The sequence below is a fragment of the Bradyrhizobium sp. BR 1433 genome, from assembly GCF_051547665.1.
In the GTDB taxonomy this organism is placed as follows: Bacteria; Pseudomonadota; Alphaproteobacteria; order Rhizobiales; family Xanthobacteraceae; genus Bradyrhizobium; species Bradyrhizobium australafricanum.
The window spans coordinates 169,040-226,710 of record NZ_JBPUGG010000001.1 but is presented as its reverse complement, the minus strand read 5'-3'; the positions used below and the strand labels follow the sequence as shown (position 1 = coordinate 226,710).

Below are 57,671 nucleotides of genomic sequence, written 5' to 3'. Positions count from 1 at the left end.
TCCGCCGCCCGCGGTGAACCGGTGTTGCGGTCGCAATCACGGTCGTCCCCTCCTTGGCGCCGCCGATGAAGTTGGTCTTGCTCTCCAGCGTCGTAGTGCCCTTGGCGTCCCCAGGCAGGTTGATCACGGTCGCGGCGGCGCCGACCGAGTCCGCAAGGGCCATCACCGCGCCGCCATGGATCGTGTTGCGGAGGGTGCAGAGGTCCGGCCGCACCACCATTTTCGCGACCACCCGGTCCTGGTCGGCCTCGATGAACGTCACGCCCTTCAGTTCCGCAAACGGCATCTTCATCGACTGGATCTTTTCGAGCGGCGTCATGGGCACTCCCTGCTTTGTAGCCTTCTTCGAGGTTGATATTGGATTGCCCGAGCGGGCCCGGCAATGACGTCTGAGGTAATGGCGCAAATGACGTCATGACATCAGTGACAATGTGCCTCGGAGCCTGCATACCGCCCGCCATGCGCGACTTCCCTCCCCGCCGGATCGTCTGCCTGACCGAAGAGACGGTCGAGACGCTCTATCTGCTCGGAGAGCAGGACCGCCATCGTGGGCGTCTCCGGCTATGCGGTGCGGCCACCGCAGGTCCGCCGAGAGAAGCCGCGCGTGTCGGCGTTCATCTCCGCCGACATGCCAAAGATCCTGGCGCTCGACCCCGATCTGGTGCTCGCCTTCTCCGATCTGCAGGCCGACATCGTCGCCGATCTCGTGCGCGCCGGCGTCGCCGTCCACGTCTTCAACCAGCGCGACGTCGCCGGCATCCTCGCGATGATCCGCAGTCTGGGCGCAATGGTCGGTGCCGCCGACCGCGCCGATCGGCTCGCGCAAAACCTCGAACAACGGCTGGCGACGATCGCGGCAACGCCGCGTCCGGCACCGCGGCCAAAGGTCTATTTCGAGGAATGGGACGATCCGCTGATCAGCGGCATCGGCTGGGTGTCCGAACTGACCGAGATCGCCGGCGGCGAGGACGCGCTGCCGCATTTGCTCGTTCAAAGGGCGGCCAAGGATCGCATCGTCACGCCTGACGCGGTGCGCGCGGCGATGCCCGACGTGATCCTGGCCTCCTGGTGCGGCAAGAAGGTCGTGCCCGACCGCATCCGCAGGCGTGAGGGCTGGAGCGACATCCCGGCGGTGCGCAACAACCGCATCATCGAGATCAAGTCGCCCATCATCCTGCAGCCCGGCCCCGCGGCGTTGACTGACGGGCTCGATGCGATCGTGAAGGCGTTGTGGGCGGAGCGCTGAAACCTCCAGCGTCGTCCCGGCGCAGGCCGGGACCCATACTCCGCGGCTAATGTTGTGATCGGGACTCGTCCTCGCAGCGCTGCACAACAAGCAAGATTTGTGGTTATGGGTCCCGGCCTTCGCCGGGACGACAGCGAATTTGTTGCGCAATCACGCACAAGACGGTGATTCCAATGACATGAGCGAGAGCGCGTTATGCCGTCTCCACGCCGCACCATTCCGCGATGAACAGCGCCATCGCCTTGGTCGCTTTCCGCAGCGACTCCAGCTCGACATATTCGTTGAAGCCGTGCATCGCCGCGCCACTGGCGCCGAAGCAGAGGCTCGGGATGTTGTGGTTCAGACCGTAGAAGCGCGTGTCGGTCAACGCGGTGAAGGCGCGGTCTTCCACCGCGCCGCCATAGACAACCTGGTGCGCCTTGGCGAAGGCAGCTTCCGGTGCCTCGGAGTTCACCAATTCGTAGCCTTCCGACAGGAAGCCCGACCATTCGACCTGCGGCGGATTATTGGAGAGGAAGCGATGATCGCGCGCCGCCGCCGACACGCAGGCAAGAATCTCCTTCTGGCACTCGGCGATCGACCAGCCCGGCAAGACCGCGATGCGGCAGTCGACGTCGCACCAGGCCGGCACGCTGGAGGCCCAGTCGCCGCCCTTGATGATGCCCGGATTGAAGTTGATCGGGTGATTGACGCCCTTGAAATGGCGGTCGGCCTTGGCGCGCTCGTTCCAGGCGATCTCGAGCTTCTCCAGCGCATGCACCAGATGATACGCCGCCATGATCGCGTTCGAGCCCGCGCCGGCCTCGAACACATGCACCGGGAAACCGCGCACCTTCAGGCGGAACCAGATCACGCCGACCTGCGAGCGGATCATCGTGCCGTTGGTCGGCTCCGGGATAAAGCAGGCATCGGCGCGATAGCCGCGCTGCAAGGTCGAGAGCGCGCCGACGCCGGTGCTCTCCTCCTCGATCACGGACTGGAAGTGAATCCGCGCCGTCGGCTTCAGGCCGGCCTTCCCGATCGCATCCAGCGCGTAGAGCGCGGCGATCGTGCCGGACTTCATGTCGCAGGCGCCGCGGCCATACATCCTGCCGTCCTTGATGACGGGCGAGAACGGCGGCGTCTCCCACATCTCGAGCGGACCGGTCGGCACCACGTCGCAGTGGCCCTGCAGGATCAGCGATTTGCCGGCATTGCTGGCCGGGCGGTAAGTGCCGACCACCGTGCGCGCCTTCGAGAAATCATGCTCGATCGGGCCGAAGCCGCGCAAATCCTTCAGCTCGTCGAGATTGATGTGCCAGTCGTCGACCTCGTAGCCGCGCTCGCGCAGGAGATCGCCGATCATGTCCTGGCACGGCCCCTCAGCACCGCGGGTCGAGGGGATCGCCACAAAGGCCTGCGTCGTCGCAAGCTGCGCATCGAATCCCTCGTCAACGGCGGCAAGGATTCGTTGTTGCGTCTCGGCAGTCATGCTTTGGCTCCATCGGGAAAACAGATCGGGCGGGAGCCGCAGCGTAGCCCGATTTCACTCCGCGGGGTATTGCGCAAAATAGGAATCCCGCAATGCATCTTCGAGCAGCCGGCCCTCCGAATAACCATCGAGCGTCTTCGGCCGCGTCACGCCGTCAAGCAGTCGTGGACACGGCTCCGGCGCGCCGAGCACGGTGCGCACCGGAATGCGCTCGGCATAGATCGGCAACTCGTAATCCTCGTCATCGTCGGCGACGCCCTTGGCGCGAATTTTTGCCGAGGCCTCCTCGATCTCCATCGCGATGAACGAGGTCGCCTTGATCTCCTGCTTGTTGCTGGCACGCAGGCTCGCGGTGCGCTCGGGAAAGAAGCGGTCGACCATCGCGACGATCGCGCGTTCCTTCTCTGCGGGATCGGTGACGAGATAGGCTGACCCGAACGCCATCACCGCGCGATAGTCGGCCGAGTGGTTGAAGCCGCAGCGCGCCAGCACCAGGCTGTCGAGATGGGCGACCGTCAGGCATACGCGTTGCCCTTCGGACTGGTTCTCCAGCATCCGGCTCGCGCTCGAGCCGTGCCAGTAGAGCCTGATGCCCTCGCGCCAGAAGAAGGTCGGCGTGCAATAGGGCTGGCCGTCGATCACGTAGGAGACGTGGCACAGCATCGAGGCGTCGAGGATCTTGTGCACGGTGACGTGGTCGTAGAAGCCGCGGTCGTGGCGCCGCTTCACGCGATTGCGGGACGACATGGGATAGGACGGTGTGGATGCGCCTTCGGTCACGGTGAGCCTTTTCGAAATCTGGAATCTGTCCAGAGTTGTAGCGGCCCATTTGGTCTGCGATAGTGCCAATTCCATGCGAAAAATTCCGACCAATTCCCGGGAGCCCGCGGCGCGCAAGGCCGAGCTGCCGCTCGACCTCGCCGGCCCGCACGTCACCCCCGGCGCGGCCTCGCAGCAGCGGCTCTATCAGGCGCTGTGCCACGCGATCGTCGGCGGCCTCGTCAAGCCGGGCGAGCCGCTGCCGCCGTCGCGCGCGCTCGCCAAGCAGACCGGCTTCCGCCGCAACGCCGTCACCACGGCCTATGAGCGGCTGATCGCCGACGGCTTTGCGGTGGCAACCACGGGCTCCGGAACCTTCGTCGCGGCGCGCATTCCGGCGCAGGCCGCCGCACCGCGCCGCGCAAGGATCGCGATCGAGCCGCCACAGCACAACGCGCTGTCGCTCGGCTGCACCCATATTGACGAGCGCGCGCTGCAGCGCTTCCGCGCCTTTGCCGGCCGCAGGCTGCGCGCGTTCGGGTCCGAGCATCTGCATTACGGCGATCCCCGCGGCAGCAGCGAGTTGCGCGCGGCGATATCGGACCATCTGCTATCGGCGCGCGGGCTGCGCTGCGATCCCGACCAGATCATGCTGGCCTCGGGCACGCTGCATGCCCTGCGCATCGTGCTGGGGGCGATCCTCAAGCCCGGCGACCAGGTCTGGTGCGAAGACCCCGGCTATCCGGCGGCGCGGCGCGCGATCGAGCATTGCGGCTATCGTCCGGTGTCGGTGCCGGTCGACATGTCGGGCATGCGCATCGACAAGGGGCGCGCGTCCGCGCCGCAAGCGCGCGCCGCTTATGTCACGCCCTCGCACCAGTTTCCGCTCGGCGTGCAGATGTCGATGCCGCGCCGGCTCGAACTGCTCGACTGGGCACGGGACGCCGGCGCCTTCGTGTTCGAGGACGACTACGACAGCGAGTTCCGCTACGACGGCGCGCCGCTGTTGTCGCTGGCCGGCATCGATCATCTGCGCCGCGTGATCTACATGGGCACGTTCGCGAAGACGCTGTTTCCCGGATTGCGGATCGGCTATTGCGCCCTGCCCGAAGCCTTGATCGGCCCGGTGACGGCGGCGCGCGCCGCGCTCGACCGCTTTCCCGCCACGTTGATGGAAGGCGCGGTCGCCGACATGCTGAACTCCGGCGCCTTCGCGGCCAACTTGCGCAAATCGCGCAAACTCTATCGCGAGGCGCGCGACGTCCTGGCGTCGACGCTTGTGAGCGCATCCGAAGGCGAGCTCACGGTTCCCGTGCCCTCGCAGGGCCTGCACCTCGTGGCGCGGCTCGATCCCGCGACCGATCCGCTGATTGCCGCGCAGACAAAGGCTAATGCCGGCGTCGGCGGCTGGCTGCTCGCCGAGACCTATCATCGCGCGCGCCCATTGCCTGGCTTCGTGCTGGGATTTTCCGGTCACCCGGTTCCGCAACTCGTCGCGTCGGCGGAACGACTGGCGAAGACTACGCTCGCCGCGCTGCGCGCGACGCGCAAGGCGTCGGTCAAGCCATCCGCCAAGCCGCAGCGCTCTAGGAGAATCGCAGTCACTTGACTAAGGTCGCCCGCGTTCAGTCAGTGTCCGCTTACGGAGATACCGGATGCCAAATCGCAACGTCCTGTATCTCGTGATCGCGGCGCTGGTCGTGATCGCAGGCATGCTCGGCTACAATCTTTATCAGGCGAACAAACAACCTGAAGGCCTTCAGATCAATGTCGGCCCCGACGGGCTCAAGATCCAGAACAAGTGAAGGAGGCTGCGATGCCGCGCTTGGGATTCGTCGCGCTGGTCAGCGTCGCAGCTCTTGGCGCGATGACTCAATCCGCCGCAGCAGAGCAGTCCTACATGCGCGAGGGCGACATCGCCGATCTGCGGGTCGGCCAGCGCGTCCTTGTCGATGACGGCTCGTGCCCGGCCGGGCAGATCGAGCAGGTCGTCGGCTCCAGGCTGAGCCAGAACGGCGTGGTGCGGACCAGCAGCTGCGTGCCCCGCCTCGCCAAAAAGTAAAACGCCCCGCTGTCGCGAGGCGCTGCGGTCCTCATTGCTTTGAGGCGCGGCTCAGTTCGAGACCGGCTCGAACATGCATTGCAGGGTCGGCTTGGCGATCTTGGTGAAGGTCGGCCCGATCTCGCCCTGCTTGGACGGCGGCACCCAATCGGTCTCGATGGTCGGCACGCCGGTCTCGCTGATGCCGCGCAGCAGCGCCTGGCGCAGGTCGGGATCGTCTACCGTCGCGGCGGCGTGGTCGTGCAGGCAGCCGCACACGGCCTCGGGATGCGCCCAGCGGCCGAGCATATGCGGCGCGCATTGCCGCACGAACTCGTCGCGCGGTTCAGGCACCCGGTACAGCGAGCGGATCTGCATCGATTCGAGGGGAAGCTGGGATTGGGCCTGCGCGGCGCCCGCCAAGGGCCCCATCAGGACAAGCGATGCCAACATCGCGGCGGAACAGATACGGAGCACCATTGGGAGAGCCTTTACCGGCAGTTCTGTTTTTTGCGTCGCGCTCAGTTGGCCTGCGCCAGCACCATCGGGACCGGGGTGACTACCGGCGAGCCGTTATAGGAGAAGGTGCCAATCCCGGGCAAACCGCTGTCCGGCGAGCCTGCCATTGACGAACCGGCCATCACAAAGGCGAAGGCGAGGATCAGGCTCATGGTTCGCATCTGACAGTCTCCGTTATTCCGCTCGTCGGCGTCCGGCGCCCTTATGTGACGGTCTGATAACGATCTGCCGTTTCCGGAGTTCTGCGGAACAAGCCAAAAATGGTTTCGTCGGAACTCGAATTGTTTCGTCGACCGGCGGTCCACGAAACATTCGGCTGAAAACACCAATGATTTCAGCGGCAGGAGCGTGGCTGAAAGGCTGTTGAAAACTTCGCGCGGCCAACGCCCGGCCCCGGCCACTGCCGGAGCGACGGCCAATTATGCGTGCAAACTGAACGAGCTAGCGCGCTTTGTTAACTTTCCTCTGCTGAGAGAGGAAGCAGCACAGCAAGGGCTGCGGTGAACCGGGCGGCGGTTTCGTCGACTCATGTCTGGGCGCCGTGCAACCATCTTCGCGGTGGCACGTTGTCGTAATCCCTCCCGATCCAACGAAGGATGTCAGTCGTGGGCAATGGCAACATTGGTGTTGGCAATGAATCCGCGGCGAGCAAATCCGGCCAGCAGCAGATGACGGCCGCGATGCCGCAGCAAGGCGCCTATGTGATGGGCGACAATGAGTGCGCGCCGCAGAAGCTGGTCCGCCTCGTCGGCTGCCGCGAACTCGAAGGTCAAACCGGGCCTTGGCATCAGCGCGAAGCAGTTCGGGCAAACCGAGCGCTAGCTCGCCCACCGCCTCAGCCGCCTGGGCCAAGCCCCTGCTCCAGCTATTGAATGAACTCGCCGCACTTCTGCACGGCAGCATCGGCCGCGCCCCACGGCATGATCGGCACCGACGACGTCGAGTTCTTTGGCGAGCCCTCGATCAGGCGGTCCGAATAGACCATGTAGACCAGCACATTGCGCTTGGCGTCGCAGCCGCGCACGATCTGCATCTTCTTGAAGAACAGCGACCGGCGCTTGCTGAACATGTCGTCGCCCTGTCCGAGCTTGGTCTTGAAGCGGATCGGCCCGATCTGCCGGCAAGCCAGCGAGATATCGGAGACTTCCTCGGCAAGGCCAAGCCAGCCCTTGAAGCCGCCCCTCTCCGGCACCGTGAAGTGACAGGCGACGCCCTCGACCTCGGGATCGTCGACGCCATAGGTCGCGAGCTTGTCGTTGGGGCTCACCCATTTGAACACGGTGGAGCGGCGGAAGATCAGGTCCGGCTCGTCGGCCGCGACCGCAGGACCCGCCTGCCCCAAAGCCAGCAACATCAGCAGCACCGCGCATCCCCATCGAGACAACCGTCGCAGGTCACACAAGCTCACAGTTCTCGATGTCATTGAGGTCTCCGCGGGGTGGGTCCCGCCTATGTAGTGCGCAAACGCCGCACAGGAAGGCGCTGACAGTTCGGTGATCGAACGCGGCGCTTTAACCTCTTGTGAGGCTTTTTTGTTACTCTTTCGTCGAAAATACCGCCCTCACGGAAGGGTTAGATCGCTTGCGCTGGTGAACGCGTTGTGCGTCTGCGACAACCAACATGTAGTTTGGACTGGGATTCGGAATATGCGCGCAGGTGGACGGCGGATTTCGGTTTTTGACTTCGCGAATGAGCGGTTCTGGCAGCTGGCAATTCTGACGACCGCCGGCACCGTCGCCGCCTCCACGCAGGCCGATGCAGCGCTCTATTACTGGAACCGCGACTCCGCCTTCTACGGCGACTACGAGCCGATGCCGCAGCCGCACCGGCAGAAGCCGAAGCGCAACACAGCCAAGAAGAATCCGGCGATCGAGAAGGAGGCCGGCAGCAAGCCGCAAGGTCCCCTGATCATCTCGGTCTCGATCGACCAGCAGCGGGTCAGCCTCTACGACGCCAACGGCCTCTATGCCGAGAGCCCGGTGTCGACCGGCATGAAGGGGCATTCGACCCCGATGGGTGTCTTCAGCGTCATCCAGAAGCAGAAGTATCACCAGTCCAACATCTACAGCGGCGCGCCGATGCCGTATATGCAACGCATCACCTGGTCGGGCATCGCCATGCACGCCGGCGTGCTGCCCGGCTATCCGGCGTCCCACGGCTGCATCCGCATGCCGATGTCGTTCGCGGTCAAGATGTACAATTGGACGCGGATGGGCGCCCGCGTCTTCGTCACGCCGGGCACGATCTCGCCGGAGAGTTTCTCGCACCCGCTGCTGGTCACGCAGAAGGTGGCGCCGCAGCAGCCGGTTGCCGACGACATTCTGAAGATGGATGCGCCGCTCGGCGTGAAGAGCGACAAGGGCGCCGACAAGCAGTCCAGTCTCGATTTGCGCAGCAGCGTCGGCCATGCCGCCGCGTCGCTGCGCGACAACACCCACACCGCCGACGCCAGCAGCGCGATGCCGGCAGCGAGTGCGTCAGTGACAATGTCCGATGCGTCCTCTTCCACGGCGCGCGACGCCATCGCGGAGAAGATCGCAGCGGACAAGTCCGAGACCGTGAAGCCCGAGACGGCCGCCGCCGACAAGCCGGCCGAGACCAATTCCGCCGGCCACGACAGCAACGCGACCACAGATGACAAGACGGTCGGCGAAACCACCGCCAGCACCGACACGCCAAAGAGCGAGGTCTCCGCAAGCGATCCGGTGAAGGCGGAAGCCAAGGCCGACGAGCCGAAGGCGGACGCCGCCAAGCCTGGTGTTGCCGAGGCGCCCAAGATCGATGCACCGAAGACCGACGCACCGAAGGCCGATGCATCGAAGGCGGCTGACAAGCCCGCCGAGGCAGCGACCGCAGCTGATGGGCCCGACGCCAAGAAGGATCCGGCGCGGCTGCCGGGCACCGCCAGAATCGACGTGCCGAAGCGCGCCGGCCAGATTGCGGTGTTCATCAGCCGCAAGGATTCCAAGCTCTACGTGCGGCAGAATTTTGCACCGCTGTTCGAGGTGCCGGTGACGATCGCGGCAAGCGACCGGCCGCTCGGCACCCATGTGTTCACCGCACAAGCCGACAGGACCGATGCGAACCTGCTGCGCTGGTCGGTGGTGACGCTGCCGACCCGCAACGTCGCCCGCATCGACGTCGAGGAGCGTGCCTCGCATCGCCGCAAGGTCGCGGCCGCAGCAGTGGCCGAGGCCAGGCCGCAGCCGGTGACCAACAGTCCGGCCGAGGCGCTCGACCGCATCTCCATTCCGGCCGACGTGATGGCGCGGATCAGCGAAGCGCTCGGCACCGGCGGATCGATCATCGTCTCCGACCTCGGTGTAAACCAGGGCGAGACCGGCGAAGGCACCGACTTCATCCTGCCGCTGCGTTGAGGCGATCGATCCCGGATTTCGCTTCGCTCCATCCGGGCTACTCGCCTCCGGCAATAACGCCTTCTTGAAAGCCTGCGCGTCCCCCCCGGATTATGATCCCGACGAACATCTGTTCCGGGGACGAGACCATGATGGACCGCAGGACCCTGATCGTGACCGCGATCGCCGCAGCCGCGGCATCCCGCCCGCTTGGTGCCGAGCAGCCCGCGATGAGCCGGATCACCGCCTACGCCTTCTCATTTCCGGCACTCGGCGGCGGCGATATCAGACTTGCCGACTATGCCGGCCGTCCCCTGATGATCGTGAACACGGCCTCGCTCTGTGGCTTCACGCCGCAATATGCCGGCCTGCAGCAACTCTGGAGCGAATTCCGCGATCGCGGCTTCGTCATCATCGGCGTCCCCTCCAATGATTTCGGCGGCCAGGAGCCCGGCGGCCCAACCGAGATCGCCGAGACCGCGCAGCATCAATACGGCGTCACCTTCCCGATCGCAGCGAAAGCAATCGTCCGCGGAGCGAGCGCGCATCCGTTCTACCGCTGGGCGGCGGAGGCTCGGCCGAAGGACGTGCCGCGCTGGAATTTTCACAAATACCTGATCGGCCGCGACGGCTACATCGCCGACGTTTTCGCTGAGTCGGTTGCGCCCGACGACACGCGCATCAAGACCGGGATCGCACGGGCATTGGCGGCCGCCTGAGATATGACGATAATCCCCGGAATTAACTGATCCGACGAGGATTTTGGACACGCGCTCGCCACGTTCATTGCCTTGGCGTCGCCACTGCGACTAGGGTACGATCGGTTGGGGGCGAAGCGACCCGGTCGCGGCAATGCCGGCGCCGGGAGCGCGAGCAGCAGGGAACACGCCATGCGCATTGCGACAGGTCTGATTTTTGCGGGGACCGTATCGTTGCTCGCGTCGAGCGCAGCTTGGTCGCAGACGTCGCCCCCCAAGGGCGCCACCACGGCACCGGCAGCACCAGCGGCCGCGGCTCCCGCGCCCGCAGCCCCGGCACCGGCCACCGCAACCGCAGCCCCGGTTCCGCCGAAGCAACCGCCACAGCCGGCGCGCGCCGCCTGCAACAATCCGAACGCGCTCGGCGTCGGCCGCACGGTCGAGATCGACACCACCGGCGGTCCGGGCTTCGGCTTCGAGCATTTCAAGCAGCTCGACTTCCTGCGCGACCATGAGGTGGTGCTGACCTTCGACGACGGCCCGTGGCCGGGCAACACGCCGGCGGTGCTGAAAGCGCTCGCGGATGAATGCACCACGGGCATTTTCTTCCCGATCGGCAAGCACGCGACCTATCACCCCGAAATCCTGCGGCAGGTCTATGCCGCCGGCCACACGGTCGGCGCCCACACCTGGTCGCACGCCAATCTGAACAACAAGAAGCTGACCGAGGATCAGAAGAAGGACGAGATCGAGCGCGGCTACGCTGCGGTCAAGTGGGCGCTCGAGACCTCACCCTCGCCGTTCTTCCGCTTCCCGGCGCTGCAGCATCCGCCGGAGATGGTGACCTATCTCGGCAACCGCAACATCGCGATCTTCTCCTGCGACCTCGACTCCTTCGACTTCAAGGCGAGCAAGCCGCAGCAGGTGATCGACACCGTGATGAAGAAGCTGAACAAGCTCGGCAAGGGCATCATCCTGATGCACGACTTCCAGAAGCACACCGCGGAAGCGCTGCCCACGCTGCTGACGCAGCTCAAGGCCGGCGGCTACAAGGTGGTCGCGATGCGCGCCAAGTTTCCGGTAACGGTGCTGCCGCAATACGAGCAGGAGCTCGCCAAGGACGTCAAGCTGCCGACCGTAAGCTCGCGCCCGGTGAACAGCGTCGTCACCACCGTCGATCAGCAATAACGCCGGCGACAATCCTGGTGCCGGCGCTGCGTATCGAAGGCTTCGTCATCGTCTCCGCCGATGGCCGGCTGGCGAATGCGCGGAACGTAATGCCCGACGACCTCAAGATCGAGGGCGACAAGCGGTTCTTCACCGCGGCCCTCGACCGCGCCGACCTCGTCGTGCATGGCCGCCACTCCCAGGAAGAGCAGCCGAACGCGCCGAAGCGGCGGCGCCTGATCCTGACCAGCAAGGTCGCGGCGACCGCGCCCGACCCCGACAATCCGAAGGCGCTGTTGTGGAATCCCGCCGGCTGCCCGTTCGAGACGGCGAGCCGCGAGGCCGGCGTGACCTCGGGCATGGTCGCGATCATCGGCGGCCCCGGCGTGTTCGGCATGTTCATGGACCGCTACGACACGTTCTGGCTCTCGGTCGCCCCGAAGGTGCGCATCCCCGACGGCGAGCCGTGCTTTCCCGGCGTCCCCGCCCGCACCCCGCAGCAGGTGCTCTCAGCGCACGGCCTGCACGCCGGCGCGCCGCAGCTGATCGATGCCGCGCAGGATGTCAGCGTGACGCCGTGGCGGCGAAGCGCATAGATCCCGAGCAGCTTGCGATGAACAACGGCATGACCTCCCTGGCGAAGGCCGTAGCTCTTGTGGCGATGGCGTCGCTGGTCGCAACCAGCGCAGTCGGCGCCTGCAAAACCACCCTGCGCGGCGAACTCGTGCAAGCGCCCGGCGACCGCAAGGCCTCTGTCGGGGAATTCCTGTACTTCTATCTCGTCGAAATGACGCCGGAGAGCCCGACGGGCTCGGAGAAGCTCTTCCAGTCCTTCGTGGTTCCCAACATGAGCAAGACACTTCCAATTCCGTTCGCCCTGGAGATCGAACAGCCCAAAGACTGCCCAGGCAAACTCGAGCTGCGCGTCGATACCAAAGACCGAGACATCATGCGACTTGGCACTGATGCGTCGTCGGCTGGCAGGAAAACGGTCCGCCTCGAGAGGTTTGAAAGCGTACCTATGTGGGGACCATCTTTCTGAACGTCGCAGAGGGGGTTAGCGCCAGCGTAACCCGCCACTCCTCTTGCCGAATGCGCAGGTCGGCGGGTTACGCCTTCGGCTAACCCGCCCTCCACAGCAGCGTATCGTCCTACACGTCCCCATAGGCCGGGTCGTCGCGGCGCGGGCCGCGGCCGTAGCCGGCGATGATGAACAGCGCGCCGATCAGCGACAGGTTCTTCAGCGCATCGATCAGCGTCCTGAGGTTGTCGGGCGCCGGCTGATTCCAGAAGTCATGGAAGTAGAAGGTGGCGAAGCACACGAAAATGATCAGGAGAATCGCGAAGAACCGCGCCAGCACGTTCACCGCGATCATCAGCCCCGCGACGATCTCGAAGCCGCCGATCGTGACCGCCAGCAGCTGCATGAAGGGCATGCCGACGGCGGTTTCGATTTGCTGCGTATAGGGCGCGACCACGGCCGGGATCGTCACCTTGGCCGCCAGCAGATCCGCCGTCGCCTGGATGCCGAACAGCTTGCTCGCTCCCGAATAGAGGAACAGCACGGCGAACAGGATCCGCCCGAAGGTAATGAACGCTGGCATGGGTCGGCCTCACTGGATGGCGGAAATCGGACGAAGCAGGCGAAGCGATTATGGTCGCTCCGCCTGCCTCGATCAAATCGAATCCATCTCGGTTCAAACACGATGCGGAAAACCGCGCTGCGGTTTTCCGAACATAACGTGCTCAAACAACGGCCGTCAGCCGAACAGCGTCGGCTGCGCGCGGCCGGCGCGCTCCTGGGCTTCGACGGCGGCAACCGCCGTCATGTTGAGGATGCCGCGCGCCGTCACGCCGGGGGTGAGGATGTGCGCCGGGCGCGCCGGACCGATCAGGATCGGCCCCACCGGCAACGCGTTGGCGAGCGATTTGATCATCTGGTAGGCGATGTTGGCGGCATCGAGGTTCGGCATGATCAGGATGTTGGCCTCGCCTTCCAGCCGCGACTGCGGCAGCACCAGGCGCCGCGCCGCCGCCGACAGCGCGGTGTCGCCCTGCATCTCGCCGTCGGCCTCGATCTCCGGATGCTTGTCCTTCAGGAGCTGGGTCGCTCGCCGCATCTTGCGCGAGGAATCCGTGTCATAGCTGCCGAAGTCGGAATGTGACACGAAGGCGACCCTCGGCTTGAAGGCGAAGCGCTGGACGTGGATCGCCGCGAGCGATGCCACTTCAGCGAGTTCCTCCGCGCTCGGGTTCGGCCGCACCTGGGTATCGGCGAGGAAATGGGCTCCGGTGGAGGTGATCATCAGCGCCAGCGCGGCATAGTCGCTGACCCCCGGCAGGAAGCCGATGATCTCGCGGACATGGCGCAGATGGCTCATGTAGCGGCCCTCGACGCCGCACAGCATCGCGTCGGCCTCGCCACGCGACACGGCAAGCGCCGCGATCACGGTATTGTTGGTGCGGACCACGGTCCGCGCGGCCTCCGGTGTCACGCCGCGCCGGCCGGCGACGTCGATATAGGACTGCACATAGGAGCGGTAGCGCGGATCGTCCTCGGGATTGATCAGGTCGAAATCGCGGCCGGCCTTGATCGACAGGCCGAAGCGCTTGATCCTGGTCTCGACCACCGACGGACGGCCGACCAGGATCGGCCGCGCCAGCTTTTCCTCGAGCACCACCTGCGTCGCGCGCAGCACACGCTCGTCCTCGCCTTCGGCGTAGATCACGCGCACCGGCTGGGTCTTCGCCTTGGCGAACACCGGCTTCATGGTGAGGCCGGAGCGGAAGGCGAAGCGTTCGAGATTGGCGGCGTATTCGTCGAAATTGGTGATCGGCCGGGTCGCGACGCCGGACTCGATCGCGGCCCTGGCCACCGCCGGCGCGATGCGCAGGATCAGGCGCGGATCGAACGGGCTCGGGATCAGCGAACCGGGGCCAAACCCCTGGGTCTCGCCGCTCTCGAAACCATGGGCCACCGCATCCGACGGCGGATCGCGCGCGAGCTGCGCGATCGCGTCCACCGCGGCATGCTTCATCGTCTCGTTGATCGCGGTGGCGCCGACGTCGAGCGCGCCGCGGAAGATGAAGGGGAAGCAGAGCACGTTGTTGACCTGGTTCGGAAAGTCCGACCGTCCGGTGCAGATCATCGCGTCGGGACGCGCCAGACGCGCCTCATCCGGCATGATCTCCGGCACCGGATTGGCCAGCGCCATCACCAGCGGCTTGTCGCCCATCTGCTTGACCATTTCGGGCTTCAGCACACCCGGCGCCGACAGGCCGATGAAGATGTCCGCGCCCGGAATGACGTCGGCGAGCACGCGTGCGTCGGTCTTCTGGGTATAGACCGCCTTCCAGCGATCCATCGTGGTGTTGCGGCCCTCATAGACCACACCGTCGATGTCGCAGACCCAGATGTTCTTGCGCTGCGCCCCCATCGAGACCAGCAGATTGAGGGTTGCGATCGCGGCGGCGCCCGCACCCGAACAGACGATCTTCACGTCAGACAGTTGCTTGCCGTTCAACAACAGCCCGTTGACGATCGCGGCGGCGACGATGATGGCGGTGCCGTGCTGGTCGTCGTGGAAGACCGGGATCTTCATGCGCTCCTTGAGCTGCGCCTCGATCTCGAAGCACTCAGGTCCGCGGATGTCTTCGAGATTGATGCCGCCGAAGGTCGGCTCCAGCGCGGCGACGGTCTCGACCACGCGCTCGATCGTGTCGGCCTTGATCTCGATGTCGAACACGTCGATGCCGGCGAATTTCTTGAATAGCACCGCCTTGCCTTCCATGACGGGCTTGGAGGCCAGCGGGCCGATGTTGCCGAGCCCGAGCACCGCGGTGCCGTTGGAGACCACGGCGACCAGATTGGCGCGCGCGGTCAGCGTCGCCGCCTCGGCCGGGTTCTTGGCGATCTCGGTGCAGGCGGCGGCCACGCCCGGCGAATAGGCCAGCGCCAGGTCACGCTGGTTGGCAAGCGGCTTGATCGCCTGGATCTCGAGCTTGCCCGGCCGCGGCAGCCGGTGGTAGGCGAGCGCCGCGTTGTGGAGTTCTTCAGACGATGACGACATGCGTGCTCCCCGCGTTTCCGGCCCAAATTTCTTGTTTCTGTGCTAATCCAGGCAAAAGTCAGTTGTCCGGCAAATCGAGCCGGATGTGAAGCATGTCCAACCACTTGGATGCAACATCCGATAATGTCCCCGTCAACAGGCCCGGGCCGGCCGTTCATCGACGCCTGCCCCTCTCCGCGCCTTTCGGCCGGGATTGGCAATTTTTTTCCCTTGATGATCCGGAGTTGACCGAATGAAGAAAATTCTGCTCGGCCTGATCGCCGTGGTTGTGATCGCGGCCGCCGGCTTCTTCGGTTTCGACTTTTACGCCCAGCGCCGGGTCACGCGCGACGTCGAGGCCGCCTTCGAGCAGGTCCGTGCCACCGGCGCCAAGGCGAGCCACGGCAAGATCACGTTCGACGTCAAGAGCCGCACCCTGACGATCGCGGACGTCGCCACCGAGTCGGGGACGCAATCCCCGGTCAGCGTCAAGATTGCCAGTCTCACGATGACCGGCCTCGGTCAAACCGACGCGGCACGGGTCTCCGCCGGCAATGTCGAGTTCAGCGATGTCGAGATCGGCGTGGCAGGACCTACCCCGACGATCACCTCACTGACCTACAAGGCGCCGCGGATCACTGTGAAGGATTATTCCGGCCCCGCCAGCCTGCCCCAGCTTCCGGCGTCGTCGTCGATCTTCGAGCTGTACCGGTCCGCGTTCGGACTGCTCGCGAGCATCAACGCATCATCGGTCGCTGCGCCTAGCCTGACCGGAACGATGACCTTCAGCGCCGCCGCAAAAGCCGGCGACGGCGCCGGCGGCGAATTCGCCTATTCGGGCATCGCCATCGAAAACATGAAGGACGGAAAAATCGCGTCCAGCAAAACCGACAAGGTTGTGTTCACGATCAACCAGCAGGCGGCCGGCAAGCCGATCAAAATGACCGGCGAGCTCGCCAACATCGCCGCGACCGATATCGACGTCGGCGCGATGGCGGCGATGTTCGATCCAGGCAAGGCCAACGATGACAGGGAGTATCGGGTCCAGGGACACGTTTCGGCCGGTCCTTATGTCATTACCGCCGCGCCCGGTGTGAACATGCGGATCGAGGGAGTGACCGTCGACGACACCAGGATCAATCCGTCACGGATGCAACTGCCGGCGCTGCTGGCAATGATCCCGCCGCAAGGGAGTCCGCCGCCGTCTGCCGCCCAGGCACGCGAACTGCTGGACAAGGTCGCCGGCCTCTATTCGGGCATCGGAATTGCAGATGCCGAGATGCATGGGCTCTCGGTCGAGACGCCGCAGGGCCCGCTCAAGCTCGCCTCGATGCGGTTCAACTTCGAACACGGCAAGATCGGCGAGCTTGCGGTCGAGGGACTCGATACCCGTGCGCCGAACGGTCCCATCAAGGTCGGACGTTTCGCGCTGAAGTCGCTCGACGTCGCCAACTTCATGCGGTTGTCGGCACAATTCGCCGCGCAGAAGCCGTCGGCCGAACAGGCGCTGGCGCTATTCCCGCTGATCGAAGGCGTCGAGGTCAAGGGCGTCGCGTCGCCCTACAAGGCCACCGGCAAGCCGGTCAACATCGACGTCTTCAGTCTCGACTGGGGTCAGTTCGTCGGATCGATCCCGAGCAAGCTGCGGCTGACCGCGAAGCTGGCAGCGCCGCTCGATGCGGCCGATCCGCGGCAGCAACCGCTCGTCGCTGCCGGCATCGACCGGATGGCGGTCGACGCCGATCTCGGCGCCGTCTGGACCGAGACCTCACGCGCGTTCGCGCTCGAGCCGGTCAAGCTCGACATGGCGGGCCTGTTGAACGCGTCGGCAAAGGTCACGCTCGACAACGTGCCGCGCGAGGCATTCTCGACCAGCGCCGCGGAAGCGATGGGCGCGGCCGCGCAGATCGAAGCCGGCCCGATCGAGCTCACGGTCCACGACCTCGGCGTCATCGATCTCGCGGTCGCTCAATTTGCGCGCACCCGGAACATCAGCCGCGACGAGGCGCGCAAGGTCATCCTCGCGGCTATCAAGGCGCAAGGCGCCGAGATCGGCGGGGGCAATCCGGATGCCACCGCACTCCTCACCGCGATCGGCCAGTTCATCGAGACGCCGGGACAGACGCTGGTCATCAAGCTGACTCCGCGCGCGAAGGCGCCGGCGCTTCAGCTGATGCAGCTCCTCAAGACCGATCCGCAATCGGCGCTGGCGCAGTTCCGGATCGAGGCCTCGACGGGGTTGTGATTCTCCCGCCCGTAGCCCGGATGGAGCGAAGCGCAATCCGGGAACAGCGTCGCCGCAGGAAGGGTGACCGCCCCGGATTTCGCTTTCGCTCCATCCGGGCTACGCACCTCTCCTGCCCGCCTAACCCTTCGCCGGCAGGTTGGTGCGGATGTGCAGCTCCTTGAGCTGCTTCGGGGTTGCTTCCGACGGCGCGCCCATCAGCAAGTCCATGGCCTGCTGGTTCATCGGGAACAGCGAGATCTCGCGCAGGTTGTTGGTGCCACAGAGCAGCATCACGATGCGGTCGAGGCCGGCCGCCATGCCGCCATGCGGAGGGGCGCCGTACTGGAACGCACGGTACATGCCGCCGAAACGGTCGATGACCTCCTGCTCGCCATAGCCTGCGATCTCGAACGCCTTCACCATCGCTTCCGGCTTGTGGTTGCGGATGCCGCCGGAGGCGATCTCGTAGCCGTTGCAGGCGATGTCGTACTGGAACGCCTTGATGGTCAGCGGATCCTGCATCTTCAGCGCGTCGAGGCCGCCCTGCGGCATCGAGAATGGGTTGTGCGAGAAGTCGACCTTCTTGTTCTCCTCGTCATACTCGTACATCGGGAAGTCGACGATCCAGGCGAGCTCGAACCGGTCCTTGTCGATCAGGTTCAATTCCTCGCCGAGCTTGGTGCGCGCGAGACCCGCGAACTTCCAGAATTTCTCGGGATCGCCGGCGACGAAGAACGCCGCATCGCCTTCCTTGAGGCCGAGCTGGTCGCGGATCGCTGCCGTGCGCTCGGGGCCGATGTTGTTCGCCAGGGGACCTGCGCCCTCGCCGCCCTCGCGCCACATGATGTAGCCGAGGCCAGGCTGGCCTTCGCCCTGCGCCCACGAGTTCATGCGGTCGCAAAACGCGCGGCTGCCACCGCCGGTGCCCGGGATCGCCCAGACCTGGTTCTTCGGGTCTTCGAGCATGCGCGCGAACACCTTGAAGCCGGAGCCGCGGAAGTGCTCGGAGACTTCCTGCATCACGATCTTGTTGCGCAAATCGGGCTTGTCGGAGCCGTATTTGCGCACGGCCTCCGCGAACGGAATCCGCGGCCAGTTCTTCGTGACCGGCTTGCCCTTGGCAAAGTCCTCGAACACGCCGGTGATGACAGGCTCCATCGCCGCGAACACGTCGTCCTGCGTCACGAAGCTCATCTCGACGTCGAGCTGATAGAACTCGCCCGGCAGACGGTCGGCGCGCGGGTCCTCGTCGCGGAAGCACGGCGCGATCTGGAAGTAGCGGTCGAAGCCCGACATCATCAACAGCTGCTTGTACTGCTGCGGCGCCTGCGGCAGCGCGTAGAACTTGCCGGGATGGATGCGCGAGGGCACCAAGAAGTCGCGCGCGCCTTCCGGCGAGGATGCCGTCAGGATCGGGGTCTGGAATTCGAAGAAGCCCTGCTCCTTCATCCGCTTGCGCATGGAATCGACCACCGCGCCACGGGTCATGATGTTCTGGTGCAGCTTCTCGCGACGCAGGTCGAGGAAACGATATTTCAGCCTGATATCTTCGGGATATTCCTGCTCGCCGAACACCGGCAGGGGCAGCTCGGCCGCCGGGCCCAGCACCTCGATCTCCTTGATGTAGACCTCGACCATGCCGGTCGGCAGTTCGGGGTTGTCGGTGCCGGCGGGACGGCGGCGCACCTTGCCGTCGATCCGCACCACCCATTCGGAGCGGAACTTCTCGACCTCAACGAATGCCGGCGAGTCCGGATCGGCCACGCATTGGGTGATGCCGTAATGGTCGCGCAGATCGACGAACAGCACGCCGCCATGGTCGCGGACCCGGTGAACCCAACCCGAAAGCCGGACCGTCTGGTCGATATCGCCCTCTCGGAGCGCGCCGCATGTGTGTGACCGGTAGCGATGCATAGTCGTTCCAAAAACTGATGTCGGAGGAGAATTGCGATCAGGAAACTTCCTATCCGAAGGCGCTGGGTTTACCCGAGCCCGCTCGGGGCGGCAACCAAGGGAACGCCCGCTTTTGGCCCGAAACTGCAGATTTTGCTGCGATCCGGCGCCAGATGGGCGCCAATCGTTTGCCTATTCGGCCCGCAGGCCTATCTTCGGGATATGACCATTCATTTCCCGTTCCAGAACACCTATTCGGCGCTGCCGGCGAACTTTTTCGCCCGTGTCGCGCCGACCCCGGTCGCCGCCCCCCGGCTGATCAAGCTGAACCGGCCGCTCGCGGTCCAGCTCGGGCTGGACCCGGACCTGCTCGCGACGCCGGAGGGCGCCGAGATCCTTGCCGGAAAGCGGCTGCCTGACGGCGCCGACCCGATCGCCATGGCCTATGCCGGCCATCAATTCGGGCACTTTGTTCCCCAGCTCGGCGACGGCCGCGCCATCCTGCTCGGCGAGGTCATCGACAAGGACGGCGTCCGCCGCGACATCCAGCTCAAGGGATCCGGCCCGACCCCGTTCTCCCGCCGCGGCGACGGCCGCGCCGCGCTCGGTCCGGTCTTGCGCGAATACATCGTCAGCGAGGCGATGTTCGCTTTAGGCATCCCGACCACCCGCTCGCTCGCCGCCGTCGTCACCGGCGAGCCCGTGATGCGCGAGACCGCGCTGCCCGGTGCGGTGCTGACCCGCGTCGCCGCGAGCCACATCCGCGTCGGCACCTTCCAGTTCTTCGCCGCCCGCGGCGACACCGACGGCGTGCGCGCGCTCGCCGACCATGTCATCGCCAGGCACTATCCCGAGCTGAAGGACGCCGCTCAGCCCTATCACGCCCTGCTCGCCGGCGTGGTGGCGCGGCAGGCCGCGCTGGTCGCGCGCTGGCTCCTGGTCGGCTTCATCCACGGCGTGATGAACACCGACAATACCTCGATCTCGGGCGAGACCATCGATTACGGGCCCTGCGCCTTCCTCGATGCCTACAATCCGGCGCAGGTGTTCTCCTCGATCGACGAGATGGGCCGCTACGCCTATGCCAACCAGCCGCGCATCGCGTTGTGGAATTTGACCCGGCTCGCCGAATGCCTGCTGCCGCTGTTCGCGGACGAGCAGGAGAAGGCCATCGAACAGGCGCAAGTGATCCTCGGCGAATTCCCCGAAAAGTTCACCGCGGCCTACAATACCGGGCTGCGCGCCAAGGTCGGCCTGTTCACCGTGCGCGACGGTGACGAGGCGCTGATCCAGGATCTGCTCGACGCGATGGCCAAGAACGCGGCCGACTTCACGCTGACCTTCCGCCATCTCGGCGAGGCCGCAAGCGATGACGCCGCGGACGCCCGCGCGCAGTTCACCGATCCCGCGGCGTTCGACGAATGGGCCGCCCGCTGGCGCGCCCGCCTCGCGCTGGAACCGCAAGCGCCGGCCGAACGCAAGGCCGCGATGCAGGCGGTCAATCCGGCCTTCATCCCGCGCAACCACCGGATCGAGGCGGTGATTGCGGCTGCGGTGAACTCGGATGATTACGCGCCGTTCGAGGAACTGCTGACGGTGCTGGCCAAGCCCTATGAGGACCAGCCACGCTACGCGGCCTACGCCGATCCGCCGCTCCCCGACCAGCGCGTGACGCAGACATTCTGCGGGACGTGAGGTCTTTCCGCCGTCATTGCGAGGAGCGCAGCGACGAAGCAATCCATACCTCCGTGCATGCGAGCCGATGGATTGCTTCGCTTCGCTTCGCTTGCAATGACGCTGGTGCGACCCTCACACCGTCACCACGATCTTGCCGAACTGCGTGTTCGACTCCAGGCTACCGGTGCGCCTCGACGATCTCCTCGAACGGAAACGTCCTGGCGACGATCGGCCTCAAGGCGCCGTCCGCAAGCCCGTCGAGGATGAACGCCTTCGCCGCGGCGAGCCGCGCGGGATCGCGCACGATCTCGTGCACGAGGTAGCCGCGCAGGGTCAGGCTCTTGCCGAGCACGTTGGCGAGCGGGAACGGCGTCGGCTCAGGACTGAGTCCACCATATTCGATCAGGATGCCGCGGGGCGCCATCGCCGCCGTCAGCGGCACGAAGGCGGGGCCGCCGACGGCATCGAGCACCACGCGCACGCCGTTCGGTCCCGCGATCTGCTCGAGCCTTGATTGCAGATCCTGCTCCGCCGACGCGATCACGTGCGCCGCGCCGGCCTCACGCAGCGCCTGCGCCTTGGCCGATGTCCTCGTCACCGCAATCGGGACCGCGCCGATACGGTTGGCGATCTGGATCGCCGCGAGCCCGACGCTGCTCGACGCCGCTGTGATGACGACGAACTCGCCTCGCCCGAGCCTTGCAAGATCGACCAGCGCACCGAACGCGGTGAGATACTGCATCCACACCGCAGCGGCCGTTTCAAAACCGAGCGCGGGCGGATGCTTGACGACAAGCTCCGCCGGAAAGGTCGCGAGCTCGGCATGGGCCGGCCAGCGCACCATCGAGACCGGCGGCACGATGCTCACGGCATCGCCCGGCGCAAATTCTTCGACGCCTTCGCCGATCGCCGCGACAATCCCGGCGGCTTCCAGCCCGAGGCCGGACGGCAGCGTCGCGGTCTCGATATAGCTGCCCCGGCGCAGCGAGGCCTCGGCGCGGTTGAGCCCGAGCGCCTTGACTCGGATCTGAACCTCGCCGGGCGCCGGCGGCGCAACCGCGATCTCCTCGATACGCAGCACCTCGGGACCGCCATGCTGGTGAAAGCGGACGACGCGGGCCATGGGCGAACTCCAAAACAATTGAATGGAATGCCGCTATGCCCGGCGGCGATCGCCGGATAAATCACCCGGTAGCTCCGACAATCGAAACCAGGAGTTTTGAATTGGATCGCCTCAGCAGCATGGCCGTCTTCGTCAGGGCGGTCGATCTCGGCTCGTTCGCGGCCGCCGCCGATGCGCTCGAGATGTCGGCCCCGATGGTCGGCAAGCATGTGCGCTTCCTCGAACAACGGCTCGGCGTCCGCCTGCTCCATCGCACCACGCGGCGGCAGAGCCTGACCGATTCAGGGCAAGCCTATTACGAGCGCTGCCGCATCGTGCTCGGCGAGGCCGAGGCGGCCGACGCGCTCGCCTCCGATCAATCGTCGCAGCCGCGCGGGCGGCTGCGGGTGACGATGCCGGCGCTGCTCGGCCGCTACTGCATCGTCCCCACGCTGCTGAAGCTCGCGCAGAAATATCCCGCGCTCGAGCTCGATCTTTCGTTCGGCGATCCGATCGCCGATCTGATGGAGGGCGGTCACGACCTTGCGATCAGGACCGGCGAGCTCAACGAGCAATCCGGCGTGATCGCGCGGCGCATCGCGCGCCAGCGCATGGTGGTGTGCGGCTCGCGCGCCTATCTGAAGGCTCATGGCAGGCCGCGCACGCTCGACGAGCTCGGCCGGCACCATGCGATCGTCTACCGCCGCTCGGGCCGCGTTCGCCCCTGGCTGTTCCCGCGCGCCGGTCTTGCGCCGCACGAGGTCTGGCCGGCCGGGCGGCTCAGGCTCGACGACCTCGAAGCCATCGCGGATGCCGCAGCGCGCGGCATGGGGCTGGCGTGGCTGCCCTCCTGGCTGGTGCGCGAACGCCTCGACACCGGCGCGCTGGTCCGCGTTCTCGGCGACAACGGCGAATTTCCCTACGATTGCCACGCGCTGTGGCTGCCGACGCCGCGCTTGCCACTCAAGGTCCGGCTTGCGGTGGATGCGCTCGCGGCCGCGCTGCCGAAGCTCGTGGCGTAGCGCCGCGCCCCCGATTTGTTTGCAACGATTTCGCGCGCGCATCGTTGGCCGGGCAGCGCGGAACGTGCGGCCTCGTCCGATCCAGGTTCCGTGCCGCCGAGATGATGGAGCGCCAGCATGAACCAGCGCGATGACGACCTGAAAACCGCGATCGAGCGCAGCAACCCGAACGGCGTCGAGCCGCCCTTCTCCGAGGACGATCTGCAGCGACAGCAACTCGGGCCGCGCGGCGTGCCCGGGCAACCGGACCCGGCGAAGATGACGCCACAACGCGCCAAGAAGACGCCGGTCGATTCCGGTTCCGGCGGCCACACCGCCTGAACGCCGAAACAAGAAAGGATTCACGATGAGGATCACCAGCTTCAAGGACATGTATGTCGCCGAGCTTCAGGAACTCGCAAGCGTCGAGGAGCAGCTCGCCGTGGCGCTGGCGCGGATGGCGGAGATCGCCTCGCATCCGTCGCTCAAGGATGCGTTCAGCCGCCATCACCGCGAGACCATCGTGCAGGGCGAGCGGTTGAAGTCGCTGCTGCGGATGCACGGGGCCGATCCGCTGGAGCACACCGACCAGGCTATGCAGGCGCTGATCCACGAGACCGCCAAGATGGTTTCGCTGCTGCCCGACGACAATCTGCGCGATGCCGGCCTCGTCGCGTCGGCGCAGAAGCTCGCGCATTACGAGATCGCCGCCTATGGCAGCGCGGCCGCCCTCGCCGGCCAGCTCAATCTGCGCGACGACCAGCGGCTGCTGCACGACAGTCTCGAGGAAGAGCGGCACGTCGACACGCTGCTGACGGCGCTCGCCAAGGGCGAGATCAACCAGGACGCCCTCGCCGCGTGACACGGTAGATGGGTAGCTCGTAGGTGGGTAGAGCGAAGCGAAACCCATCACGGCACCACCGATGGTTTCGCGGAGTTCTATCATCGGGCCGCGCCTTGCGCGGACCCGTTGGCTCTACCCATCCTACGCATCGACGCGCGCGGGAAAAATGCTGCTGCAAATTTCGTGCTTCACGGAGCTGCTGTCGTTTTTATCTCGCGACTATTGCCCTGCATAAGCCGTTCGATCAGCCTCTCATGATCGATGCCATGGGGAAGACGAACGATGGGCTTCAGATTCAAGCAGGTTTTCGCAGACACCCAACAGGCGCTCGGCGCCGATCCGGCGCAGGCGCAGGCCGTGTTCCAGGCGACTTCGCAACTCGGCGACGGCGTCAATAGCCGCGTTGCCGTGCGGCAATTCAACGTCAGCGTCGACGAGCCGCCGGCGCTGGGCGGCGAGGACACCGCACCGAACCCGGTCGAGTACATCCTCGCCGCGCTCGGCTCATGCCAGGAGATCACCTATCGGCTCTATGCCGACGCGCTCGGCATTCCCCTCAACGGTGTATCCGTCAAACTATCCGGGGCGATCGATCTGCGCGGCTTCTTCAGCGTCGATCCCGACGTGCGCGCCGGCTTTCAACAGATCGAGGCCGAGGTCGCCATCGACAGCCCGGCCTCCGCCGCCGACATCGCCCGGCTGAAGGAAACCGTCGACCGTCATTGCCCCGTGCTGGACATCCTGCGCAACCCGACGCCGGTGGATCTGAAGCTGCGCACCGGACCGCTCAGCGTAGCCGCCTAGCTTCGCGATGTGAGCGTTAACTCACCTTCCACCATGCTCCGAGGCCGGCAGCGGTAACCATAAGGCTTAACAGCGCGTCAACGCTCCCCCAACAAGTCTAACTGTTTCTGATGGGGGAGAATGACCCGTGGACGCATTTGCATTTGAATTTATGGGATCGGCGATGATCGCGCTCTGTCTCGTCGTGCTGGCGATGCCCGCCGCGCGCCGGCCGTCGAAGAAGATCCGCTACGAGTGAGCCGCGCACAGCGCCGCGAGAAATAACGCGCTCAAACGTCATCGAATGGCGATATAGTCGCGCTGACAAGTCCTGACCTGGACACAAGTTGCGGGAATTGACGACGCTTGAACGACACCGATGTCCCGCAGCCCGGCACACCGCCCGCCACCGCGAGCTCAGCGCACTCGCCGCTGGAGGTGCTGCTCATCTTCTTCAAGCTCGGCGTCAGCTGCTTCGGCGGCCCGATCGCCCATATCGGCTATTTCCGCGACGAGTTCGTCACCCGCCGCCGCTGGCTTGACGAGCAGGCCTATGCGGATCTGGTCGCGCTCTGCCAGTTCCTGCCCGGCCCCGCGAGCAGCCAGGTCGGCTTTTCGCTCGGCCTGATGCGCGCCGGGTACCTGGGGGCCCTGGCCGCCTGGACCGGATTCACGCTGCCCTCGGCGATCGCGCTGATGCTGTTTGCCTTCGGTGCCGGCGGATTGACCGGCCCTGCGGGTACAGGCCTGGTGCACGGCCTCAAGCTGGTCGCGGTGGCGATCGTCGCCCAGGCCGTCTGGGGCATGGCGCGCTCGCTCTGCCCCGACCGCGAACGCGCCTCGATCGCGACGGTCGCGGCACTCGTCATCCTCGCCAGCTCGTCGTCGATCGCGCAGATCGGCGCGATCATTCTCGGCGCTGTCGCCGGGCTTTGGTTCTGCCAGGCGCAACAGACCAACGGGGGCACCCATATCGCGATGCCGGTATCGCGCCGCGTTGGCGTCGCGGCGCTGATCCTGTTCGTCGCGCTGTTGATCGGACTGCCGCTGCTGTCGCGGACATGGCCCGGCCTCGGCCTGTTCGAGGCCTTCTACCGCTCGGGCGCGCTGGTGTTTGGCGGCGGCCACGTCGTGCTACCGCTGCTGCGCGAAGCCGTGGTGACGCCGGGCTGGATCGGCGACGATGCGTTCCTGACCGGCTACGGCGCCGCGCAGGCCGTGCCGGGCCCGCTATTCACCTTTGCCGCCTATCTCGGCGCCGTGATCGGCGGCCTGCCGGGCGCGATCGTCGGCCTCGTCGGCATCTTCCTGCCGGGACTTCTCGTGCTGCTGGCGGCGCTGCCGTTCTGGGATAGCTTTCGCAAACGGCCGGCGGCGCAGGCGATGATGCGCGGCGTCAACGCCGCCGTCGTCGGCCTTCTGGGGGCCGCGCTCTACAATCCAGTGTGGACCAGCAGCGTGCACCGTCCGCTCGATTTCGGCATCGCGCTGGCCGGCTTCGTCCTGCTCACGGCATGGCGCGCGCCGCCGCTCGTGGTGGTCGTGCTCAGTGCGGCCGCCGGCATCGCCACCGGGCTCCTGCAATCGTGAACGATCGCGCGGTCGTTTCGCCGCGCGGATTAAGAACGCCTTCATGCCTCGCCGCCACGATAGCGGATATATGCCGAAGGCTTCTAAACAACCGGATCCGACCCGGTTCCCGTGCTGGACCTGCTGCGGCTTGCCGCGGTGGGGCCGTGATCCTGTATCACTACGGCTTCTGGGGCGTGGCATCGAACGGCGTGCAAAAGGTGGCGATGCCGTACCTCGCCCCGGTCGCGCAATACGGCTTCCTCGGCGTCCCCGTGTTCTTCGCGATCTCTGGCTTCGTCATCGCCTATTCGGCCGAAGGCCGCACGCCGGTCGGTTTCGCGATCGCCCGCTTCAGCCGCATCTATCCGACCTTCGTCATCTGCATGACGTTGACCTTCCTCGCGACTCTTGCTGTTGGGCCACGCGTACTTCCACGTGACGTGGGGGCAATGGCTGGCGAACCTGTTCATCGCGGCCCCGATGCTCGGTCAGCCCTACATGGACGACGCCTACTGGTCGCTGGTGATCGAGGTCGTGTTCTACGTCTGGATCGCGCTGTTCCTGGCCTGGGGCATCTTCCCGCGGCGGATCGACACGCTCATCATCGTATGGATCGCCATCACCTTCGCCAACGAGCTGACCCTCGACGTTCCGCTGTTCGAGAAACTCTTCATGGCCGACGACAGCGGCTTCTTCGCCGTCGGCCTGCTGATCTATGAGCATTACCGCGGACGGCGCGACATGAGGCTGTACAGCCTGCTGACGCTGGCGATCGGCACCGCGACGTTTCAGGCCGTGCACAAGCTGGAGCGGCTCGGCGTCCACACCGGCGGCAGCTTCGATCCCCGCGTCGTCACAGCAACCTGCATCGTCTCGCTCGGCATCGTGTTCGCCGCCACCCGCATCAAGTCCGTAGCCCTGCCGGAAAGCCTCATCAGGGCCGTGGGAGGCATCACCTATCCGCTCTATCTGCTGCATCTGCAGCTCGGCTACGTCATCCTGCTCCTGATCACACCAACGCCGGACGTGCTGTCGACCGCGCTGGTCGTGACGGGCATGGTGGTGCTGGCATGGTTCGTCTGGCGCTTCCTCGAAGGCCCGGTGCATTATCTCGTAAGAGATAAGCTCACACTGCTGGCCTCACGCCATGGATGGCCCTCGCGCCTTCGTGCGGGCGAAGCCCGGATCGATCGGGACGACGTTGCCCGCCAATCGAGGCCAGGAGCATCGCCAACCGCTGATCAGTCCGGCGCACATCGCCGGAACAGCATCCACCCAACGTTGCCGCCGCCGCGCACCGTGGGCGGAAGCGAACACCATCATTCATCTGCGATGCGTGGTGACGACGGTCGGGCGGATGGCGCCGGGCGCCTCGGTATCCTCAGACCCGCCCGCTCCATTCATGATCTCCGGGCATTTCCATTGCCAGCTCATTCGCCAGCTCGAGCGCTTCCTTGACGTCAGGCGCAAGCAGACCTTCCGTGAATGTTCGGACGACGGGTAGCAGCAGCTGGGCTGCTTGCGCCTGTTTGCCGGAATGTCGCCATAGGCGCGCCAGGCTGACAGCTGACCGTAATTCAAAGGACCGCGCGCTTTGCCTGCGCGCCAGCTCGATCGAGGCGAGGAACATTCGCTCGGCGGATTCAACGGACGATGATCTCGAGCAATTGAGCGTCATCTCACCTTGCAGACGATAGATCTCGGCTTCGTAAAAATGCTCTCCCGTTCTTCTCCCGATCGCCGATGCACTGTCGAGTTCGTGCAAGGCAGCATCCGGCAAGCCGGCACTTGCATAGGCCTTCGCGAGCAGGCTCCTGAACCAGCAACTGGCGAGCCGGGCGCTCATGCCCTCGTAACCGTCGATCGCCACTCGCATCTGGTTCAATCCCTCATCGACATTCCCAAGCTCGGTCATCGCCCATCCTCGCAGGATGGTTGTCTGATACTTCCAATGCAGGAAGCCGTGTTCCGATCGAGAGAGCCAGTGCCCTGTTGGTGTAGTCGTGGGTCCCTTCGACATCGCGGAGATGCTGGCAAACGTAAGCGCCGAATGTCAGCGCAAACGACAGCGTGAAGGGGTGGCGAAGGTCTTCCGCTTCCGAAATAGCCTGCTGGCTATATCGGCGCGCCGCGTCAGGACGGCCCAGAAACCACGACACGTACCCGAGATACGAGAGCGAGACGATGCCAGGATGGATGCCATGCGTTGCCGTCAGGGCGCCGTGTAGATCAGGACTGTACAAATTCCTGAAGCGATGAAGGTGATGTTCGGCGGCGACAAACCGCCCGCGGTACAGCATGGTCATCGCGATCGCCCGATGCGCCTCGATCAGATATCCCGTCTGTTGCGTCGCGGACGAACTTTGGTTCGATGCCTCGCGCCTTGCGAACTGCAGGAGCTCCGCGCTCAGCTCATGCGCCCGTGCGAGATCGCCGCGGATGAAGTGGCACACCCAAAGTCCGCGCGTCGCCGCAAAGACCTTCGCCATATTCCCAAGATTCCGGCCGAGTTCGAGCGCGCGAACATAGTTCTCCTCGACTTCCTGGACCGCGTATCCCTTTGCCGCGATCAGGGCGGTGCCCAGGGCGATGCGAAGCTCAAGCTCGGACTCGTTTCGGCCCTGCATGCCGGGTGAGGCTTGCAGAACCCCGAGCCCACGACGCAAATGACCGATCGCTTCCAGAGTCGCACCCTTCATTGCGGCCTGCTTTCCGGCCTTGAGCCAGAAACCCGCAGCCGGCTCGCTTTGGCCGGACTCGGTCAGGTGGTAGGCGAGAAGCTCCGGTTCGCGCTCGATCTTTTCCGGATATTTTTCGGCCAGCACGCGTGCGATCTTGGCGTGCAGCGTCCTTCTTTCCCTGTGCAGCAAGCTTTCATGCGCCGCATTCTGGATCATCACGTGCTTGAACGAGTACAGCGCCTCCGGCAGGAAGCCGAAGCGGACGATCAATCCGGCTGCCTCCAGATGGTTCAGGGCGGCTTCGATCTGGTCCGCCGGCGCCTCGGCAACCTCGCGAAGGATCTCATAAGAGAACTCGCGGCCGATGGTGGCGCCGATCTGCGCGATTTTCTTGAACGATCCCATCCGGTCGAGGCGGGCCATCAGGGAATCGTTCAATGTCGCGGGAATAGCGAGCTGATGCCACGGACCGGACAAGACGTAACGTCCATGTTGCTCAGTCAAGACGTCGGATTCGAGAACGGCCTTGGTCAGCTCTTCAAGGAAGAGCGGCACGCCATCGGTTTTGACAATGATGTCCTCAATCACCTCCCTGGGCAGCTCCTTTTCTCCCGCCACACGTTCGACCAATATCGTGCGGACCTGTCGGCCGAGACGCTTGAGGTTCGCACTGATGGTGTGCGCGTGATCCTTCCAGCCCGGCTGAAACTCAGGACGACCGGTGATCACGACGAGGATCGACGTGGTGCGAACGTTCTCCACCAGCAGATCGAGCACGGCCCGCGAGGTGGGATCGATCCAATGTACGTCCTCAAAATCGATCAGGAGCGTCTGCCTGCGTGCTTGCGCGAGCAGATGGTTGACGAGCGTGGCAATCGTCGCATCCTTCAGCTGCTGCGGCGAGAGATCCAGGGCCGCGTAGCGGTCCCCGGTGGGAATTGAAAGCAACGCCGCAAGGATCGGCACCACTGTCGCCGCCTCCCCGTTCGAGGCGGCGACACCGGCTTCGAGCTTTGTCAGCCAAAGCGCAGACGCATTCTCGCCGTCAAGGCCGAGCGCGAATTTGAGATGCTCGATGAAGGGGTGAAAAGCGGTGCTGCTGTAATAGGGAGAGCACTGGAACGAAACTTGTCCGTGCTGATCACCTGCGATCCGCTCCCGCAATTCCTGAACGATCCTGGACTTTCCAATTCCCGGCTCGCCCGTCAGCAGCACGACCTGCCCCTCATGGACTTTCGCTTGCTGCCAACGCGTGAGCAGCAACGCCACCTCTTCGGTGCGGTTGACCAGCGGCGTCAATCTGGAGCCCACGGCTGCGGCAAATCGCGTCTCGGAGCGGCAGGGCCGAACCACGAGCCAGGCCTGGGCCTTCGCGGATATCCCCTTCAGCGCGTGAAATCCGAAGTCCTGGTAGTCGAACTTTCCTCTCAGCAGGGATTGCGTCGAAGACGCAATGACGACGCCGTCCGGAGGCGCCAAGGCCTGCAGACGGGCAGCCAGATTTGGCGTCTCGCCGACTGCGGAATCGTGCTCCTCGGTGTCCTGTCCAACCAGGTCTCCGACGACAACAAGCCCGGTCGCAATCCCGATGCGCACACTGGGCCCATGACTTGCAACGTCGCGGGCGTCACTCGCTCTCGCCGACGACAGGCTCCGTACAATTTCGAGCGCCGCACGCACCGACCGCTCGGCGTCATCCTCATGGGCATTCGGATAGCCAAAATAGACCAGAATGCCGTCCCCGAGGTAGCGGGCCGCGAAGCCTTCGTACCGCTTGACCACGCTGACGCACTTTTCCCTGAAGCTCGCGATCACGTCGCGGACGTCTTCGGGATCGAACTGCTCGGACAGCGAGGTCGAACCGACCATGTCGCAGAACATCACGGTCAGCTGGCGCCGCTCGGCGCTCACCGCCGCGCCTTCCGCGACGCTCCTACCGCCGGCGGGGCCTTTTGCCGAACGGGTCAGGGAAGCAACCGCGCGCTGCAAGCGCTTGCGGTCTCCCAGCGGAAGTCCAAGTTCGACCAGATCCTGCTCGGTCAAATCGGGCAGGATGTCCAAACCGATGCGATGCAGGACAAAGAGGTCGCTATACTGGCCGAGATCAACGGTTTCGAGCCAGTGCTTGAGAGCAGCCTCCATATCGGCGCTTGGCTGTTTCTCCGGCATTGTGATCCGTCCGACTGCGGGCCATTGGCGACAATGGGCCTCGTTCGACGATGCCAAGGGGCTTGTTTACCCCAGACTGGACGCGTTCACAAAGTGCGAAAAACGAGGGAGCAGGCCAATCGAAGACGCACTCTGCCCTCGGTCACTCCGATATTCGAGATAGCGCACGCGCTGGTATTTTGGCCCTTCGCCGACTGCGATGGCGCTGTAGGCGAAACCAGAGTCGCCCCCTCGGGCGCCATCATCCGACCTCCGGCATGTTCGGTACTCGGCGCGACAAAGGCGCCCGGCGAACGACGGCGTAACTCACGAATTTGCGCGCGGAGCCATTCGATTTTGCGCGCTATGACAGGCAGCCCCTGCCACCGAGTTGCCCGTCTGGGGCTATCCAGTCCTTGGCAACGCTGCCCGGTGCCGTGACCAGCGATTGCTCGCCAATCCGGCACAGAACACCGCGTCAGCGCTGTTGGGGATGGTCTGCGCGAACCATCGGTCGACATCCGGCGAGGTTTGGGTCGTCGGCTCATCGCGATAGCGAAGCCGGCCATAGGCCCCCCGCATCACCATCGTCGTCTTCTCGACGGTTTGACGAGGGTACAGGGTTGCAGCCAGTTTGAGACAGAGATCGTCGAGATCATCCGCGTGCGTGTCGTCCGAGATAGCGGGCACGACGCTGCGGCACTGCGCGCGACCCAGCACGTAGATGACGGGATTTCTCGTCCGCCAGCACAAGCAGAAGTCAGCCGGCGCCGCCGGGTGACCGAACTCCGCCGTCATAGCGGCATCGAACATCCGCTTGAAAGAGCCGCGACCACGATGCGTGTCTCTGACGGCGGTACCCGAGAGATAGATCACCGACGTGCTGGCAACGGCGAGGCGCTGAATGATGAGGTAAGCCACGCATTCACCGCCGTGGTGGAGCAGGACAATGCCGTGGTCGGGCTTGAACGGAGAGTGTTCGCGGGACCAGAACTTTTCCTCCGTCAGCCAATTCGTGTCGATGATGCTGTTGATGCTCTCGAGCACTGCATCGCGGCGCTGTTCCGGGACTTCAGAGGCGATTTGAAACAGCTCGCTGGTGACAGCCCCGGGCTGCGTCGCGATCACAATAGCGGCTCCTCGTTGGTCATCGACTTCAGGTTGCTTTGGCAGAATACGGCACCCATGATCGGCCAGGCAAGCCGGCCCCGAGAAAGCTCAGCACTCCGGTTGACCCAAATCGCCATCCCGACGGCGCAAGCTCCCGCAGCGGCGCGCCCCCACTACGACTGTCATCGTCCGCGAAAGCGGGCGATCCAGTACGCCGCGGTCTCTCGGTTCGAGCACAACTGTCTCTGGGATTCGACCGGTCGAGCCGGGCGATCAAAGCCGCAAGTGGGGACGCAATGACGGCGCGGTGCGCCTCGTCACCATGAGGGTCGGTTGCAGAAGTCCGCAAATGTCACAGCCCCAAGCGTGGCGGCGCATGACTTCGGAATAATGGAAAAATATCGCTGATTTGCCCGACGTGTCAAGTTGCCGTGTCGAACACCGCTAGCTGTCGGCTCCTTTGCATGGGGTTGTTTTCGATATTTTGGTCGTGCGCCCCGGCGACAGCGGGCTATCGCCTGTGGCGCTCAGCCCCCGATCGTCATGCCCGGTCAAGCCGGGCGGTGACACCGAAGGTGGCGGACGACCGAACGAACTGCCGGCACGACCGGGCCGAAAACACCCTCGAATCACGCCCAATCAATTCAAAAATGGCCCGTCCCTCACCCCGCGCAGGGCCAAAATCCCTGCAAGACCCTTGACATAGCTGCCCTTTCGGCAGAACGCGTGTGGTCAAGCCGTTATGGACACTTCATGGATTTGATTAGCACGACCTCCGACCTCGCCGCCGCCTGCGACCGGCTCGCCAAACACAAGGTCATCACTGTCGACACCGAGTTCCTGCGGGAGACGACCTACTATCCGCTGCTCTGCGTCGTGCAGATGGCGAGCGCGGACGAAGCCGTCGTGGTCGACGCGCTGGCACCCGGCATCGACCTCAAGCCGTTCTTCGACCTGATGTCGAACGAGGCCGTGCTCAAGGTATTCCACGCCGCGCGGCAGGACATCGAAATCGTCTGGCACCTGTCCGGCACGATCCCGCATCCGATCTTCGACACCCAGGTCGCCGCCATGGTGCTCGGCTATGGCGACAGCATCGCCTACGACCAGCTCGTCGACCGCGTCACCGGCCACCGCCCCGACAAGACCCATCGCTTCACCGACTGGTCGCGCCGGCCGCTGACCGACGAGCAGCTCCACTACGCCGTCTCCGACGTGACGCATCTGCGCGAAGTGTTCGCAGCCCTCGATGCCGATCTGAAGAAGCGCGACCGTAGTGACTGGGTCAGCGAGGAGATGGAGGTCCTGACCTCGCCGAAGACCTACGACTTCCATCCCGAGCGCGCCTGGGAGCGGCTCAAGACCCGCGTGCGTAAGCCGCGCGAGCTCGCGGTGCTGATCGAGGTCGCGGCCTGGCGCGAGCAGGAGGCGCAGAGCCGCGACGTGCCGCGCTCGCGCGTGCTCAAGGACGATGCGGTCGGCGACATCGCCACCCATGCGCCGACTTCGCTGGAGAAGCTCGGCAATCTGCGCTCGCTGCCGAAGGGCTTTGAGCGCTCGAAATGGGGCGCTGACATCATTGCCGCCGTGCAGCGCGGGCTCGCCCGCGACCAGGCCATGCTGCCCAAGCTGGAGAAGCCGAGAAACAATTCCAACGGCGCGGCGACCGTCGAGCTGTTGAAGGTGCTGCTGCGCATGACCTCGGAGCGCCACGGCGTCGCCAGCAAGGTGATCGCCACCGTCGACGACCTCGAGCAGATCGCGGCCAGCGATCAGGCCGAGGTCGGCGCCCTGCACGGCTGGCGCCGCGAACTGTTCGGCGAGGCCGCGCTCAAGCTCAAGCACGGCCAGCTCGCGCTGGCGATCGACAAGGGCCGCGTGGTGCGGGTGGACCGGGGTTAGCGCGTCCGCCTGATGCGCGCCAGGTTCCACCGGCAGTCGGCCAGTGGCCGAACGCGTTGCCCCGGAGTTCGACCGGCACAGGCTGAGGTTGCGTCACGCAAAACCACCGCGCTTGCTAAGGCGCAATTTTCGTGTTGCAATCCGTTCACAATCGGATTTGCGGCCGTTCGACTGTGCGTTTCGCGACGTTGATATCCAAGGCTTCGATGTACAGGGCCTCGAGAGGCGAAACTTCGGACTTGAAGACTTTGGATCTGACGACCCGGGAAGTGAACAGACAGCGCAAAGTCCGCTTGTGGCGTGGCACGTGGAAAACGTGGCCGCGTCTTTTTTATGTCTAAACTGGGAGAGAGACGATGCCGAAGGGTACCGTCAAATGGTTCAACCCGACCAAAGGTTACGGGTTCATCAAGCCAGCCATCGGCGACAAGGACGTGTTCGTCCACATCTCGGCGGTCGAGCGCGCGGGCCTCAGCACATTGAACGAGAACCAGTCCGTCGAGTACGAGCTGGTGGAGAACCGCGGCAAGGCGTCGGCAGAGAACCTCAAGGTTCACTGAACGCCGCTGCCAGCGGAATTCATCCTGATGCCTCCCCCGGCCGCATCACCCCGGGGATGTCTCCTGCAACCGCGCGCTAAGGCGCCGGCGCGATCAGGGTATGGTCGGTTGCGCCGCTGCCCAGGGTCTTGCAGAGATCGCCTTCGAGCTTGAGCCGGCCGCTTGCCAGCAGCCGCAGCGCCTCCGGATAGATGCGATGCTCGATGGTGATCACGCGCGCGGCGAGCGTCTCGGCGGTGTCGTCGTCAGCGACCGTGACCGCGCCCTGCATCACGATCGGTCCGGCGTCGGTCTCCGGGATCACGAAATGCACCGTCGCTCCGGACAGCTTGACCCCTGCACGCAACGCCTGGCCGTGCGGATCGAGACCCGGAAAGCAAGGCAGCAGCGAGGGATGGATGTTGAGCATCCGCCCGTACCAGTGCCGCGCGAACTCGGCGGTGAACAGCCGCATGAAGCCGCCGAGGCAGATCAACTCGACCTGCCTGTCATCGAGCGCGCGCTGCAGCACGGCCTCGAAGCCGGCGCGGTCCTTGCCGAACGGCTTGCTCTCGATGACGATGGTCGCAATGCCGCTGGCGGCCGCCTTCTCGAGCCCGGCGGCATCGACGCGGTTCGAGATCACGGCCACGATCTCGGCTGGGAAATCCGCAGCCTTCGCAGCCTCGATCAGCGCGGCCATGTTGGAGCCGCGGCCGGAGATCAGGATGGCGACGCGGCGCTTCATCGCGAGAGATCGAGATGACCGTTATAGATCACGCGATGCTCGCCTTTGGCCTCGATCACCTCGCCGAGCAACGTCACGGTCTCGCCGCCGGCGGTGAACGCCTCGGTCACGGCGTCGACCGCATCAGCCTTGACGATCGCGATCATGCCGATGCCGCAGTTGAAGGTGCGCAGCAGCTCGAGCTCGGCGATGCCGCCCTGCTCGGCCAGCCATTTGAACACCGGCAGCACCGGCAGCCGCGCCAGATCGATGCCGACGCCGAGATGCTTCGGCAGCACGCGCGGAATGTTGTCGGTGAAGCCGCCGCCGGTGATGTGGGCGAGGCCCTTCACCGCGCCGGTGTCGCGGATCGCGCGCAGGCAGGATTTCACATAGAGCCGGGTCGGCGTCAGCAGCGCGGCGCCAAGCGTCATGACCGGCGCGAACGGCGCCGGCGCGTCATAGGCAACGCCGGACTGCTCGACGATCTTGCGCACCAGCGAATAGCCGTTGGAGTGCACGCCGGAGGAAGCCAGCCCGATCACGGCATCGCCCGCCGCGATATCCGCGGTCGGCAGCAGCGTGCCGCGCTCGGCCGCGCCGACCGCAAAGCCGCCGAGGTCGTAATCGCCATCCTTGTAGAGGCCGGGCATCTCGGCGGTTTCGCCGCCGATCAGCGCGCAGCCGGATTCGCGGCAGCCCTCGGCGATACCAGCGACGATCTGCGCGGTGGCCTCCGGGTGCAGCTTGCCGCAGGCGAAATAGTCGAGGAAGAACAGCGGTTCCGCGCCCTGCACGACGAGGTCGTTGACCGACATCGCGACCAGATCGATGCCGATACCGCCATGAATGCCGGTCTCGATCGCGATCTTCAGCTTGGTGCCGACGCCATCGGTCGCGGCCACCAGGACCGGATCCTTGAAGCCGGCGGCCTTGAGGTCGAACAGCCCGCCGAAACCGCCGATCTCGGCGTCCGCGCCAGGCCGCGCGGTGGCCCGCACCATCGGCTTGATCAGATCGACCAGTCGATTGCCGGCGTCGATATCGACACCCAAATCCGCGTAAGTGAGCCCGTTTTTGCGCTCGGTCATGCCCAATTCCAGATGATCAGGGGCTGGTTACAGAATTCCGCCCGCGCAATGGCTCGCGGCGCTGCCGCCGCGATACTATGTAGATAACACAAGGCGGCTGCGCAAAAGAGCCGGATATCGAGTAAAATCAGGCTTCTAGCCGGGAAGCGATCCAAGTTGAGCATTCCGAACATCATCACCCTCGGCCGCATCATCCTGGTGCCGGTGATCGTCTGGGCCATCGTGTCCAGCCAGATGGAGATTGCGTTCGCGATCTTCGTGATCGCCGGCGTCTCGGACGCGGTCGACGGTTTCCTCGCCAAGCGCTTCAACATGACGAGCGAGCTCGGCGCCCTGCTCGATCCGCTCGCCGACAAGGCGCTCCTGGTGTCGATCTATGTCGCGCTCGGAATCTGGGGCGCGGTGCCGCGCTGGATCGTGATTCTCGTGGTGTCACGCGACATCATGATCGTCTCCGCCGTGATTGTGTCATGGTTGTTCGACAAGCCGGTCGAGATGAAGCCGCTGATGGTGTCGAAGCTGAACACGGTGGCGCAGGTCGCGTTCGCAGCGCTGGTGCTGGCCTCGCTCGGCTTCGGCTTTCAGCCACATCCTTACGACCTGATCCTGATGGGCCTGGTCACGATCTTTACTTTGGGTTCGGTGTCCCTCTATCTCGTGGAGTGGGTGCGGCACATGAGCACGATCGAAGCTCGGTAGGCGGGATCCGGAAAAGTGGAAGCCGGTTTTCCCGCGACAAACGCGACGCGTTTGCGCATGGCTAAAATGAAGTGGTTTGGAGACTTGCGTGGCCAGTAGCGTTCAACCTCGTCAATTGGCCTTGGCCCTGCCGCACGAGGAGAAGCTGACCCGCGACGATTTCCTCGAGGGCCCAGCCAATGAGGCGGCGCTGGCGCTGATCGACGGCTGGCCAGACTGGCCGAACCGAATCATGCTGCTGGTCGGGCCTGGCGGCTCCGGCAAAAGCCACCTCGCCGCGATCTGGGCCGAGAGCGCCGGCGCGCGCTCGACCGCGGCGCATGCGCTGACCGCCGACGCGGTGCCGACCGCGCTTGCGACCGGTGCGCTGGTGGTCGAGGATCTGAGGCCGTCGGATTTCGACGAGCGCGCGATGTTTCATCTGATGAATCTGGCGCGCCAGGACGATGCCTACGTGCTGATCACGGCGCGCGTTCCGCCGTCGGCGTTCGAGATCGAATTGCGCGACCTGCGGTCGCGGCTCCGCGCGGTGCCGACCGTGACGCTGCTGCCGCCGGACGACCAGCTGTTCCGCGGCCTGATCGTCAAGTTCTGCGCCGACCGCCAGATCGAGCGTGGACGAACCGCTCGTCAGCTATCTGAGCAACCGGATCGAGCGTTCCTACGTTGCCGTCCGGCAGGCGGTTGAGCTCCTGGATACCGAGGCACTCCGGCTCGGTCGTCCGGTCACACGGGCGCTGGCGGCGGAGCTGTTGCGCGATGCCTGATCCATCCCCGCGGCTTGACGGCGCAGGCGAGCGGAACATCAATGTCATCGAAACGTCATCGCAATATCACATGGTCTCTGCGGCTCTCGGCTACACCGCCCCGGCCCCTGCCCTGAATTGGACCAGCACTTTATGGACTCGGCACAAGCTACTGAAATCAAAGAAAAAGAGGCGGAATTTCCCGCCATTCCCGCGATCGCGACCAGCCCCGAACGCTTCATCAACCGGGAGCTCTCCTGGCTGCACTTCAACCGGCGGGTGCTCGAGGAATCGGTCAATCTCGGCCATCCCGTGCTGGAGCGGGTCCGCTTCCTGTCGATTTCGGCGAATAACCTCGACGAGTTCTTCATGGTCCGTGTCGCCGGCATCAAGGCGCAGGTCCGCGAGGGCATTACCGAGCGCAGCCCGGACGGCCTGCTGCCGGCCGATCAGCTCGTGATGATCAACAAGACCGTCTCGCAGCTCGCCTCCGACCAGCAGGCGATCTGGAGCGACCTGCGGGATATCCTGGCCAAGGTCGGCATCCAGCTGGTCGACGGCCGCGACGTCACCAAGTCCGAGCGCAGCTGGATCGAGGATCACTTCCTCCACAGCATCTTCCCGTTGCTGACGCCGCTGGCGATCGACCCGGCGCATCCCTTCCCGTTCATCCCAAATCTCGGCTTCACGGTGGCGCTGCAATTGTCGCGGATCTCCGACGGCAAGGCGATGAACGCGCTGATCCGCATGCCCGGCAAGATCGACCGCTTCATCCGCATCCCCTCCACCAAGGAAGGCGCGCCGGCGCGCCTGATCACGCTGGAGCAGGCTACCGGCCTGTTCATCGGCCGCCTGTTCCCCGGCTACACCGTCAAGGGCCAGGGCGCATTCCGCATCATCAGGGACTCCGAACTCGAAATCGAGGAAGAGGCCGAAGACCTCGTTCGCCTGTTCGAGACCGCGCTCAAGCGGCGCCGCCGCGGGTCGGTGATCCGGCTCGAGATCGAAGCCTCGATGCCCGAAGAGCTGCGCATCTTCGTGCAGCACGCCTTGTCGGCCGCAGACGACGAAGTGATCCTGGTCGACGGCGTGCTGGCGATGAACGAGCTGTCGCAGCTCACCCGCCTCAATCGCCCCGACCTCGAATTCCCGCCCTATGTGCCGCGCCACCCCGAGCGGGTGCGCGATCATGGCGGCGATATCTTCGCCGCCATCCGCCAGAAGGACCTCGTGGTCCATCACCCCTACGAATCCTTCGACGTCGTGGTGCAGTTCCTGCAGCAGGCGGCACGCGATCCCGACGTGGTCGCGATCAAGCAGACGCTGTATCGCACCTCGAACAATTCGCCGATCGTGCGCGCGCTGGCGGAAGCCGCCGAAGCCGGCAAGTCGGTGACCGCGTTGATCGAGCTGAAGGCGCGCTTCGACGAGGAAGCCAATATCCGCTGGGCCCGCGACCTCGAACGCGCCGGCGTGCAGGTGGTCTACGGCTTCATCGAATTGAAGACGCATGCCAAGCTGTCGATGGTGGTGCGCCGCGAGGGCGGCAATCTCACCACCTATGTGCACACCGGCACCGGCAACTATCACCCGGTCACCGCGCGCATCTACACCGACCTCTCCTACTTCACCTCGGATCCGATCATCGGCCGCGACGTCGCGCGGGTCTTCAACTACATCACGGGCTATGCCGAGCCGAGCGACATCGAGAAGATGGCGGTGTCGCCGCTGACGCTGCGCAAGCGGATCATCGAGCACATCCACGGCGAGATCGCCCACGTCAAGCACGGCCGGCCCGGCGCGGTCTGGATGAAGATGAACGCGCTCGTCGATCCCGATATCATCGACGCGCTGTACGAGGCCTCGCAGGCCGGCGTCTCGGTCGAGCTCGTGGTGCGCGGAATCTCGCTGCCTGCGGCCGGGGCTGCCGGGACTGTCGGAGAACATCCGCGTCAAATCGGTGATCGGCCGGTTCCTGGAACACGGCCGAATCTATTGCTTCGGCATGGGTCAGGGCCTGCCGAGCACAAAAGCTGCTGTGTATATCTCGTCCGCCGACATGATGCCGCGGAACCTCGACCGTCGCGTCGAGGTTCTCTGTCCGCTGCAAAATCCCACGGTGCATCAGCAGGTTCTCGAACAGATCATGGTCGCCAATCTGAAGGACACCGAGCAAAGCTGGCAATTGTTGCCGGATGGGTCGTCAACGCGTATGAAGGCCGCGAAAGGCGAAGAGCCCTTCAATCTGCATGACTACTTCATGACAAATCCGAGTCTGTCCGGCCGTGGTAAGTCTCTCAAGGAATCTTCACCGCGCCGTCTCACGCGTCGCAACGAGCGTCAGCAGCCATCGTCTTAAGGGGGCCTTACGGTGAAGCGGCCGCGGAAGCGCGCTTCCAGCGTCGCTGTCATCGATATCGGCTCGAACTCGGTTCGTCTCGTGGTCTACGAGGCGATGGCGCGCAGCCTCATCACAATCTTCAACGAGAAGGCGCTGTGCGGGCTCGGGCGCGAGGTGCAGAGCACCGGCCTGCTCGCAACCGATGCCGTCGATAAGGCCCTCACCGCGCTGCGCCGTTTTCGCGCGCTGTGCAGGATCCAGCAGGTCGGCCGAGTCTACGCGATCGCGACCGCGGCCTGCCGCGACGCCAAGAACGGTCCGGACTTCATCGCCAAGGCCGAACGCATCTGCGGCGCCAAGATCGAGATCCTCACCGGACCACGTGAAGCGAAGCTGTCCGCGCTCGGCGTCGTCTCGGGGGTGCACAATCCGAACGGCATCGTCGGTGATCTCGGAGGCGGCTCGCTCGAACTGATCGATGTCAAGGGCAGCCGCGTGCGCAGCGGCGTGACGCTGCCGCTCGGCAGCCTCGCGCTGCAGGACCTCTCCAACAAATCGCTCAAGCGCGCCGAACGCATCGTCAAGAACGAGCTGCTCGGCGTCGCCCAGCTCAAGACCGGGCGCGGCCGTACCTTCTATGCGGTCGGCGGCACCTGGCGTGCGCTGGCGCGCATTCATATCATCCAGAGCGGCTACCCGCTCAAGGTGATGCACGGCTATTCGATCCCGGCGGCCGACGCACTCGACTTCGCGCAGCGGCTGCGACGGCTGGCGGCCACCAACATGCTGGCCAATATCGAGTCGGTCGCCGATGCGCGGCGGCCGCTATTGGCCTATGCCGCACTCGTGCTCGAATACATCATCCGCGTGGCCCAGCCGAAGACCATCGTGTTCTCGACCTTCGGCGTGCGCGAGGGCTTGCTCTACGAGATGCTGCCGCAGGCCGAACGCGCCAAGGACGGACTGCTCTGCGCCGCGCAAAATCTCAACGAATTGCTGTCGCGCTCGGCCCGCCACGCCCAGGAGCTGACGGCGTGGACCGACCGGCTGGTGCGCGTCGTCAGGCTGCGCGAGACCGAGGAAGACCGAAGGCTGCGGCACGTCGCGTGCCTGCTCTCCGACATCGGCTGGCGGGTGCATCCCGATCATCGCGGTGAGGAAACCCTCAGCCTGATCATGAACGGCAATTTCGGCTCCATCACGCATCAGGGCCGCGCCTTCGTTGCGCTCTCGGTGTTCTATCGCTACGCCGGGCTCAGCGAGGAAAACGAGCCGCCGCCGCAGATCCGCGCGCTGGTGACGCCGGCGATGGACGAGCGCGCCCGCGTGCTCGGCGCCGCATTCCGCGTGGCGCATCTGATCACGGCGGCGCGCACCGGCGTGCTGCCGGCAACCCATTTCCGCACCCAGGGCCGCAAGCTGATGCTGGTGTTCGAGCACCGGATGGTGGATCTGGTCGCCGACCGCGTCGGCAGCCGCTTCAAGCAATTGGCGCGGCTGGTCGGGCGCGCCGGCTCGATCGTGCGGCGTTAGGGCTCACGCCGACTTGTCAGGGCTCCGCCTTGGTTAGGGCTCACGCCGCCTTGGCGGCGTGCTTGGCCTTGCGGAGTGCGTGGCGGCGCCAGATCGACCCCACGACCAGCACCACGATGATGCCGAGCACCGCGAGCGCGATCTCGCCGCCATTGCCGCCGTGCGCGAATTGCGGCGACATCCCGACCGACGTCAGCCAGGAATCGAGCTTGGCACCGAGCGGTCCGGCGAACAGCGCGTCCAGCTTCGGATGCACGGCGGGATCGGTCGCGATGACGTCGCCCGCGATCCAGCCGAGCAGAGCGGCACCGGCCCAGACCAGGACCGGCAGCTTGGTGAGCAACGCCATGATCAGCGCCGCGCCGGCAACGATCAGGGGAACGCTGATCGCAAGTCCGAGCACCAGCAGTGGCACGCTGCCGTTGGCGGCGGCGGCCACCGCGATCACATTGTCGAGGCTCATCACGATATCGGCGACGACGACGATCTGAACCGCGGCCCACAGATGCGCGGCCGCGTGCACGCTGTCCTCGTCCTCCTGCTCCGGCACCAGCAGCTTGGCGGCAATCACGATCAGCGCCAGTCCGCCGACCAGCTTCAAATAGGGAAGCTCCATCAGGCTGGCGACGATGCCGGTGAAGATGACGCGCAGCAGCACTGCCGCGGCGGCGCCGAGAATCATGCCCCACAGGCGCTGGCGCGGCGCGAGCCCGCGGCAGGCGAGCGCGATCACGAGCGCGTTGTCGCCCGACAGCAGGACGTTGATCCAGATGATCTTGCCGACGGCGACCCAGAAGGTCGGCGTCGCCATCTCGTTCTTGAATTCGGTGAAGAACGCGCCGATGTACGCCGGATCAAAGATCTGCCACAGCCAATCCACAGCGAGTTCCTATTCGGCCTTGCGGCCGCCCCTTGGCGGCGGTCGTCCGCCGCTCCCCGGTTTGTTTCAACACGGTCTCCGCTGGAGACCGTGCCACGTCCAGTGATGCGGCGTTAGCCGACGATCTCGTTACCCGAGAAGAACTGCGCGATTTCGATCACCGCGGTCTCCGGAGCATCCGAACCGTGCACCGAATTCTCGCCGATCGACTTTGCATAGAGTTTGCGGATGGTGCCTTCGGCGGCCTTCGACGGATCGGTCGCGCCCATCACGTCGCGATATTTCAGGATGGCGCCCTCGCCTTCCAGCACCTGGACCACGACCGGGCCCGAGGTCATGAACTCGACCAGTTCGCCGAAGAACGGACGCGCCTTGTGGACAGCGTAGAAGGTCTGGCCTGGCCGCGGGTCATCTGGATGCGCTTCTGCGCCACGATCCGCAGGCCCGCCTTCTCGATCACCGCATTGACCGCGCCGGTCAGGTTGCGCTCGGTGGCGTCGGGTTTGATGATCGAAAAGGTGCGTTCAATCGCCATGATTTCGTCCTTGTAAACGGTGGCTGGGAGTTGCCGGGGCTTATATCGGCGCGATGGGGTAACGGCAAGCGACCCTGTGACGCGTTAGCCTTTAGTTTTGAGCGCATTTTCACGACGAAAACCGTCGTTAGGGCGCCCTCCGGACAGCGGCCGGCTCGGCCAGCTACCGCGATTTCACCTAGGTGAACCCATTCTGTCAGCGCCGTGCCGCTGCCGTTCAGCTCAAGTCACATAGGCTCTGCAGCGATCGGACGCCTTGCTGGCCCCCCATCCGCAAGCCTCACAGGACGTCTCGGGAAATGTCACCGCGGGCGCGTCGCGCGCGCCCATACCTCGAGGAGACGATCATGTTACGCAAACTCTCGCTTGCCGCCGTCGCCGCGGTTTCGCTCGGTGCCGCCGCGCTCGCCCCGACCTCCGCTTCTGCGTGGGGTGGTTGGCATGGCGGCTGGCACGGTGGATGGCACCACGGCTGGTGGGGCGGTCCGCGCGTCATCGTCGGCGGCCCGGCCTATTACGGCGGTTATGGCTACGGCGGCGGCTGCTGACGTGCGCCGCGTGGTGCCGACCCCGTGGGGGCCCCGCTGGCGCCTGGTCAACCGCTGCTACTGATCCATCGAATCGACGACTGCTCCCCTGACTTGCTTCTCGCCCCGGCCCTCGCGCCGGGGCTTTTTTCGGGTCCGCCGGGGGAACCCGGGCATATGATGGGACCCACTACCTCAAGGCGAGAGCAAGGCGCGGAAACCAAATTCGGGGTCGCGACTTGTCATGGCGAGGAGCTACTCGAACATGCGAGGTGGAACTCGCCAAGAGACATGCCATGACGATGACAATGAGCAAGATCGACAAGGACGCCGATCAGATTGATCACAAGACCTGCCGTTACATCTGCGATGCCGTAGGCGAACGGCTTCAGCAAAGCATGCGGCCAGAGCCCGCGCTTTCGTCTCGCCTGCAGCAACTCCTCGATGAGATGCAACGACGGGAAGGCGATCGCCATTAGACGTTGAGGGCTGACCAGCAGCCCAATTGCGTTTTTGCAACAGCTCCGGGAGAGATTTTACGAACAGACGGGGTTGCGTTTGGCGGCGGGTCCGGTGACAACGCTGCATGCTCTCCATCACTGACATCTCGGTCCGGATCGCCGGACGGCTGTTGATCGATCACAGTTCGGTGCAAATTGTACCCGGAGCCCGCGTCGGATTTGTCGGCCGCAACGGCGTCGGCAAATCGACGCTGTTTCACGCCATCCGGGGCGACATCCCGACCGAGAGCGGCAGCATCGCGCTTCCGCCGCGCTGGCGTATCGGCAGCCTCGCGCAGGAAGCGCCCGACGGGCCCGAAAGCCTGATCAACGTCGTGCTGAAGGCCGATCTCGAGCGCGACGCGCTGCTGCGCGAGGCCGAGACGGCGCACGATCCGCACCGGATTGCCGAAATCCAGACCCGGCTGGTCGACATCGACGCCCATTCCGCGCCCGCCCGTGCCGCGGCGATCCTCTCCGGCCTCGGCTTCTCGACATCAGACCAGGCGCGGCCGTGCGCGGAATTTTCCGGCGGCTGGCGCATGCGCGTGGCGCTGGCGGCGACGCTGTTCTCCGCGCCCGACCTCTTGCTGCTGGACGAGCCGACCAACTATCTCGATCTCGAAGGCACGTTGTGGCTCGAGAACCACCTCGCCAACTATCCGCGCACGGTGATCGTGATCAGCCACGATCGCGACCTGCTGGACACCTCGGTCGATCAGATCCTGCACCTCGATCGCGGCAGACTGACGCTCTACAAGGGCACCTATTCCTCGTTCGAGGAACAGCGCGCCGCGCGCGAGTTGCTCGACGCCAAGCACGCCAAGCGGCAGGCCGATGAGCGCAAGCGCCTGCAGGATTTCGTCGACCGCTTCAAGGCCAAGGCCTCGAAGGCGCGGCAGGCGCAGTCGCGCGTGAAGATGCTGGAGCGGATGAAGCCGATCACCGCGCTGGTGACCCAGGATGTTCATGAGATCTCGTTCCCGGCGCCGGAGAAGCTGCTGTCGCCGCCGATCATCGCGGTTGATGACGTCTCGGTCGGCTACGAGCCCGGCAAGCCGGTGCTCAATCGCGTGACGCTGCGCGTCGATACCGACGACCGCATCGCGCTGTTAGGGGCCAACGGCAACGGCAAGTCGACGCTGGTCAAGCTGCTGGCGGGCAAGCTCGCGCCGTTTGCCGGCCGGATCACGAGGGCCGACAAGCTGTCGGTCGGCTATTTCGCTCAGCACCAGGTCGACGAGCTCAATCTCGACGGCTCGCCCTATGATCACATCCGCAAGCTGATGCCGGAGGCGCCGGAGAGCAAGGTGCGCGGCCGCGTCGGTGCGATCGGCTTCTCCGGCAAGGCCGGCGACACGCTGGTGAGGAGCCTGTCGGGCGGCGAGAAGGCGCGGCTGCTGCTCGGGCTTGCGACGTTCTACGGCCCGAACATGATCATCCTGGACGAGCCGACCAACCATCTCGATATCGACAGCCGTGCGGCACTTGCGGAGGCGATCAACGAATTCCCCGGCGCCGTCATGATGGTCTCGCACGATCGTTATCTGATCGAGGCCTGCGCCGACCGCCTGTGGGTCGTGGCGAACCAGACCGTGACGGCCTATGACGGCGATCTCGACGAGTATCGACGCATGATCCTGTCGGCCAATGACGGCCGGCCGGCCTCGCGCGAGCGCGTCAAGGAGCCGGCAAAGCTGGAGCGCGCCCGCAATGAAAAGCGTGCTTCACCCAGGCAGCGGGTCGCGCAAGCCGAGGCCGAGATCGAGCGCATCAACGGCATCATCGCCAAGATCGATACCGCGCTCGCATTGCCCGATATTTTTACCCGCGACCCCAAGCAGGCCGCGCAACTGACCAAGGCGCGCGCCGGCGCCGAGAGCGCGTTACAGCGCGCCGAGGAAGACTGGCTGGAAGCCAGCGCCGAACTCGACGAAGCGGCGAATTAGATTTGACCAACCGGGCGGAGCGGTGTCGTCCCTGCTTTCGCAGGGACGACGTGTGGAGAGAGCCTGGGCTCATTCTTTCCGGTATCACGCCCGCGCATGCAGGCATCGACCTGCCGCTGCGGCGAAAACGCTTTAGCCGTGCGAGGTCTTTTTCTTCTTCGGCTTCGCCTGCTTCGGCTCGGGCACGGGATCCGGGCCGCGTTCGACGGACGATAGGCGCCCCGAGGTAAAGGTGTAGATGCCGGCGCGCGCGCCGCGTGACCAGGTCACGACCGCAACGCGCCCGCCGCCCGGAGCACTGGACAGGTTGACGCTGTCGGGAGCGCCGATGCCGCGCACGACGTCGCATTCAGTGTGGCCGAGTGCAACGCTGCCGCCCGTTGGCTGCGGCGGCGGTGCACCGCCGGCCTGCGCGTTGGCATCGGTGGCGCCCGGCGGCGGTGCCATGCCTGGACAGCTGCCGTCGGCACTGACGAGATCGTCGTTCGTTACCGGCTTGTCCGGCGTCAGTGGCGGCGATTCGATCGAGATGTTGCGGATGAACACCCGCCCGGGACGCGAGAACCATTCCGCATCGCGCGAAAACAAATCGGATCCGGCGCCCGAACAGCCGGCAAGTCCCGGTGCAAGCACCAGCAACGCCAGCAGCGACTTCCGACTGAATGTTCCGTCTCGCACGATCGACAAAGCTCCTACCCCTTACCTAAGGGCTTGTCCGAACATCACTTTGCGGCATGACCGTGGCCCGCCCCAAGAAACGTCGAATTATCATTAATTAGTCGCTATCTCTATTGGCGCCGCTGCCAGCGTCCCCGCTCGTCGGTCTGCCAATAGGTGACCTCGAAGCCGCGCGCCTTGCAAGCAGTCCAGCTTTCCCTGGCCGAGGCCACCGCGTCGGGGTCGTCGCCGTTGAACACAAGGACCACCCGCTCGTAGCTGTCGCAGTCGGCCGGCAGCGCCGCATTGTCGACCAGGAAGCGGACATCGGCCCGATTCGGATTGCCCTCCTCGATCGACAGGATGATCGGCTGGTCCTGCGCGTCGGCAACGCGCGAGGTTGCGTGCGGCAGGAATGAATCGTCGCTGTAGGTCCACAGATGCGCGTCGAGCGTCTCGGCACGCTCCTGTGACGTCGATTGCACGACCACGCGCCAGCCGCGCTCGAGCGACTTCTCGAGCAGCGGCGGCAGCACGCTCTCCAGCGTCATGTTCTGCAGGTGGTAAAACAGAACCTCGGTCATGCGCCGGCCGACACTTTATCTCTTGGCTTCATAATAGTCGGAGACCAGCCGCTCGAGCAGCCGGACGCCGTAACCCGAACCCCAGCTCTGATTGATCTCGGTCTTCGGCGCGCCCATCGCGGTGCCGGCGATGTCGAGATGCGCCCACGGAGTGCCGTCGACGAAGCGCTGAAGGAACTGCGCTGCCGTGATCGAGCCGCCGTTGCGCCCGCCGGTGTTCTTCATGTCGGCAAATTGCGAATCGATCTGCTTGTCGTATTCGGGGCCGAGCGGCATGCGCCACACCTTCTCGCCGGTCTCGAGCCCGACCTTGGCCAGGCGCTCGGCGAGCTCGTCATTGTTGGAGAACATGCCGGCGTGATCGGTGCCGAGCGCGACCATGATCGCGCCGGTCAGCGTGGCCAGATCGACCATGAATTTCGGCTTGAACTTCTTGGCGACGTACCAGAGCACGTCGGCGAGCACGAGGCGTCCCTCGGCGTCGGTGTTGATGATTTCGATGGTCTGGCCGGACATCGAGGTGACGATGTCGCCCGGACGCTGCGCATTGCCGTCGGGCATGTTCTCGACAAGGCCGATGGCACCGACCGCATTGACGCGGGCCTTGCGCGCCGCGAGCGCGTGCATCAGCCCCACCACGCAGGCCGCACCGCCCATGTCACCCTTCATATCCTCCATGCCGCCGGCCGACTTGATGGAGATACCGCCGGTGTCGAAACAGACGCCCTTGCCGACGAACGCGACCGGCGCCTCGCTCTTCTTGCCGCCGTTCCAGCGCATGATCACGGCGCGGCCGGGCCGTGCCGATCCCTGCGCGACGCCGAGCAGCGCGCCCATGCCGAGCTTGGTCATCGCCTTGACGTCGAGCACCTCGACGCTGACGCCGAGCTTGCGAAGCTGGCTGGCGCGGCGTGCGAATTCCTCGGGATACAGCACGTTCGGCGGCTCGTTGACGAGCTCACGCGCCAAATACACACCGTCGACGACGGACGCTTCAGGCGCGTAGGCCTTCCTGGCGGCGGCAACATCGTCGACGGCGATCGAGACGTCGGCCCGCAGGGCGCCGTCCTCGCCGTCCTTCTTCTTGGTCTTGTAGCGGTCGAACTTGTAGGCGCGCAGACGGATGCCGGTGGCGATCGCGGCGGCCTGGCCGGCGGCCATCGCGGCTTCGGGCAGTTCCGCGACCACGGTCATCGAACCGCTGCCGGCATTGAGCTTGCCGGCCGCCACGCCGCCAAACTTGAGAAAATCCTTCTCCTTGAGGTCGGCCGCCTTGCCGGTGCCGATCACGATCAGCCGCTCGACCTTGATTCCCTCCGGCGCCAGGATGTCGAGGACCGCCCCACTCTTGCCCTTGAACTGGTTGGCGGCCGCGGCCCGCTTGACCGTCTCGGCGGCAGCTCCCAGCGCCTTCCGGGTGGCGGCTCCCAGCTTCAATTGGTCGTCGCAAAAGACCACCAGAATACCGCGAGCGGACGCGGAGATCGGAACAAAGCCGACCTTGACGGCGTCGGACATAGGAAAATCCTCCAGAACTCAGGGTGTTGCTCGGACCTGAGGCGGTCCTTCCGGCACGCGGGGTGAGCATTGCGATGGCGATCCGGAACCAGTCCGGACCGGGCTTGTCATACACTATGACCTGCCGGCTGCGCCGCTGCCAAGCGCCGGAGTGGCCGGAAGGCCACAAAAGCGATTAATTAACCATAAATTAAGCGTGCCTTGGCCCGGCCATTTTGTTGACGGATCAAAGGGATGGTAGTGAGAGAGTGACTAGAGAGTGAGCCGGACGGGTCCGCGGCTCGACCATAGGGGAACCCGGGTTGACGGGGATGGTCGAGAGCCGTGCGTTTGGTTGCGTGCAGGGGGCCTTGGGGGTCGTGCGGTAGCGATGGGGTCGATCGACAAGTACATCTTTAAGACGACGCTGGCGTCGTTTGCGCTTGTCCTGGTCAGCCTCACCGGCGTGATCTGGATTACGCAGGCGCTGCGCGGCATCGACCTGATGACCAGCCAGGGTCAGACCATCCTCACCTTCCTTGGCATCACCGGTCTTGTGATTCCCGCCCTGGTGCTGATCATCGCCCCGATCGCGCTGATGATCGCGATCTCCCATACGCTGAACAAGCTCGCGACCGATTCCGAAATCATCGTCATGAACGCGGCGGGCTTCTCGCCGATCCGGCTGTTCCGGCCGTTCTTCCTTGCCACCTGCGTGGTGGCGGCGCTGGTCGCCTTCATCGGCGCCTATCTCGCCCCCGACGGCATGCGCCGAATCAAGCAGTGGGACGCCGAGATCACCGCCGACGTGCTGACCAACATTTTGCAGCCCGGCCGCTTCGCCCAGCTCGACCAGAATCTGACGATTCGCATCCGCGAGCGCCTGCCCGGCGGCGTGCTCGGCGGCGTCTTCGTCGACGATCGCCGCGATCCGCAGCAGCGCGTCACCATCATCGCCGACCACGGCACCGTGCTGAAGAACGAGAACGGCTCGTATCTCGTGCTGGAGGACGGCAATCTCGAGCGATTCGAGGTCGGCAAGCGCGATCCGACGCTGGTGGTGTTTCAGCGCTACGCCTTCGACATGTCGAAATTTTCGCAGGGCCGCGACGTCACGCTTGGGATTCGCGAACGTTACCTCTGGGAATTGATGTGGCCGGACGAGAACGATCAGACCTATCAGCAGCTGTCGGGCCAGTTCTTCGCGGAGCTGCATGATCGCTTCATGGCGCCGATCTATCCGTTTGCGTTCGCTGCCCTCACCTTCGCCTTCCTCGGCGCGCCGCGCACCACGCGCCAAAGCCGCAATTTCTCGATCGGCGGCTCGGTGTTCGCGGTGTTCGGCCTGCGCATGGTCGGGTTCGCCTGCTCGGTCATGGCGGTGAAGACGCCGCTCGCGGCGCTGGTGCAGTATCTGATGCTGTTCGGCGGCATCGGCGTCGGCATCTGGATGATCGTCGGCGGCGTGGTCGTCGAGCCGCCGCCGCGGCTGATGGAAGCGATCAACAGGAACAACGAGCGCATTGCGCGCCTCTTCCGGAGGCCGGCAACCGCATGAGCATGGTCACAAACACGCTCGGGCGTTATTTCGCCGGTCGCTTCGTGGTCGCGGCGGTGGGCGTGTTCGCAGGCATCTTCGTGCTGCTCGTGCTGGTCGACTACATCGAGATGGTGCGCAAGACGTCGGGCCTCGTCTCGGCCTCCGCGATCACGGTCGCGGAGACTTCGCTATTCCGGGTGCCGCAGTTGCTCGAGAAGCTGATGCCGTTCTGCGTGCTGATCGGCGCCATGACCTGCTACCTCGCCTTGTCGCGGCGGCTGGAGCTCGTCGTGGCCCGCGCCGCCGGCGTCTCGGCCTGGCAATTCATCTCGCCGGCGCTGGCCAGTGCGATCATGCTCGGCATCTTCGCGACCACCGCCTACAATCCGGTATCGGCCAATCTGCGCGAGCTGTCCAAACGGATGGAAGCCGAGCTGTTCGGCTCGGCGCCCGGCGGCGGCATTCAGGACGCGTCCGGCTTCTGGCTGAACCAGATCAACGACGAGGGTCAGGCGATCATCAATGCGGCCCGCAGCGAGCAGCAGGGCGTGCGGCTGACCGGCCTCACCGTGTTCCGATTCGATACGGCGCTCCAGTTCAAGGAGCGAATCGAAGCGCGCGAAGCGGCGCTCGAAGACGGCCGTTGGGTGTTCAAGGGCGTGCGCCGATTCACCCTCGATAAGCCTCCGGTGGATCAGGACACCTTCTACCTGACCACCACCCTTACCCCGGCACAGGTGCGCAACAGTTTCTCCACCCCGGAAACTGTGTCCTTTTGGCAACTGCCGAACTACATCCGTTCGTCGGAGAGCTCAGGGTTCGCGACGGCTGGCTATCGCTTGCAGTATCACAAGCTCATCGCACAGCCGTTTTTGCTGGCTGCGATGGTGATGTTGGCGGCTTCTGTGAGCCTCCGCTTCTTTCGGATGGGCGGCGTGCAGAAGATGGTTTTGAGTGGCGTGGGCGCAGGCTTTCTGCTCTACGTGCTGTCGAAAGTAACTGAAGATTTGAGCAAGGCTGAGTTGATGCATCCCATCGCTGCGGCGTGGTTGCCTGTCGTTGTGGGCAGCCTCACCGGTTTCTTAGCCTTGCTGTACCAGGAGGACGGGTAGTGGCTATCGTCGCCGCCCGCCAGTTGAGGTCGCCTGCTCTCGGGCGGCGCAGTGTCCTGCGCCGTCAACGGAGCCGCATGGCCGCGTTTGGCGTTTCGATCTCAGCTCTCCTCGCCGCGTTCGTCGTGGTCAGCGCGCTCGACGTTGTCGCGTCGACGCCGGCTGCCGCGCAGGCCTTCACCTATAATCCGCGTCCGCCGAAGCCGCCCCGCCCGCCAGCCAAGAATGACGGGCAGATGCTGGTTCAGGCGACCGAGGTCGATTACGACTACAACAACCAGCGCATCTCGGCCGTCGGCAACGTCCAGATGTTCTACAACGGCACCAGCGTCGAGGCCGACAAGGTCATCTACGATCAGAAGACCAAGCGTCTTCATGCCGAAGGCAACATCCGCATGACCGATGCGGAAGGCAAGATCACCTACGCCAACATCCTTGATCTCAGCGACGACTACCGCGACGGGTTCGTCGATTCGCTGCGCGTCGACACGGAAGACCAGACCCGCATGGCGGCGACCCGCGCCGATCGGTCCAGCGGCAATTACACGGTGTTCGACAACGGCGTTTATACCGCCTGTGCGCCCTGTAAGGATGATCCGAAGAAGCCGCCGCTCTGGCAGGTCAAGGGCGCGCGCATCATCCATAACCAGACCGAGAAGATGCTCTATTTCGAGAACGCCCAGCTCGAATTCTTCGGCGTTCCGATGGCGTATCTGCCCTATTTCTCGACGCCCGATCCGACCGTGAAGCGCAAGAGCGGCTTCCTGATGCCGGGCTTCACCACGTATTCGGCGTTCGGCGTCGGCGTCGAAATCCCCTATTACTTCGCGCTCGCGCCGGACTTCGACGCGACGTTCAATCCGCGCATCACCTCGAAGCAGGGCGTGCTGTTCCAGGGCGAATTCCGCCAGCGTCTGTCGAACGGCGCCTACCAGATCCGGCTCTACGGCATCGACCAACTCGATCAGGACGCTTTCAAGGGCCAGCCCGGTGACCGCCAGTTCCGCGGCGGCATCGAGACCAAGGGTCAGTTCGCGCTGAACGACAAATGGACCTGGGGCTGGGACGGCGTGCTGCTGTCCGACTACTACTTCATGTCCGATTACCGGCTGGCCCAGTACAAGGATCCGTTCGGATCGTTCCTGTCGCTGCCGACCGAGGCGATCTCGCAGCTCTATCTGACCGGCGTCGGCAACCGCAGCTTCTTCGACGCACGCGCGATCTATTATCTCAGCTACTCCGGCAACCAGAACCAGGTTCCGGTGGTCGCGCCTGTTATCGACTACAACAACGTGATCAACAGCCCGATCTTCGGTGGCGAGTTCAGTTACAAGGTGAACTTCACCAACCTGACCCGCGAAACCGCGGTGTTCGACCCGATCACGACGACGGCCAACACCAACGGCCTGTGCCTGACCACATCCGCGGACCCGATGGCGCGCACGCCGTCGCAGTGCCTGCTGCGCGGCATGCCGGGCACCTACACAAGGCTGACCGCCGAGGCGCAGTGGCGTAAATCCTATACCGACCCGCTCGGCCAGATCTGGACGCCGTTCGTCGGCGTCCGCGCCGATGCCATCAACGCCGACATCTCGAACCAGCCGGGCGTTTCCAACTTCCTGCCGGTCGGCGACACCCAGACGGTCCGCCTGATGCCGACCGTCGGCTTCGAATACCGCTACCCCTTCATCAACGTGCAGCCGTGGGGCACGACGACCATCGAGCCGATTGCGCAGGTCATCATCCGGCCCGACGAACCCAGCGCCGGCAAGCTTCCGAACGAGGACGCGCAGAGCCTGGTGTTCGATACCTCGAACCTGTTCGCGATCGACAAGTTCTCCGGCTACGACCGCGTCGAAGGCGGCAGCCGCGCCAATGTCGGCGTGCAGGCCACCACGCAGTTCGATCGCGGCGGCAGCGTCAAGGCGATGTTCGGACAGTCCTACCAGATGTTCGGGTTGAACTCGTTCGCAGTCGCGGACGTCACCAACACCGGCATCGATTCCGGCCTGCAGAATCCGCGTTCGGACTATGTCGCGAGCCTCGCCTACTCGCCCAACCGCACCTACACGTTCAGCGTCCGCTCGCGGATGGACGAGGCGACCTGGAACATCAACCGGTTCGAGGCCCAGGCCAGCGCGAACTTCGACCGCTGGTCGGTCAGCCTGATGTACGGCGACTATGCCGCGCAGCCGGAGCTTGGCTATTTGACGCGCCGCGAAGGCATCCTCGCCAGCGGATCGATCAAGGTGGCGGCGAACTGGGTGGTTCAGGGCGCGGCGCGCTGGGACCTTGAAGCGAACAAAATCAACCAGTACGCGTTCGGCGCGGGCTATGTGGACGACTGCTTCGTGCTGGCCGCCAACTATGTCACGTCCTATACCTATCAGGCCGGCTCGACGCCGCCCGTCCTCAGCCACGCGTTCATGTTCCAGATCGGGCTGCGGACGATCGCGCAGACCTCCACGTCCAGCAGTTCGGCTGGCATGCAGTAGCGAGCGAGCGGTCTGGCGGGGTGCTTGGATTGCCTGCGGGCCTGTGGCTCCGGCTTGAATTGGTTTAAACGGCTGACATGACGATAATGACGACCGCTAGCCTGCCAACGCGCCGCCATCAGCTAGTGTTGAGTTCCCTGCTGGCTCTTTTCCTCCTGTTCGGAGGCGGCGCGCGACTGTATGCCCAGACCATCGCCGTGATGGTCAATGGCGAGCCCATCACCAATTACGACATCGAGCAGCGCGCCAAGCTGAACGCCCTGACCGGCGGCAAGACGCCTGATCGGAAGACCGTCCTCGACGAGCTGATCGATGAGAAGCTGAAGATCAAGGAAGCCAAGAAATTCGGCGTCGATCCCTCCGCCGGCGATATCGACCAGTCCTTCGGCGGCATGGCGCAGCGGATGCGGCTTTCCGGCGACCAACTCACCAAGGTGCTCGAGGGCAAGGGCATCCGCCCGGACACGCTGAAGCAACGCATCAGGGCCGACATGGTCTGGACCAGCCTGGTCCGCGGCCGCTTCAAGGAAAGCCTGCAGGTTGGCGAAAAGGACGTGGCCAACGCGGTCAAGGAGACCGGAGGCGCGGCTGAGGCCGAGGCATTCGAATACAGGATGCAGCCGGTCGTTCTGATCGTGCCCCGCGGCGCGCCGCAGTCGGAGTTCGAGGGACGCCGCAAGGAAGCGGACAGCCTGCGCGAGCGCGTCACCAGTTGCGAGGAAGCCAACACCTTCTTCAAGTCGATGCGCAACGCCGCGATCCGCGAGATCGTCGTGAAGACCTCGGCCGACCTGCCGCAGTCGCTGCGCGACATCCTGGACAAGACCCCGGTCGGCCACCTCACCCCTCCCGAGGTCACCAAGCAGGGCGTTGAAATGGTCGCCCTCTGCGGCAGGAAGGCAACCACCGTCGACACGCCGAAGAAGCGTGAGATGCGCGACAAGATGTACGTGCAGAAGTACGAGGCGAAGTCGAAGGCCTACCTGCAGGAAGTCCGAAAAGCCGCGATGATCGAATATCCAGGCGGGCGATGATCGACTATCGTTGACGCATGGCTCAACCTCTCGCACTTACATCCGGCGAGCCCGCAGGCATCGGCCCCGACATCACGCTCGCCGCATGGCTGCGCCGCCGCGAACTCGATCTCCCGCCGTTCTATCTGCTGGGCGACCGCGCCGCGCTTGCCGAACGCGCCAAGACGCTCGGGCTTGCCGTCGAGTTGGCCGAGGTCAGCGCCGCGGAGGCATCCACGACGTTCGCACGCGCCCTTCCCGTGGTTGCGACCGGCAAGACGGCGACGGCGCGACCGGGCCAGCCCGACGACACGAGTGCCGATGCGGCGCTGGCATCGATCCGGCAGGCCGTCGCCGATGTCGCCGCCGGTAAGGCCAGCGCCGTCGTCACCAATCCGATCGCCAAGAACGTGCTGTACCGCGCCGGCTTCCGACATCCCGGCCATACAGAGTTCTTGGCCGAGCTTGCCGCAAGCGGCGGGCGCGCGCCGCAGCCGGTGATGATGCTGTGGTCACCGGCGCTCGCCGTTGTCCCGGTTACGATCCATGTGTCGGTCCGCGAGGCGCTGGCGCAATTGACGACCGACCTGATCGTGTCGACCGCGCGGATCGTGGTCGCGGACATGAAGGCGCGGTTCGGCCTCGCAGCGCCGCGGCTCGCCATTGCCGGCCTCAATCCGCATGCCGGCGAAGACGGCACGCTCGGCATGGAAGACGTCGAGATCGTCGCGCCCGCGGTCGAGATCCTGCGCCGCGACGGCATTGCCGTCCGAGGCCCGCTGCCGGCCGACACCATGTTCCACGCAGCCGCGCGCAAGACCTACGACTGCGCGATCTGCATGTATCACGACCAGGCGCTGATCCCGATCAAGACCGTCGCGTTCGAGGACGCCGTCAACGTCACGCTGGGGCTGCCCTTCATCCGGACCTCGCCCGATCACGGCACCGCATTCGATATCGCCGGCACCGGCAAGGCCAATCCGTCGAGCCTGATCGCCGCCCTCCGGCTCGCCGCGCGCATGGCCGCGGCATCAAGCTAAGTGAGCACGATCGACGATCTGCCGCCGCTGCGCGACGTCATTCGCGAACATTCGCTGTCGGCGCGCAAATCGCTCGGCCAGAATTTTCTGCTCGATCTCAACCTCACCGCGCGCATTGCCCGCGCCGCGGGCCCGCTGGAAGACTCCACCGTGATCGAGGTCGGCCCCGGTCCCGGCGGCTTGACGCGCGCGCTGCTTGCGCTGGGTGCCAAGCGCGTGATCGCCATCGAGCGCGACGAGCGGGCGCTGGCTGCGCTCGACTATATCGCCAAGCGCTATCCCGGCCGCATCGAGATCGTGCATGGCGACGCGCAGCGCTTTGACCCGCGTCCCTTGCTCGATGGCGCCAAGGCCAAGATCGTCGCCAACCTGCCCTACAACATCGCGACCCAGCTGCTGGTCGACTGGCTGTCGATCGAGCCGTGGCCGCCCTGGTACGACATGATGGTCCTGATGTTCCAGCGCGAGGTCGCCGAGCGCATCGTCGCCCATGAGGACGAGGAGGCGTATGGCCGGCTCGCGGTGCTCGCCAACTGGCGCGCCGAGACCAAGATCCTGTTCGACATCTCGCCCGCGGCCTTCGTGCCGCAACCGAAGGTCACGTCCTCGGTGGTACGATTGATACCGCGCGCCGCGCCCGAGCCGTGCGACCGCCGCATGCTCGAGCAGGTCGCAGCCGCCGCCTTCGGCCAGCGCCGCAAGATGCTGCGCCAGAGTTTGAAATCGCTGTCGGTCGATCCGGCGCGGCTTGCTGCCGCAGCCGATATCGACGCGACACGGCGCGCCGAAACCATTCCGGTCGCGGGCTTTGTTGCCATGGCCCGGGAATTGGCCGATATACGGGCCACAAAATAGAACAACAGGAGAAAACGTAATGGCGCGTATGGTTCGCCAATCCCTCGTCAAATTCGATGCACCGCTGTGCGAAACCATCGTCGACACGCCGAAGCCCCAGGGACGCGAAGTACTGGTGCGCATCGAGCGCTGCGGCCTGTGCCATTCCGATCTCCACATCCAGGACGGCTACGCCGATCTCGGCGGCGGCAAGAAGCTCGACACCACCCGCGGCATGACCCTGCCCTTCACGCTCGGCCATGAGATCGCGGGCGTGGTCGACGAGGTCGGCCCCGATGCGCCGAAGGATCTGATCGGGACGAAGAAGGCCGTCTTCCCCTGGATCGGCTGCGGCCAGTGCCGCGACTGCCTCGCCGGCGACGAGAACCTCTGCGTCAAGCAGCGCTTCCTCGGCGTCTCGATCGACGGCGGCTTCGCCACCCACGTGCTGGTGCCCGACGCAAAATACCTGCTCGATTACGATCCGCTGCCGGTCAACCAGGCCGCCACCCTGATGTGCTCCGGTGTCACCGCCTATGGCGCGCTGAAGCGCCTGGTCGATCGTCCGCGCCAACGCAATTTGCTG

46 protein-coding genes and 8 pseudogenes (2 of these 54 running past the window's edge) are annotated in these 57,671 nt (G+C 65.0%); 34 read left to right on the top strand and 20 right to left on the bottom strand.

What is annotated here, in order from left to right; genetic code table 11:
* On the bottom strand, window positions 1-319 hold the 5' portion of the coding sequence (locus ACSKB9_RS01115; protein WP_057019919.1) for a PaaI family thioesterase. 80 nt of this gene lie to the left of the window's left edge; only the first 319 of its 399 coding nucleotides appear in the window; it begins with the start codon at window positions 317-319; its stop codon lies beyond the left edge, outside the window.
* Window positions 320-459: 140 nt separating this feature from the next.
* Between ACSKB9_RS01115 and ACSKB9_RS01110 the strand changes: the two are divergent.
* Window positions 460-1,246, top strand: a pseudogene (locus ACSKB9_RS01110) (cobalamin-binding protein).
* Window positions 1,247-1,439: 193 nt separating this feature from the next.
* Here the strand turns inward: ACSKB9_RS01110 and ACSKB9_RS01105 are convergent.
* Both ACSKB9_RS01105 and ACSKB9_RS01100 read right to left on the bottom strand, forming a co-directional pair.
* Window positions 1,440-2,717, bottom strand: a complete 1,278-nt coding sequence (locus ACSKB9_RS01105; protein WP_438071197.1) for an ArgE/DapE family deacylase — start codon at window positions 2,715-2,717, stop codon at window positions 1,440-1,442.
* Between the two features lie 54 nt (window positions 2,718-2,771).
* The gene (locus ACSKB9_RS01100; RefSeq protein ID WP_438080011.1) at window positions 2,772-3,464 is read right to left on the bottom strand and encodes a pyridoxamine 5'-phosphate oxidase family protein; all 693 of its coding nucleotides are present in this window, start codon (window positions 3,462-3,464) and stop codon (window positions 2,772-2,774) included.
* A gap of 106 nt (window positions 3,465-3,570) precedes the next feature.
* On the opposite strand from ACSKB9_RS01100, the gene ACSKB9_RS01095 reads away from it, so the two are divergent.
* Genes ACSKB9_RS01095 through ACSKB9_RS01085 form a run of 3 tightly spaced genes read left to right on the top strand, consistent with a single transcriptional unit; the run spans window position 3,571 to window position 5,538 of the window.
* Complete coding sequence (locus ACSKB9_RS01095) at window positions 3,571-5,085, top strand: PLP-dependent aminotransferase family protein (RefSeq protein WP_438071196.1); 1,515 nt, start codon at window positions 3,571-3,573, stop codon at window positions 5,083-5,085.
* Window positions 5,086-5,131: 46 nt separating this feature from the next.
* The gene (locus ACSKB9_RS01090; protein ID WP_167350431.1) at window positions 5,132-5,281 is read left to right on the top strand and encodes a hypothetical protein; all 150 of its coding nucleotides are present in this window, start codon (window positions 5,132-5,134) and stop codon (window positions 5,279-5,281) included.
* 11 nt (window positions 5,282-5,292) lie between these two features.
* Window positions 5,293-5,538, top strand: coding sequence for a DUF6719 family protein (locus ACSKB9_RS01085; RefSeq protein WP_438071194.1), 246 nt, complete (start codon window positions 5,293-5,295; stop codon window positions 5,536-5,538).
* 51 nt (window positions 5,539-5,589) lie between these two features.
* On the opposite strand, the gene ACSKB9_RS01080 is transcribed toward ACSKB9_RS01085, so the two are convergent.
* The 4 genes from ACSKB9_RS01080 to ACSKB9_RS01065 form a co-directional block, all read right to left on the bottom strand.
* Window positions 5,590-5,997, bottom strand: coding sequence for a hypothetical protein (locus tag ACSKB9_RS01080; RefSeq protein ID WP_018271325.1), 408 nt, complete (start codon window positions 5,995-5,997; stop codon window positions 5,590-5,592).
* 41 nt (window positions 5,998-6,038) lie between these two features.
* Complete coding sequence (locus tag ACSKB9_RS01075) at window positions 6,039-6,188, bottom strand: hypothetical protein (protein ID WP_438080624.1); 150 nt, start codon at window positions 6,186-6,188, stop codon at window positions 6,039-6,041.
* 447 nt (window positions 6,189-6,635) lie between these two features.
* Window positions 6,636-6,809: a hypothetical protein gene (locus tag ACSKB9_RS01070; RefSeq protein ID WP_438071193.1), complete on the bottom strand. Its 174-nt coding sequence runs from the start codon at window positions 6,807-6,809 to the stop codon at window positions 6,636-6,638.
* Window positions 6,810-6,901: 92 nt separating this feature from the next.
* Window positions 6,902-7,459 carry a CreA family protein gene (locus ACSKB9_RS01065; protein ID WP_028332339.1) on the bottom strand — a complete coding sequence of 186 codons (558 nt, stop codon included), beginning with the start codon at window positions 7,457-7,459 and terminating at the stop codon, window positions 6,902-6,904.
* A 223-nt stretch (window positions 7,460-7,682) separates the two neighbouring features.
* On the opposite strand from ACSKB9_RS01065, the gene ACSKB9_RS01060 reads away from it, so the two are divergent.
* The 5 genes from ACSKB9_RS01060 (at window position 7,683) to ACSKB9_RS01040 (ending at window position 12,299) form a co-directional block, all read left to right on the top strand.
* Window positions 7,683-9,413, top strand: a complete 1,731-nt coding sequence (locus tag ACSKB9_RS01060) for a L,D-transpeptidase family protein (protein ID WP_438071191.1) — start codon at window positions 7,683-7,685, stop codon at window positions 9,411-9,413.
* 128 nt (window positions 9,414-9,541) lie between these two features.
* A complete protein-coding gene (locus ACSKB9_RS01055) occupies window positions 9,542-10,111 on the top strand; it encodes a glutathione peroxidase (protein ID WP_438071189.1) in 570 nt (189 codons plus the stop codon).
* 171 nt (window positions 10,112-10,282) lie between these two features.
* Window positions 10,283-11,278: a polysaccharide deacetylase family protein gene (locus ACSKB9_RS01050; protein ID WP_438071188.1), complete on the top strand. Its 996-nt coding sequence runs from the start codon at window positions 10,283-10,285 to the stop codon at window positions 11,276-11,278.
* A gap of 17 nt (window positions 11,279-11,295) precedes the next feature.
* The gene (locus ACSKB9_RS01045; protein ID WP_253590422.1) at window positions 11,296-11,853 is read left to right on the top strand and encodes a dihydrofolate reductase; all 558 of its coding nucleotides are present in this window, start codon (window positions 11,296-11,298) and stop codon (window positions 11,851-11,853) included.
* Window positions 11,835-12,299, top strand: a complete 465-nt coding sequence (locus ACSKB9_RS01040) for a hypothetical protein (protein WP_168856988.1) — start codon at window positions 11,835-11,837, stop codon at window positions 12,297-12,299. Before ACSKB9_RS01045 ends, ACSKB9_RS01040 begins: the two co-directional genes overlap by 19 nt.
* Window positions 12,300-12,408: 109 nt before the next feature.
* Here ACSKB9_RS01040 and ACSKB9_RS01035 read toward each other — a convergent pair whose 3' ends face one another.
* Together ACSKB9_RS01035 and ACSKB9_RS01030 are read right to left on the bottom strand one after the other, a co-directional pair.
* Entirely contained in the window at window positions 12,409-12,861 is a 453-nt protein-coding gene (locus ACSKB9_RS01035) for a DoxX family protein (protein WP_057019907.1), read from the bottom strand.
* 156 nt (window positions 12,862-13,017) lie between these two features.
* A complete protein-coding gene (locus ACSKB9_RS01030) occupies window positions 13,018-15,327 on the bottom strand; it encodes an NADP-dependent malic enzyme (protein WP_438071185.1) in 2,310 nt (769 codons plus the stop codon).
* A gap of 232 nt (window positions 15,328-15,559) precedes the next feature.
* Here ACSKB9_RS01030 and ACSKB9_RS01025 point away from each other — a divergent pair, with 232 nt between their 5' ends.
* Window positions 15,560-17,551: a hypothetical protein gene (locus ACSKB9_RS01025; RefSeq protein WP_438071184.1), complete on the top strand. Its 1,992-nt coding sequence runs from the start codon at window positions 15,560-15,562 to the stop codon at window positions 17,549-17,551.
* A gap of 120 nt (window positions 17,552-17,671) precedes the next feature.
* On the opposite strand, the gene aspS is transcribed toward ACSKB9_RS01025, so the two are convergent.
* Window positions 17,672-19,447 carry an aspartate--tRNA ligase gene (aspS, locus tag ACSKB9_RS01020; RefSeq protein WP_438071182.1) on the bottom strand — a complete coding sequence of 592 codons (1,776 nt, stop codon included), beginning with the start codon at window positions 19,445-19,447 and terminating at the stop codon, window positions 17,672-17,674.
* 201 nt (window positions 19,448-19,648) lie between these two features.
* Here aspS and ACSKB9_RS01015 point away from each other — a divergent pair, with 201 nt between their 5' ends.
* Window positions 19,649-21,121 carry a protein adenylyltransferase SelO gene (locus tag ACSKB9_RS01015; RefSeq protein ID WP_438071180.1) on the top strand — a complete coding sequence of 491 codons (1,473 nt, stop codon included), beginning with the start codon at window positions 19,649-19,651 and terminating at the stop codon, window positions 21,119-21,121.
* Window positions 21,122-21,235: 114 nt separating this feature from the next.
* On the opposite strand, the pseudogene ACSKB9_RS01010 reads toward ACSKB9_RS01015, so the two are convergent.
* A pseudogene (locus ACSKB9_RS01010) lies at window positions 21,236-22,226 on the bottom strand (zinc-dependent alcohol dehydrogenase family protein).
* 101 nt (window positions 22,227-22,327) lie between these two features.
* On the opposite strand from ACSKB9_RS01010, the gene ACSKB9_RS01005 reads away from it, so the two are divergent.
* The 7 genes and pseudogenes from ACSKB9_RS01005 to ACSKB9_RS00975 all read left to right on the top strand — a co-directional run bounded on the left by ACSKB9_RS01005 (window position 22,328) and on the right by ACSKB9_RS00975 (window position 27,863).
* Window positions 22,328-23,227 carry a LysR family transcriptional regulator gene (locus tag ACSKB9_RS01005; protein ID WP_438071178.1) on the top strand — a complete coding sequence of 300 codons (900 nt, stop codon included), beginning with the start codon at window positions 22,328-22,330 and terminating at the stop codon, window positions 23,225-23,227.
* A gap of 117 nt (window positions 23,228-23,344) precedes the next feature.
* Window positions 23,345-23,548, top strand: coding sequence for a hypothetical protein (locus ACSKB9_RS01000; RefSeq protein WP_253590428.1), 204 nt, complete (start codon window positions 23,345-23,347; stop codon window positions 23,546-23,548).
* A 25-nt stretch (window positions 23,549-23,573) separates the two neighbouring features.
* A complete protein-coding gene (locus ACSKB9_RS00995) occupies window positions 23,574-24,068 on the top strand; it encodes a YciE/YciF ferroxidase family protein (protein ID WP_076832008.1) in 495 nt (164 codons plus the stop codon).
* A 264-nt stretch (window positions 24,069-24,332) separates the two neighbouring features.
* Window positions 24,333-24,854 (top strand): OsmC family protein, encoded by a 522-nt coding sequence (locus ACSKB9_RS00990; RefSeq protein ID WP_438071176.1) that lies wholly within the window; start codon window positions 24,333-24,335, stop codon window positions 24,852-24,854.
* A gap of 345 nt (window positions 24,855-25,199) precedes the next feature.
* A complete protein-coding gene (gene chrA, locus ACSKB9_RS00985) occupies window positions 25,200-26,423 on the top strand; it encodes a chromate efflux transporter (protein ID WP_438071174.1) in 1,224 nt (407 codons plus the stop codon).
* Window positions 26,348-26,767 (top strand): annotated as a pseudogene (locus ACSKB9_RS00980) (acyltransferase family protein); the annotation flags it as partial. The gene chrA and the pseudogene ACSKB9_RS00980, both read left to right, overlap by 76 nt.
* A 52-nt stretch (window positions 26,768-26,819) precedes the next feature.
* The gene (locus ACSKB9_RS00975) at window positions 26,820-27,863 is read left to right on the top strand and encodes an acyltransferase family protein (protein ID WP_438071172.1); all 1,044 of its coding nucleotides are present in this window, start codon (window positions 26,820-26,822) and stop codon (window positions 27,861-27,863) included.
* Here the strand turns inward: ACSKB9_RS00975 and ACSKB9_RS00970 are convergent.
* Window positions 27,787-31,255 (bottom strand): annotated as a pseudogene (locus tag ACSKB9_RS00970) (AAA family ATPase). The gene ACSKB9_RS00975 and the pseudogene ACSKB9_RS00970 sit on opposite strands and share 77 nt — an antisense overlap.
* Before the next feature lie 384 nt (window positions 31,256-31,639).
* Window positions 31,640-32,362 carry a hypothetical protein gene (locus tag ACSKB9_RS00965; protein WP_438071170.1) on the bottom strand — a complete coding sequence of 241 codons (723 nt, stop codon included), beginning with the start codon at window positions 32,360-32,362 and terminating at the stop codon, window positions 31,640-31,642.
* A gap of 735 nt (window positions 32,363-33,097) precedes the next feature.
* On the opposite strand from ACSKB9_RS00965, the gene rnd reads away from it, so the two are divergent.
* Both rnd and ACSKB9_RS00955 read left to right on the top strand, forming a co-directional pair.
* Window positions 33,098-34,246 (top strand): ribonuclease D, encoded by a 1,149-nt coding sequence (gene rnd / locus ACSKB9_RS00960; protein WP_057019895.1) that lies wholly within the window; start codon window positions 33,098-33,100, stop codon window positions 34,244-34,246.
* Window positions 34,247-34,602: 356 nt separating this feature from the next.
* Window positions 34,603-34,806: a cold-shock protein gene (locus tag ACSKB9_RS00955; protein WP_438071169.1), complete on the top strand. Its 204-nt coding sequence runs from the start codon at window positions 34,603-34,605 to the stop codon at window positions 34,804-34,806.
* 76 nt (window positions 34,807-34,882) lie between these two features.
* Here ACSKB9_RS00955 and purN read toward each other — a convergent pair whose 3' ends face one another.
* Entirely contained in the window at window positions 34,883-35,533 is a 651-nt protein-coding gene (purN, locus tag ACSKB9_RS00950) for a phosphoribosylglycinamide formyltransferase (RefSeq protein ID WP_438071167.1), read from the bottom strand.
* Window positions 35,530-36,603: a phosphoribosylformylglycinamidine cyclo-ligase gene (gene purM / locus ACSKB9_RS00945; RefSeq protein WP_438071166.1), complete on the bottom strand. Its 1,074-nt coding sequence runs from the start codon at window positions 36,601-36,603 to the stop codon at window positions 35,530-35,532. The genes purN and purM overlap by 4 nt, the downstream gene beginning before the upstream one ends.
* 156 nt (window positions 36,604-36,759) lie before the next feature.
* Between purM and ACSKB9_RS00940 the strand changes: the two genes are divergently transcribed.
* The 4 genes and pseudogenes from ACSKB9_RS00940 (at window position 36,760) to ppx (ending at window position 41,922) form a co-directional block, all read left to right on the top strand.
* The gene (locus ACSKB9_RS00940) at window positions 36,760-37,302 is read left to right on the top strand and encodes a CDP-alcohol phosphatidyltransferase family protein (protein WP_028332358.1); all 543 of its coding nucleotides are present in this window, start codon (window positions 36,760-36,762) and stop codon (window positions 37,300-37,302) included.
* 88 nt (window positions 37,303-37,390) lie between these two features.
* Window positions 37,391-38,069: pseudogene (locus ACSKB9_RS00935) on the top strand (chromosomal replication initiator DnaA).
* Window positions 38,070-38,201: 132 nt separating this feature from the next.
* Window positions 38,202-40,407 (top strand): annotated as a pseudogene (locus tag ACSKB9_RS00930) (RNA degradosome polyphosphate kinase).
* A gap of 12 nt (window positions 40,408-40,419) precedes the next feature.
* Window positions 40,420-41,922, top strand: a complete 1,503-nt coding sequence (ppx, locus tag ACSKB9_RS00925; RefSeq protein WP_438071164.1) for an exopolyphosphatase — start codon at window positions 40,420-40,422, stop codon at window positions 41,920-41,922.
* Window positions 41,923-41,962: 40 nt separating this feature from the next.
* On the opposite strand, the gene ACSKB9_RS00920 is transcribed toward ppx, so the two are convergent.
* Entirely contained in the window at window positions 41,963-42,802 is an 840-nt protein-coding gene (locus ACSKB9_RS00920; RefSeq protein WP_438071162.1) for a TerC family protein, read from the bottom strand.
* A gap of 113 nt (window positions 42,803-42,915) precedes the next feature.
* Window positions 42,916-43,337, bottom strand: a pseudogene (ndk, locus tag ACSKB9_RS00915) (nucleoside-diphosphate kinase).
* A gap of 347 nt (window positions 43,338-43,684) precedes the next feature.
* Between ndk and ACSKB9_RS00910 the strand changes: the two are divergent.
* The 3 genes and pseudogenes from ACSKB9_RS00910 (at window position 43,685) to ACSKB9_RS00900 (ending at window position 46,313) form a co-directional block, all read left to right on the top strand.
* Window positions 43,685-43,949, top strand: a pseudogene (locus ACSKB9_RS00910) (sulfur globule protein precursor).
* A gap of 211 nt (window positions 43,950-44,160) precedes the next feature.
* On the top strand, window positions 44,161-44,343 hold the full coding sequence (locus ACSKB9_RS00905) for a hypothetical protein (RefSeq protein ID WP_038377182.1): 183 nt from the start codon (window positions 44,161-44,163) through the stop codon (window positions 44,341-44,343).
* 107 nt (window positions 44,344-44,450) lie between these two features.
* Window positions 44,451-46,313, top strand: coding sequence for an ABC-F family ATP-binding cassette domain-containing protein (locus ACSKB9_RS00900; RefSeq protein WP_438071161.1), 1,863 nt, complete (start codon window positions 44,451-44,453; stop codon window positions 46,311-46,313).
* Between the two features lie 132 nt (window positions 46,314-46,445).
* Here the strand turns inward: ACSKB9_RS00900 and ACSKB9_RS00895 are convergent, their stop codons facing one another.
* The 3 genes from ACSKB9_RS00895 to ACSKB9_RS00885 all read right to left on the bottom strand — a co-directional run bounded on the left by ACSKB9_RS00895 (window position 46,446) and on the right by ACSKB9_RS00885 (window position 49,072).
* A complete protein-coding gene (locus ACSKB9_RS00895) occupies window positions 46,446-47,000 on the bottom strand; it encodes a hypothetical protein (RefSeq protein WP_083715152.1) in 555 nt (184 codons plus the stop codon).
* A 101-nt stretch (window positions 47,001-47,101) separates the two neighbouring features.
* Window positions 47,102-47,554 carry a DNA polymerase III subunit chi gene (locus ACSKB9_RS00890; protein WP_438071159.1) on the bottom strand — a complete coding sequence of 151 codons (453 nt, stop codon included), beginning with the start codon at window positions 47,552-47,554 and terminating at the stop codon, window positions 47,102-47,104.
* Between the two features lie 15 nt (window positions 47,555-47,569).
* Window positions 47,570-49,072 carry a leucyl aminopeptidase gene (locus tag ACSKB9_RS00885; RefSeq protein WP_438071157.1) on the bottom strand — a complete coding sequence of 501 codons (1,503 nt, stop codon included), beginning with the start codon at window positions 49,070-49,072 and terminating at the stop codon, window positions 47,570-47,572.
* A gap of 370 nt (window positions 49,073-49,442) precedes the next feature.
* Between ACSKB9_RS00885 and lptF the strand changes: the two genes are divergently transcribed.
* The 7 genes from lptF to ACSKB9_RS00850 form a co-directional block, all read left to right on the top strand.
* Window positions 49,443-50,609: an LPS export ABC transporter permease LptF gene (lptF, locus tag ACSKB9_RS00880; RefSeq protein WP_438071155.1), complete on the top strand. Its 1,167-nt coding sequence runs from the start codon at window positions 49,443-49,445 to the stop codon at window positions 50,607-50,609.
* The gene (gene lptG / locus ACSKB9_RS00875) at window positions 50,606-51,703 is read left to right on the top strand and encodes an LPS export ABC transporter permease LptG (protein WP_028335173.1); all 1,098 of its coding nucleotides are present in this window, start codon (window positions 50,606-50,608) and stop codon (window positions 51,701-51,703) included. Before lptF ends, lptG begins: the two co-directional genes overlap by 4 nt.
* Before the next feature lie 77 nt (window positions 51,704-51,780).
* Window positions 51,781-54,198, top strand: coding sequence for an LPS-assembly protein LptD (locus ACSKB9_RS00870; protein WP_225159076.1), 2,418 nt, complete (start codon window positions 51,781-51,783; stop codon window positions 54,196-54,198).
* Window positions 54,199-54,284: 86 nt separating this feature from the next.
* The gene (locus ACSKB9_RS00865; protein WP_438071153.1) at window positions 54,285-55,232 is read left to right on the top strand and encodes a SurA N-terminal domain-containing protein; all 948 of its coding nucleotides are present in this window, start codon (window positions 54,285-54,287) and stop codon (window positions 55,230-55,232) included.
* A 17-nt stretch (window positions 55,233-55,249) separates the two neighbouring features.
* A complete protein-coding gene (gene pdxA / locus ACSKB9_RS00860; RefSeq protein ID WP_438071151.1) occupies window positions 55,250-56,251 on the top strand; it encodes a 4-hydroxythreonine-4-phosphate dehydrogenase PdxA in 1,002 nt (333 codons plus the stop codon).
* Entirely contained in the window at window positions 56,252-57,106 is an 855-nt protein-coding gene (gene rsmA / locus ACSKB9_RS00855; protein WP_057019884.1) for a 16S rRNA (adenine(1518)-N(6)/adenine(1519)-N(6))-dimethyltransferase RsmA, read from the top strand.
* Between the two features lie 19 nt (window positions 57,107-57,125).
* Window positions 57,126-57,671, top strand: the 5' portion of a protein-coding gene (locus ACSKB9_RS00850; protein ID WP_438071149.1) for an alcohol dehydrogenase. The gene runs 513 nt beyond the window's last position; 546 of the gene's 1,059 nt are visible here — the first part of the coding sequence; it begins with the start codon at window positions 57,126-57,128; the stop codon falls past the right edge of the window.

Excerpts from the sequence above, each read along its gene's own strand:
- ACSKB9_RS00870 (WP_225159076.1), top strand. The coding sequence starts at position 51,781 with ATGGCCGCGTTTGGCGTTTCGATCTCAGCTCTCCTCGCCGCGTTCGTC.
- ACSKB9_RS01025 (WP_438071184.1), top strand. The coding sequence starts at position 15,560 with ATGAAGAAAATTCTGCTCGGCCTGATCGCCGTGGTTGTGATCGCGGCC.
- purN (WP_438071167.1), bottom strand. The coding sequence starts at position 35,533 with ATGAAGCGCCGCGTCGCCATCCTGATCTCCGGCCGCGGCTCCAACATG.
- ACSKB9_RS01075 (WP_438080624.1), bottom strand. The coding sequence starts at position 6,188 with ATGAGCCTGATCCTCGCCTTCGCCTTTGTGATGGCCGGTTCGTCAATG.
- lptG (WP_028335173.1), top strand. The coding sequence starts at position 50,606 with ATGAGCATGGTCACAAACACGCTCGGGCGTTATTTCGCCGGTCGCTTC.
- ACSKB9_RS01095 (WP_438071196.1), top strand. The coding sequence starts at position 3,571 with ATGCGAAAAATTCCGACCAATTCCCGGGAGCCCGCGGCGCGCAAGGCC.
- pdxA (WP_438071151.1), top strand. The coding sequence starts at position 55,250 with ATGGCTCAACCTCTCGCACTTACATCCGGCGAGCCCGCAGGCATCGGC.
- ACSKB9_RS01100 (WP_438080011.1), bottom strand. The coding sequence starts at position 3,464 with ATGTCGTCCCGCAATCGCGTGAAGCGGCGCCACGACCGCGGCTTCTAC.
- ACSKB9_RS01055 (WP_438071189.1), top strand. The coding sequence starts at position 9,542 with ATGATGGACCGCAGGACCCTGATCGTGACCGCGATCGCCGCAGCCGCG.
- ACSKB9_RS01060 (WP_438071191.1), top strand. The coding sequence starts at position 7,683 with ATGCGCGCAGGTGGACGGCGGATTTCGGTTTTTGACTTCGCGAATGAG.
- ACSKB9_RS01085 (WP_438071194.1), top strand. The coding sequence starts at position 5,293 with ATGCCGCGCTTGGGATTCGTCGCGCTGGTCAGCGTCGCAGCTCTTGGC.
- ACSKB9_RS00905 (WP_038377182.1), top strand. The coding sequence starts at position 44,161 with ATGACGATGACAATGAGCAAGATCGACAAGGACGCCGATCAGATTGAT.
- ACSKB9_RS00885 (WP_438071157.1), bottom strand. The coding sequence starts at position 49,072 with ATGTCCGACGCCGTCAAGGTCGGCTTTGTTCCGATCTCCGCGTCCGCT.
- ACSKB9_RS00955 (WP_438071169.1), top strand. The coding sequence starts at position 34,603 with ATGCCGAAGGGTACCGTCAAATGGTTCAACCCGACCAAAGGTTACGGG.
- ACSKB9_RS00865 (WP_438071153.1), top strand. The coding sequence starts at position 54,285 with ATGACGACCGCTAGCCTGCCAACGCGCCGCCATCAGCTAGTGTTGAGT.
- ACSKB9_RS01105 (WP_438071197.1), bottom strand. The coding sequence starts at position 2,717 with ATGACTGCCGAGACGCAACAACGAATCCTTGCCGCCGTTGACGAGGGA.
- aspS (WP_438071182.1), bottom strand. The coding sequence starts at position 19,447 with ATGCATCGCTACCGGTCACACACATGCGGCGCGCTCCGAGAGGGCGAT.
- ACSKB9_RS00900 (WP_438071161.1), top strand. The coding sequence starts at position 44,451 with ATGCTCTCCATCACTGACATCTCGGTCCGGATCGCCGGACGGCTGTTG.
- lptF (WP_438071155.1), top strand. The coding sequence starts at position 49,443 with ATGGGGTCGATCGACAAGTACATCTTTAAGACGACGCTGGCGTCGTTT.
- ACSKB9_RS01000 (WP_253590428.1), top strand. The coding sequence starts at position 23,345 with ATGAACCAGCGCGATGACGACCTGAAAACCGCGATCGAGCGCAGCAAC.
- purM (WP_438071166.1), bottom strand. The coding sequence starts at position 36,603 with ATGACCGAGCGCAAAAACGGGCTCACTTACGCGGATTTGGGTGTCGAT.
- ACSKB9_RS01065 (WP_028332339.1), bottom strand. The coding sequence starts at position 7,459 with ATGACATCGAGAACTGTGAGCTTGTGTGACCTGCGACGGTTGTCTCGA.
- ACSKB9_RS00995 (WP_076832008.1), top strand. The coding sequence starts at position 23,574 with ATGAGGATCACCAGCTTCAAGGACATGTATGTCGCCGAGCTTCAGGAA.
- ACSKB9_RS01050 (WP_438071188.1), top strand. The coding sequence starts at position 10,283 with ATGCGCATTGCGACAGGTCTGATTTTTGCGGGGACCGTATCGTTGCTC.
- ACSKB9_RS01030 (WP_438071185.1), bottom strand. The coding sequence starts at position 15,327 with ATGTCGTCATCGTCTGAAGAACTCCACAACGCGGCGCTCGCCTACCAC.
- ACSKB9_RS01080 (WP_018271325.1), bottom strand. The coding sequence starts at position 5,997 with ATGGTGCTCCGTATCTGTTCCGCCGCGATGTTGGCATCGCTTGTCCTG.
- ACSKB9_RS01090 (WP_167350431.1), top strand. The coding sequence starts at position 5,132 with ATGCCAAATCGCAACGTCCTGTATCTCGTGATCGCGGCGCTGGTCGTG.
- rnd (WP_057019895.1), top strand. The coding sequence starts at position 33,098 with ATGGATTTGATTAGCACGACCTCCGACCTCGCCGCCGCCTGCGACCGG.
- ACSKB9_RS00890 (WP_438071159.1), bottom strand. The coding sequence starts at position 47,554 with ATGACCGAGGTTCTGTTTTACCACCTGCAGAACATGACGCTGGAGAGC.
- ACSKB9_RS01035 (WP_057019907.1), bottom strand. The coding sequence starts at position 12,861 with ATGCCAGCGTTCATTACCTTCGGGCGGATCCTGTTCGCCGTGCTGTTC.
- ACSKB9_RS00990 (WP_438071176.1), top strand. The coding sequence starts at position 24,333 with ATGGGCTTCAGATTCAAGCAGGTTTTCGCAGACACCCAACAGGCGCTC.
- ACSKB9_RS01015 (WP_438071180.1), top strand. The coding sequence starts at position 19,649 with ATGACCATTCATTTCCCGTTCCAGAACACCTATTCGGCGCTGCCGGCG.